The sequence below is a fragment of the Candidatus Neomarinimicrobiota bacterium genome (assembly GCA_022573815.1).
In the GTDB taxonomy this organism is placed as follows: Bacteria; Fidelibacterota; SORT01; order SORT01; family SORT01; genus JACZTG01.
The window spans coordinates 1-57,671 of record JACZTG010000001.1; the positions used below are offsets into that span (position 1 = coordinate 1).

The window sequence follows — 57,671 nt, forward strand, 5'->3', positions numbered from 1 at the left end:
GAATGCAATGCCCTCTTCCAATTGTAAAAACAAAGAAAATGATAGACTCAATGGATGTTGATCAGATACTAAAGATGATTTCTACCGATCCGGGATCCATAAATGATATGGCAGCGTGGTCGCGGCGTACAGGGCACGAACTGCTCGAAAGTATCACCAATAACGGAGAATTTATTTTCTATATAAAGAAAGCTGCCTGACAAAGACATTTCGGGCAAAAAAAATTAGCCGGGGGAAAGCTTAGGAGGTAATTATGAGCAGTAAAAATGGAAAAAAGAAAAGGATGGCTCTTATAGCATCGAGAGGCACTCTTGATTGGGCATATCCCCCATTCATTCTAGCTTCAACGGCAGCGGCAATGGATATGGAGGTAGCAATATTCTTCACGTTCTATGGGTTACCGCTTTTGAAAAAGAAACTCGATGCAAAAGTCGCCCCCGCAGCTAACCCGGCAATGCCGATGAAATTGCCGTTTGGTCCAAAAGCGTTGAAGAATTTCGACTGGCCCATACCGAATATAATTTCGTCAAACCTGCCGGGTTTTCAATCAGGCGCCACAGCGCTTATGAAGCAAACATTCAAGAAAAAAGGTGTTGCTACTATTGAGGAGCTCAGAAGTATATGTTTGGAATCCGACGTAAAATTGATCGGCTGCACTATGACAATGGACGTATTCGGTTTCAAAAGAGAAGATTTTATTGACGGTATTGAAATCGGCGGCGCGGCAACATTCTTGGAATTCGCCGTGGATGCTGATATTCAGATGTTCATATAAGCACCAGCTTCAGATAATAACTGAGAGTTTAACTTAAGTTAAACTCCATTGAAAAAGGGTAAATGAATAAAACTGTTCGATTAAACAGCGGTTGCGTGATTATGATTTGTCTGAGGAATATTTGCTCATGCATTCATTGTAAAGAATCCCTAATCGGGATTAGGTAAGACTTAATAAGGTCATCGATATAAAATTCGATGACCTTGCTTTTTAGCTTACAAAATATGTCGAACGTTTTTGATTGAGGATTACTAATTATGGTAGAAGAAGGAAAGGTAACAATTTTTGTGACGTTCGGACCTGAGATGCCTCAACGGTGCGCTACACCGTTTTATATGGCAAATGTGGCTATGGCTATGGACAATGAGGCGGAAATGATATTTCAGATAGACGGTACGTTGTTACTGAAAAAAGGTGTTGCAGAGGGAATAGTAGCCAAAGAAGGGGGAAAGAAAATAATTGATTTTATAAGAGAAGCAAAAGAAGCAGGTGTGAAAATGCGCGTTTGTTCCGCGTCTCTTCAGCTCCACGATATGACAGAAGATGATTTGATCGAAGAAGTGGACGGCGTGGTAGGAGCCGCTTATATGACAGATGTAGGTATGGACAGCGACTTAGTTTTAAGTTATTAAAAGGGGAGAAGCCTCATCGCCGAAATAAATAATTGTGTACTGCCGGATGACCTGATGTATCATATTGATTTTAACGTTTGGGTCAGGGATAACGGCGATGGCACTCTGAATATCGGCTTGACGGATATAGCGCAAACAATGGCAGGCTCGGTTATTCACTGCATGCCTAAAAAGGTCGGTAAAGTAGTCAAAAAAGGAAAAAGTCTCTCTACAGTTGAAAGCGGGAAATGGGTAGGTCCTATCAAATCACCTTTTGGAGGCGAAATTATCGCCGTAAATGAAGAAGCACAAAAGGATGCCACTATTTTAAATCGAAGTCCTTATAAGGACGGATGGATAGTGCAACTTAAACCTAATAATTACGAAGAGGATAAAGCCGAATTACATACAGCCGAGGATGCGATACCTCTTTTTGCGGCATATATGTCCGAAAACGATCTGGGGGAATGTATTCATTGCGAGGGATTTGAAAGCTGAGGGGAGCTTAAACTGATAATTCATATCAATACGCCAGGAATCAGAAAGGTTCGCTTATTTTTTGGAAAATAATAAAGATCTGCTCATTAAGGTATTTACACATCCTGCCTGCAGCGGCTGCGGGAGAGCGGTTGAACTTGCATGGAATCTCACACAGGAATACACTTCGTTGAAATTGGTGACAATTAAACTCGAAAATAAAGAAGGTCTCCGGATGGCTCACGACGCAAAAATAAAAACAATCCCTACAGTGATTTATTATTCAGGTGAAGAAGAAAAAATACGAATTGTCGGAACGCCTAAAGGATCTGAACTGAAAGATTCTTATCTGAAATTGTTAGAAAATTAAAAGAACAGGAGAAAGCTCTGTCAATTTATAAAGACGCAAAGTATCAGGACGTACCTTATGAAGAGAAGAAGGCTCTTTTCGATGAAGTTAAAGGCGATATGCGTTGGGATCACATATTCAATGGTTGTTATGAATGCGGCATCTGTGTAGCAGCGTGCCCTTCAGCAAGGTTCTACGACTTTAGTCCCCGTGTGTTCGTTCAAACTCTCGAGCGGGAAGATATTGACACGTTTTATGAACTGATGAATGATTCCGTTTGGGATTGTTCCCAGTGTTTCTCCTGCACTCGCTGTCCGAGGCAGTCAAATCCCGGCGCTCTTATAACCGTAATGCGGGAAGTAGCTGTGAACAACGGCCTGCAATCCGCCAAAGATGCGCTGAAATCATACAGTCGAATTATTTATAAAATTATGTCAACCGGAACGCAGGTGGCTCCTGATATGCTGCAGCCGGATGCGTTCCCCGATTGGGGTCCTCGTGTGAAGGAGATATCCGATAATCTTGAAGATTGGAGAAGAGCAATTCCGCCCGAGACGCTGCACACAGTTGAGCTCGCATGGGACGTAAGTATAAAAACGCGCTTGGAACTATTTATGATTTGGAAGCTTACAGGAAATCTTGATATGATTCAAAATATCGATGAAGGAATATTTATGATACTTGAGGAAGTGATGGAAGAACTCCTTGAAGAACATGGATATGATATTGATGATTATGATAATATCATCGATGATTAAAAGTTAAAAGAAAGGAACAGATAATGTCCGGCATAACAGTGGATTCGGTAATACCTAAGGTAAGCATGAGAAAGTTCGAAAGAACTGAAGCGCCGCCTACCGAAGATTATAGAGAAAAATTATTCGAGCTGGAAAAAGCGGGCGAAATCGAAGTGATAAGAGTTCCAGAGCCTTACGTGGAAGTCGAAACAAAATACGGAAGATTGAAAAAAATCCCGTTGGACCATACCTGGCATCATAAATCATGCGGTCAATGCGGGCATATTCCCGGATATTCAACGGCAATTTTCTGGCTCAACAGACAATTCGGTTTTGATTATCACGACCCGAGAGACCAGACCTCATGTACTGCATGGAATTATTATGCTTCTGCCACATCAAATTCAGCCGCTCAGGCATCAGTGGCAGTTCGAAATTTCGCACAGGCAAAAATTGACGGATATTTTCCGATAATCCATTGTGGTACTAGCTACGGACACTATAAAGAAGTGCGTTCGGATCTGTTGGAATTTCCTGAATTGAGAGAAAAAGTTCGTAAGGTATTAGCCCGAATGGGAAAAACTTTGGTATTCCCGGAAGAGATTGTGCATTATTCGGAATGGGTTCACGTGATGCGACATAAAATTGCAGATAGACAAGTTTTGGACTTCAGCAATTTGACGATTACCGTTCATCCGGCGTGCCATTATCATAAACTCGTGGTGGAAGACGCTATTTACGATAAAGAGCTATATAATGGTCAGCGAACTGCTATTGTCAGCGGATTGGTTAAGGCGATGGGAGCGAAACTCGCTGATTACTCTACGTGGCATGATTGTTGTGGCTTCGGTTTCCGCCATATACTGGTCAGCAGAGATTTTTCACGTTCATTTGCAACATTGAGAAAAATCGAAGTAATGATTAAAGAGGCTAACCCGGATCTTACGCTCACTCATGATACGGGCTGCGTGACTACTCTTGATCAGAGTCAGTTTGCCGCCAAAGCCCACAACAAAAAAGTCGGAATTCCCGTGATGTCTGATGCTCAATTTGCGGCATTGTCTATGGGAGCGCATCCATTCAAAGTGTGCCAATTACACTGGCATAATATGGAAATAAGAACAATACTCGAAAAAATGGGAATTGATTATGATAAGGCTTGGGCTGAATTTCAGCTACAAGTCGATCGGATCAAGTCCGGAGAAATTGATTACCTAACCTGGGAGGATGCAGATGCCTGATCTGCCTGTTTTAGTTATCGGGGGAGGTCCGTGCGGGTTGGAGGCGACCCGGGGAATATCAGACCTTGGATATAATGTCATACTTGTTGATAAAGCCGAGTTTTTAGGCGGAACGCCTATTTCGGCAGACTACGCTGCGCTGACGCCTGATATGAGAAGCGCGGAAGACGCTATGAATGAGATGATCGATGCCATAAAAGATAATCCGTTAGTTGACCTTCGCCTGAATTCATCAGTGATCTCGACTGAGGGCGACGCACCTGATTTGAAAATCGGAATCAAAAATGGAAAGGGTGAAGAAGTGGTAGATGTAGGCAGTGTCATCGTTTCTACCGGCTTTCAGCATTTTGATCCGGGCAAAGAAACACAGATGTACGGATATTATGAATACGACGATGTAATAACTCTTGTGGATGTGGAGCGTATGCTGAAGGCGGGTACTTTCGTCCGTCCTTCCACAGGAGAAAAACCGAAACAGGTTTGCTTTATCCAATGTGTTGGAAGCAGGGATCGGCAAATAGGAAATCAGTGGTGTTCCAAAGTGTGCTGCGGAGTCGCAACAAAAGAAGCAATTGAAATCCGGGATATGGTGCCCGATTGCCGGGTATTCGTTTTTTATATCGACATGAGAATGTATGGATTTTGGGAGGACGAGCTCTACTGGAAAGCGCAGGAAGAAAAACAGGTGAATTTCATCAGAGGCATTGTCACAGAGATAACGATGCGCGGAGATACTCTTGTGGTCAAAGGTGAAGATACTACTATGGGCAGACCGATGGAGATACCAATGGATGTTGTAATTTTATCAATTGGTATGGAACCGAGTAAAGGCTCAAAAGATATGGCAAAAATCTTCAAATTACCTTTGGAACCACACGGTTTTATTGAAACGATCGGTGGAGCGCTGAACACGGTTCAAACTTCCGTTAAAGGAGTATTCGCAGCCGGCGCATCCACAGGACCGGCGGATTTGGAAGACTCGATATCAATGGGCGGCGCCGCCGCAATGAAGGCGTGCGCATTCATCAGAAAATCACAATTAGAGACTGCCTAACCGATTGCTTTACGACTCAATCACATTTAAGGAAATAGTAGATGCGGATTCCGCTCAGGAATTTATGAAAGAAGCAACCAAGCTAGCCAAAACGTGGGAGCTGGAGGATATTGGGAGAAAGCTCGAGGCTAAAAGCGCGATAATTTCCGGGATTCTTGCAGAGGATAAGATTGATTCGTTAAATGAAGATGATCTAAAAAAGGTCATCGGAATGATTTTTACGATTCGCCGTAAAACCAAAAGGATATTGAAAGCGAACGGTCTTGATAATATCAGATCATCAATAACTGATTTACTTTACGGTGAAAAGCGATTAGAAGACCGTTTTGATGAATTCGTCAATTCAATAGAATCTGTAGAGATGAAAATGCGGCTCAACTTTGCCGGCGAGCTCCTGCACTATAGCAACCCCGATAAATATTGGTTATGGACGAATTGGATTTGGGATCCTGATACTAAAACAGGTTCTCTGCCGTTAGTGATACAGGATTTTTCCAATCTATCGGGAACGTCATTAGGGGATACATATTTGCGAGTTGGTAAAGCTACTCTAATGGTGAATGCAGTTGGACATAAGGTAAGTTTTTCGGATATGGCAAAAGGACTTTTCGGAACAAATTTATTCTTAGCGTGTGTTTACGCTGTATATATGTACACGGTGTTTAAAGTGAAATTATCTCAAGAATTCAATAGGATTTTACCCGAGTTGGCGGAACTGACACAAAGGGTATTGGGTGTTTACCAAATGGAGCTTAAGAACTAATGGGAGATCATAAATACGAAAAATTCGTCCAATTAGATAACGCTATTGTTGACGGTGTGGACATTTCAGGTGAATGGAACAAGATGTACGAACCCAGGGAAATCATGGAATATGATTTAACTTATCTGGACAAGGTTATTAATACTCCCGGCGGTGAATCTATGGGTTGGTGCTATCAATGCGCCAAGTGCATAGGCGTTTGTCCCGTAGATAATGTGGGAAGCTACGGGCCGAGAAAGATATACCGGAAACTCCAAACCGGTTATAATCTTTTTGAGGAAGCTGATCTTTGGCTCTGTACTTCCTGCAATAACTGTCTGCGTGTATGTCCAAAAGAAGTTGATATGATGAAGATAATGCCGGCAATTCGCGAGCAAGCTGTCCTTGACGGAAACGTTCCCGAAGAATTGCAGACTATGCTTCAAAACGTAGCCGAATACGGCAATCCGATGGGCGAGTCGCCGCGGAAAAGAGTCAAGTGGACAAAAGATTTGGATGAGACTGTTCGCGATCTTACAAAAGAAGAAGATCCCGGCGCTGTTGATGTCCTCTGGTATGTAAGCGATTATTTCAGCTATCATAATCGCGGTAATGACGCAGCCAAGGCGATGGTTCGTGTATTCAACAAATTGAATATTGATTACGGTATTTTAGGAAAAGAGGAAAGGTGCGACGGCGATTCTCAGCGGTTAGTAGGAGAATCAGGTCTTTTTGAACAGCTCGCCGAGCATAACGACGGACTCTTTCAGAAATTCGAGCATAACACGCTTGTGGTAAGCGACCCTCACGCCTTTAACGCTTTCAAAAACTTCTATCCAAAAGTCACGGGCAATGAGTACAATGTTCAGCATTATACTCAATTCCTGTCGGGCAAGGTGGAAGAATTGAAGTCACTCTATACAACGGAATTCAAGAAAAAAGTCACCTTTCATGACCCGTGCTACTTAGGAAGACACAACGGAGAGTTTGAGGCTCCCCGCGATCTGATAAATTCAATTCCCGGTGTTGAGTTTGTCGAAATGTACAGGAATCGTCAGCAGGGGTATTGTTGCGGCGGCGGCGGCGGTGGAATGTGGTTAGATGGATTGGTCGCCGATCATACGACCGAACGTCTGTCGGAAAACAGGGTAAAGGAAGCTGTGGAAGTAGGAGCGGAGGTATTGGTTGTATGCTGTCCCTACGAAGTGTCCCGTTTTGAAGATGCGGTAAAATCAACCAACAATGACGAAAATCTTGAAGTGTGGGATATTATTGAGATAATTGATTTCTGCATCTCCGGCGGAGCTGCAGCGTAAGATTTTATTAAGCGTTGAAAGACAAAATAACAATTAAAGAGAACGGCTGACCTATGGAAAATTCACTTGCTGTCAATTTAGCGGATGCATCCTGGCAACGGTTGCGTTCTATGGCATTGGCAACCGAACGGTATGAAAACTTTGTGGCGCTGGGTTCATCGAATATGTCAGATGATAAAAGTAACGGGAAATGGACACCGAATTTAAAGATAAACCCGCCTGAGGCTCTGGCGCTGGATTATCTGTCTATGACCATAAGAGACGCGTTTGAAAGAGAAAATTCTGAGATAATGCTCCAACTTTCAGGAACCGAGCAAATCCAGCCTCTGGCTTTATCCGAGAAATTGGGAATGGCAGAACTTTCCTTGAGAGAAAGACTCGGAAATCTTTCTCAATGCGGATTAGTAATGAAAAATCTTGAGAGCGGGGGATATTTACTTACCGATGCGGGTGACGCTGTTGCGAACCTGATTCGAGATGCGGTGACCAATTTATCCCTGCGGATCGAGAAGGAACTCCCGGAACTCAATATAAAAAAAGAAGAACTCAAACATTGCTGATTGGCGAGCGCATTGAATTGGGTGATTGTGGAATGGGGATGCCTGTCATCCGCGCATGGCAGGCGCTGAAGAAACAGCCCGTCGGGGGAATAGTCTGGTTGACGAGTTCACATCCGTGAGCGGAGCCCGATATCAACGCCTGGTGCAGGTCGTCCGGACAGAAGTTGCTGAAGATGGAAGAGGACGCTGAAGGAAAACATTTTTACGTTCAAAGGATGAACTGATAAGGGAGAAATATTGAAAATAGTTGTTCCAATGCAATTAGTGCCTGATTTAGTGGAAGACCTTGAAGTAGATAACACAGGAAAGGCTTTAAATGAGGAAGATCTAAAATTAAAACTTAATGAATTTGACGATCACGCTCTCGAAGAAGCGATACAGCTGAAGGAATCGGACGGCGCTGAAGTGGTGGCGATGACTCTTGACGGAGAAGGCGCAGACAAACTTCTTTTTACCGCTCTGGCAAAAGGCGCCGACAAATGTCTGAAGATAACGGGTGCCGCAGCATCTGATTCACATCAACGGGCAAAGGTTTTTGCCAATGCTATCAGTTCCGAAGGTTACGATCTTGTGCTTACGGGTGTTCAATCAGTGGACGATAGAGACGGTCAGCTGGGTCCTATCTTGGCAACTTATCTCGATGTTCCAAGCGTGAGCGTTGTTTCTAATGTCTCGATATCCGGTAGCACGGTAACTCTCCGCAAGGAATATTCAGGCGGCTACATGGCTGAGTATGATGTTGAAACGCCTGCTGTGCTTGGAATACAAGCCGCGCGGCAAACGCCGCGATATGCTCCTGTGAGTAAGATAAAACAGATACAGGAAACTATGAGTATTGACAATACGGAGGCTGGAGATTCAGGGTCAGGAAGTGGAAGCGAAATCACGAAAATGGCGCCCCCTGCAAAGGGAGAAGGAGCAAAGATGCTTGATTCTGTTGACGAGCTGATTGAAGTGCTGAAAAATGCGGGCGCACTTTAGTGAACAGTATTAAAAAACAGATATTAATTTTATATAATAAATGGAATATATATGAGCGAACTTTTTGTAGTAACTGAACATCTTAATGGCGATTTCCAGGATATAACGTTTGAAATGTTAGGAAAAGCAAAGGAATTGTCAAACGGTGGGAAATGTACAGCCATTGTATTTGGGAATATGAAAGATAAATATGCGGAATTGGGAGCTGCCGATAATGTTTTATCCGTAGGTGGAAGCAGCGAATATAATCCCGAAGAATATGCCGCAGCGGTGAAGTCGGCTGTGAGTGAGAAGAATCCGGATTTAGTTCTAATAGGTTCAACCTCAATGGGGATGGACATCGCATCTCCGGTGGGTACGGGTCTCAATATTCCTGTGGTAGCGTATTGTACGGCTATTGAAGCGTCTGATGGCGGTTTTTCGTGTACAAGTCAACTTTACGGCGGCAAGATGGACGTGGTTTCTAATGTTCCTTCGCCGGCTATAGTTATGGTGAGTTCCGGAGCGTTCGATGCCGCAGCAGGAAAAGTTTCCGGTTCGCCCGCCGTTGAAGAATTCAGCGGCGACGCAGGTGCCGGCAAGGTGACGTTCAAATCGCTTATTGAGCCGGAAGCAGCCGATGTTGACATCACTCAAAGTAATATTATAGTGGCGATCGGAAGAGGAATAGGAAGTAAGGATGATGTAGAAGTTGCTGAAGAGATCGCCGAAGCTTTGAACGCCGATGTTGCCGGAACAAGACCGCTTATAGATGCGGGTTGGCTGCCGAAATCAAGGCAGGTAGGGAAATCCGGGCTAAAAGTTAAGCCTAAGGTTTATATCGCTCTCGGAATATCAGGCGCTCCCGAACATATAGAGGGAATGAAAGAATCGTCCACTATAATCGCGATTAACACTGACAAAAACGCTCCGATTTTCGACGTGGCTCATTATGGAATGACGGAAGACCTTTTTGACGTGTGTGAGGATTTATTGGATAAACTGTAATCCGGTTGTCATATTGAGATATTCCATTTGGTCTGTCTCGTTGCTTCATTATTAATAACCTGTTAAATGCGAGTAAACTTTGTTAACGCAAACAGAACAGATAGCGTTTATACTTCTCACCGTTGTTAGCATAGCGTTTGCATGGCGTGGTTTCAGCCGATTATTCAAGATTGTCAAGAGTGGAGCTGATACCGACCGGAGCGACGGATTAAGCGTCAGATTCATAAAGGCTCTTTTTGAAGTTGGAATTCAGAAACCTGTCTTTAAAGCCCGTCGCTGGGTAAGCGTTTTTCACTCATTCATCTTTTTCGGGTTCAGCTTTTACCTCTTGGTGAACGTGAATGACATCTTGGAAGCGTATGTTGACGGGTGGCATCTTATCGGAGCCGGTACCTTAGCCGGAGTGTTCAATCTCTTTGCGGACATATTCAGCATCTTCGTTATTGTCGGAATGAATTTTTTTCTTTATCGGCGATTTGTTACAAAACCGAAAGAACTTGGTTACAACGATAATGTTATGCTTCATCCCGGTGTAGATTCAGGGGGAATAAAACGGGATTCTCTGTTAGTGGGTGTGTTTATTCTGTTGCATGTGGGCTCAAGATGGCTCGGCACTGTTTTCCATATAGCGGAATTGGGGCATGGCGATCCGTGGCTTCCTATTGCCAATTTATTTGCGCCTCTCTTTTCATTTATGAGCCATGAGTCCCTTGAAATTGCGATTCATATTACGTGGTGGCTTGCAATGGGTTTGATAGTAATTTTTATACCGTATTTCCCGAGGAGCAAACATCTTCATCTAATGGTTGCGCCTGTCAACTTAGCGTTAGGGCGAAAAACTCCCCCAGGGAGGATGGACGATGTACTGAATATATCTTCTCCGGGAGCTGCGTCTCTCACCGACCTTCCTTGGCCGCAGGTGCTGGACGCTTATGCCTGTATAATGTGTAACAGATGTCAGGAAGTCTGTCCCGCTCACACGTCAGGAACTCCACTGAGTCCAGCGGCGTTGGAGATAAACAAGCGGTATTTTATCAACGAAAAAGGCGATGAAGTTCTCAACGGCGCAGGCGCGCAAAGTCTGATCGATTATGCTATTTCAGATGAAGCCGTATGGGCCTGCACAACCTGCTATGCGTGCGTTCAGGTCTGTCCGGTGGGAAACGAGCCTCTTATGGATATACTGGAATTACGTCGGAATATGGTTTTTGACGGTAGGATGCCGGACGAGCTTGCCGATGTGCTTCGGAGCTTAGACGAGCAGGGCAATTCGTTCAGGGAATCTGCAAGAAGGCGAACGCGTTGGACGAAGGATTTAGATTTTGAAATAAAAGACGCTAAATCGGAACCCGTGAAGTATTTATGGTATGTAGGCGATTTTGCGTCATACAACCAATCGTGCAGGGACGTGAGCAGAAAATTAGCGCGGATTCTCCATTCGGCGGGAGTGGATTTCGGAATTATTATGAAAGGCGAAAAATCTGCGGGCAACGATGTTCGCAGGGTTGGCGAAGAAGGATTATTCGAAGCATTGGCGGAAGAAAATATTGAAACTCTCGCTCAGTGCGATTACGAGGAGATTTTTACTACCGATCCTCATACATATAACGCGCTGCATAACGAATACGGAAAATTTGGCGCTGAATATAAGATTAAACACTACTCCACACTGTTGAATGAGCTGATTGAAAGCGGAATGATAGAAATTAAAAAGAAAATCGACGCAAAAGCCACTTATCACGATCCATGCTATCTCGGTCGTTATAACGGAAATTATGAAGCTCCGCGTGACTTGATGAAAAGTTGCGGGGTAGAGCTGGTAGAGATGCCTCGGAACAGAGAAAACTCTTTCTGCTGCGGCGCGGGAGGCGGAAGAATCTGGATGAAAGACCACGATGATATGACACAGCGTCCGAGTGAGAACAGAATAGAGGAGGCGATGGCTCTCGGTGGGATCGAATATTTCACAGTTTCCTGTCCGAAGGACTTTACGATGTATTCCGATGCGGTGAAAACATCCGGCAACGAAGGGAAGATAGAAGTCAGGGATATTGTTGATTATCTGATGGAAGCAATGGATTTACATGAAGAATCTGCGGCGAAAGAACCTCTGATTACAGAATAGGAGAGAAGTATGAGCGACAGCACACAACTAAAATTTCCTGCCGACCGATATTACCATTCATCCAATCATATGTGGGCTAAGGAGACGGATGAAAACGGTGAAATACTGGTAGGCATTGATGCGTTAGCGCTCGATTCGCTGGGTGAAATAGCCTATGCGTCTTTTGTTGAGATAAATACGGAAGTTAAAGCAGGCGACTCTATCGGTACGCTTGAATCCGCCAAGATGACCACCGAAATATTCTCTCCCATATCCGGCGTGGTATCAGCTGTGAACGACATAGTACCGGAAACTCCGCTGCTTATCAACGAACAGCCCTACGGTGAGGGTTGGCTGGTTGTTATCCGTGCGTCAGCTTGGGAAGCTGAATGCGCTGATTTAATATCTGGCGAAGAGATTTTTGAATGGTCACAGAATGAAATCGCAAGATATGAAACGGAAAATAATCAGAACTGATGGACTTGCGTCTTATAAAAGAGAACGGAGTCAGTGGCAGTTCCGGTTTAGCTGCTGACGAATCAATGGCTCTCAGGGTGGGGAGTGAAAAATCCCGTCCAACCCTAAGGCTCTATACCTATGATTCCTACAGCGCTCTTGTAGGAAGATTCCAAAACATTCAGAAAGAACTTAATCTCGAATATTGTCTCCAAAACTGTGTGGAATTTAACAGGCGACCCACAGGCGGAGGCGCAATTATTATGGGCGCAGACCAGCTCGGCGTCGCGTTAGCGTTGAAAGGAAACAAAACCGATACATATCATCGCGCTCGAGTATTGATGAAACAGTTTTCTGAGGGAACGGTGAAAACGCTTTCGAAGTTCGGTATCGAAGCTTCGTTCCGCGGGAAGAATGATATTGAGGTTGATGGAAGAAAAATCGCCGGATTGGGACTGCATAAAACAAGGACAGGCGGTCTTCTTTTTCACGCTTCAATTCTTGTAAACCTTGACGTGGAGCTAATGCTCAACGTATTGAGAACTCCCCTTAAAAGAATAACTGATAAAGCGGTTAAACTCGTTTCCGGCAGGATTACAACTGTGCGTAAACTTTTATCAAATGATATAACTGTAGATGAATTCAGCGCCGAGTTGGAAAAAGGTTTTTCTAAAGTATTCGGAGTAAATCTGATAAAGGGAGACTGGAGCAGTGAAGAAATCGGAGAATCTAATAAGTTGGAAGCAGAAAAATATCTGACAGAAAAATGGATCTATTCTAAATCAAATGTCAAGGAGATGAATGGGAGAGCGGTCAGAAAAACAGAGGGTGGATTATTAGAGGTATCTGTAAATTTAGCGGGAAACACGCTCAAAAAAGTGCAGATCGGCGGAGACATTTACGTTTCCGAAAACGCGCTGGCAGATTTGGAGTTCAGCCTCGCCTGGCATTCCGCTGCCTCTGATAAGATAAAGGAAACTTTGAAACGGGTGTATAAAAAAAGAGAAAATGAATTTTCCAGGATCAGCTTTGATGACTTATATAACGGCGTACAGGATGCTGTGAAAGACGCTTCTAATAACAGAACGGATATTGAAACCATGCCTTACGGCTGTTTCGTTAAAACGGATGGAAGTTATGCCTGAGCTCCTAACTCTGCCGGAAAATGTGACCGAGTTCCAAGTTGACCCGAATTGTATGTCTATTCGTCGGAGGAATTTTTCAAACGAAATTACTTTTCATATGCCCGGCCTCAAGACGCACCGGACTTCAGAAATTGAAGGTTCATTGACGGAATTTGTTTCTCTGAGTGTGACGGGTTCAGCCTGCGCATTGAGCTGCGAGCACTGCAAAACGGAAGTGCTGAAGGGAATGGTGGATCTGACAGCCGAAGGGGGTTCTTTATATGATACCTGCCAGCGATTAGCGGAAAAGGGCGCACGGGGAGTTTTGGTCTCAGGCGGCAGTGACCTGAAAGGCAGAGTCCCACTGTTGCAGCACGTGCCCGATTTGATAAGGATTCGAAAGGAATTAGGTTTGATTATTCGTTTGCATGTCGGACTTCCCGACGAGGAAACGTGCGCGGCTATCTCGGAAATCGGCATAGACGGAGCGATGCTGGATATCATCGGTGATCAGGAAACAATATCCGATGTCTATCATCTGTCGGCTACGCCGGATGATTACGGAATGGCATTGGAAAATCTACAGCGATACAATGTGCCGACAATTCCGCATATTATCATCGGGCATTATTTCGGAAAGATGAAAGGTGAATGGAACGCGCTTCAGATGATTAAGAATAACCCGCCGAAAATTTTGGTACTGGTAATATTGATGCCGCTCACGGGAACGCCTATGGCAAACGTTTTACCTCCTTCAATGGACGAAATCGGATTGTTTTTTCAGACAGCCCGGATTGCATTACCAGAGACTCCTGTTATGCTGGGATGCGCCAAGCCGATAGGCGAAATGAAGCTGGGAGTAGATAAATTAGCCCTTGAAACGGGATTGAACGGAATCGCTTACCCCGCTGACGGGATAGTGGGTCAATCCGAACAACTCGGATTAAAGCCGAATATCGTAAATGCTTGTTGTGGAGTAACCTGGTAAAAGGGATAATAATGGCAACTGAGATGTTAGCTCTGAGTGAGCAAAAGGAAATGCGGAATTTAAGCCCCGATTATGTGAGGATAAGCGCGGCGGCGGCAATCGAGCTGGGGCTAAAGCCGGGTCGGCTTGACAGGTGTAACTGTGGATGTATCAACTTGCTTCAGAATTATCCTGAAGGCTGTTACGCGAATTGCAGCTATTGCGGATTGGCCAGGGAACGTCCCGGTATTGCAGAAGAAAATTCGTTTATCAGAGTTGATTGGCCCCTTTATCCAACGGAGCAGGTGGCGGAGAAAATAGCTGAAAGGGAAGCGAATGGCGGGGTCGGAAGAGTTTGTATTGCGCAGGTGCAGGATCATCGGGCAAACGCAGATCTTCTAAGTATGACGAAAATTGTTCACAGCGCGGCTCCTGACGTGCCTATCTCTGCTTTGGTTACAGCGACACTGATGGACAGACAGGTTCTTGCGGAGATAAAAGAAGCCGGAGCGGATATTATCGGAATCGGGATGGACGCCGCCACAGAAGAGATTTTTTATAATACCCGCGGAAAAGGCGCAAAGGGTCCCCACGATTGGAATTATCACTGGGAAATTGTAAATCTTGCCCGCGAGATGTACGGCGCTTATAAAGTGAATTGCCATATCATCATCGGATTGGGCGAGACCGACAGGGATTTGACGAACATCTTTTATAAATGTAAGGAAGAGCAGTTGTCGTGCTACCTGTTCTCATTCAATCCTGAGCCGGGAACGGCATTGCAGGATTCGGAACGTCAGCCGATAGCCAGGCATCGGCGTATTCAGCTGGTCAAACAGTTGATAGAAAATAATGGACTTTCAAAAGACGCATTGGAATTTGATAAAAACGGATTTATCTCGAATATAGATTATTCCGCTGATATTATTAATTTAACAGTGAATGAAGGAATCGCGTTTATGACGGACGGATGTCCCGATAGAGATGGTGTGATGGCGTGCAACAGACCATGCGGTTCCTACAGACCCGGAGAGGAATTCCGGGATTATCCATTTCCGCCAATGTCGAAAGATATAGAAGTGATTCAAAACGAGATGCGTCTAAATGAGGTAATCACCGCGTAAATTATGGTAAAACCGATACGATTGATAGATTTAGGAGCGATTGACGGCATAATGACTCAGGCGGTGTATCACGCGGTAGCGGAGAAAATGGATGAGTCAACGCCCGATACCATAATACTGAACAGCACAAAATCTCCGTATGTTTGTTTTGGCTATCATCAGGATGCGGAAAGTGTCATAGATTTGGATGTGTGCAGAAAATTAAATGTACCTGCGGTTCGCCGTAAATTGGGCGGAGGCGCTACTTATCTTGATGAAAATCAGCTCTTTTACCAGCTGGTATTTCAAAAATCGGAATTGCCGGCAAATTTCAGGAATGTTTATGCGAAAATGTTGGAAGCGCCCGTGAAAACCCTAAAATCGTTTGGACTTAACGCAAAACTAAAAGATATAAACGAGATAGAGGTTGACGGCAAACGGATTGCCGGAACGGGTGGCGGGCAAATAGGCGATGCGTGTGTTGTTGTGGGGAACTTTTTATTCGATTTCGATTTTGAAGCTATGTCTTCATTATGGAAAGCTCCATGGGATTCTTTCCGAACACTTGCGGGAAAAGCGCTTAGGAACCACATTACAACTCTTTGGGAATACGACAGTTCATTCAGCAAAGAAATCATATCGTCGCAACTGATAATAGATTTTTCAGCTGTTTTTCAAAGACCGATTCAGCCGGGAGAATTAACTTCAGATGAGAAAGAACTCTCGGAGGAATTATCTGAGAAATTGAGCTCAACAGAGTTTGTTGTTGATACCAATAAAAACGGTGCGTCGCCAAGACCGCTTAAAATTTCTAACGGAGTTTTTATACACGCTGAAAATTATTCTTTGGGAGTAAATAGAATACGCGGCAGCTTTACGGTGGCAAATAATTTCATAGAAGAATCAATAATCGAGCTGCGGAATGGCAATTTATGGGAAGCAATTGATGTTGATCTTTATGGAATAGAGATTGCTGATTGGACAAATCATATTAAAATTGAATTGCGTGCTGCCTGATGGTTAAACTGCTAAAAAAATATCTGTCTGACCCGTTCCTGAAGCGGCTTTACAGTGAGATTCGAAAAGCAGGCTCTCTCCGGTCCATCTCTGTGGACATCACTCACGAGTGCAATATCCGGTGCAGAGGGTGTTATTTTTTCAGCGAGGGAATGGAAGAGTCTGAGTCTCCTCCCGATGAAAACAAATTTGATGCGTTTATAGAACGAGAGCTCGAACGGGGAACTAATTTTGTCACTGTTGTGGGAGGCGAACCGAGTCTCATGCTGGGGAGACTGAAAAAACTTCATTCAAATTTTCATATAAATGTTTCAACAAACGGTCTTATAAAAATACCATATGAAGGGTTCGAGTCAATGCCTATCGGTGTTTCGGTATGGGGAGATAATCAGACAGACAGATATATGCGAGGCGGCGGAAACGTTGATACATTCGCGATAGCGCTGAAGAATTACAAAGACGATCCAAGAGCGTTCTGGTACTATACTGTGGCTCCGGGACGGAAGAATGAGATTGAGCGGGTAGTGGAGAAGTGTATAAACAACGGTAATCAGGTTTTATTTAATTTTTACGGCGATTTGTTAGGATTTGGCGGGGAATTGGATTCCGGCAGCGGTTTTGACGAAGTGAGAATTGAGATAGACCGAATGATCAGCCTCTACCCTGATAAGATGTTTATGAGTTCTTACCTGAGTAAAATCGTTTCAACAGGCACTTTATACGGTTTGAAATGGGGACATGAAGTATGCACGAGTTTGAGCGCGAATCACGAGGCGAATTTCGAAAGATTGAAAAACGGAAATCCTTATAACCCGCACTTCAGAGCTTATAATGCTGATTTGGAATCTACTCGTAGATGCTGTACCGGAATCAACCGTTCGTGCCATACTTGTTTCGATGTCTGGGAGCATTTTTCGTGGGTAATTCTCAATATGAAAAAACATATCGGATCTAAGCAGGAATTCAGTAACTGGCTAACGACTATGTATCTGTTTTATCTTATAAACCGATTGGTGAATTTTGATGAAGGGATCAAGCTACTGCCGGAAATCCACAAACGGCTTGGAAATACGACTAAGAGAGAATCACATAATATAGATAGAATCAAAATTTCTGCTTTCGCTACCGTGGAAAGCGGGTTAATGGAGATTACCGATCCCTGATTTTGATTCAAAACAGGAGGAGCGAAAAATGATAAACAATAACCATCGTTACTTGTCGTTGTTGGTAACACTGTTTTTCTTAGTCTCAATCCCGGCATTCAGCGACGCAGCCAAAAAGGAATACAGAGTGTATGAGTTCGTAATTGAATCTGTCGAGGGTACATTTGAAGCGGCGGCAGACAGCCTTTCTTCGGCGATAGCAATGTCGGATTGGAAGCTGCTTACTACTATCAATTCCGGTGTTCCGGAAGATTGTGGATTCCGTGCTATAGTATTTGTTTTATATGATTCGACATTCGCGGCGAAAATAATGGATGCGAACCATAAAACAGGGGCTTACGGCACTGTTGACCGGATAAATCTCTTTGAAGATGAAAACGGATTTCACGTGTCGATTGCAAACCGCAAATCAACTGACCGGACGGTCTTGTTGGATGATGAGTCATTCGAGGGAACTACTAAGGCGCAGCATGATAATCTCCGGCTGCTTATTGAATCAGCCCTAAAGGGCACATCAAGCAACAAAGAATATGGTCAGAAGCGTAAAAAAGGATATATCGGACGAACAATGGGCGTTATGGCCGGCGGAAGTTTTGATGGCAAGATTGGTAATATTATTGAATTACCCGGAGCAAACTTTGACGATGTGGTCGGTAAAGCTCGCCAGGGTTTATCTATGACCGGTGAGAAATGGGGGATGCACTTAGTTTACGAATTAAATCTTCCCGGATATAAAACTGTGGTATTCGGAAGTACGGGGACTCCGATGGACAGGAAATCATTCGATATAGTTAAGGCGGGTTCGGACAAATCACGCAAAAAGGGAAAGTGTCCCGGAATTGCTCATGCCGCCGCTTTTCCGATTGAAATCGTAGTACAGGAAGAAAACGGAGTTATCAATGTCAGTAGCGTTAATGCGATGTACAGGATGAAGATGTATTTTGAGGACGCCGGGAAATGGGCGTTTATGAAAAATATGACTATGCCCGGTTCAATAGGAAGTGAATTGGAAGATCAGATCGAAGGAGTATTGGAAGAAGAATGAACTTAGCATTCACAATAGATAATCGGAAGTGTATCGGCTGTCATGCTTGCACGGTAGCATGTAAGTCAGAGCATGATATTCCATTAGGAGTCAACAGAACATGGGTAAAGTATGTGGAAAAGGGCGTTTATCCCGATACCCGCAGACTTTTCTCGGTTCTTCGGTGCAACCATTGTGAAGATGCTCCTTGCATTGATATATGCCCGACCAATGCTCTGCACACTCTCGATAACGGTATTGTGGACTTTGATACTGATCGGTGTATAGGCTGCAAATCATGCATGCAAGCGTGTCCGTATGACGCGTTATATATCAATCCGGAAACTCACGTGGCAGAAAAATGTAATTTCTGCGCCCACCGGATAGAAGCGCAAATGGCGCCGGCATGCGTGATTGTATGTCCCGTTGAGGCGATTGGATTTGGCGATATAAGTGACCCGAACGCCGATATTACGAAACTTATCGCAATGGAAGCTGTTACCGTGCGAAAAGCGGAAAAAGGAACAAAGCCGAAAGTGTTTTATATTAACGGTGACAGCGCTTCGCTTGATCCCGGCTCAACTGCAAAAAAAGACGAATATATGTGGAGCGAGCAATCACGCGGTGTGGGACATTTCGCTCATTACGCCGACCAACGGAGCTCTGAAAAAGACCCTGAAGATCTGCTCGTGCAACTCGCTCTTGATAATAAGGGTAAACATGGGAAAGAGATTCAGGAGACGCTGAAATCCGGGGATGCCCGAAGAGTTTACGACAGTCCGAGCAAGGGCGTTCTCTGGGGCTGGGAAGTATCCGCTTATGTTTGGACAAAGGCTATTTCAGCGGGTCTGTTTATGGTATTGGCTTTAGGAAGCTTGTTCGGATGGTTTGAGATAAGCGCTGGATTGAGAGAAAAATCTCTCTGGTCGTCAATGCTCTTTTTGGTCATTACCGGCGGACTGTTGGTTAAGGACCTTGACCAACCGAAACGGTTTCTCTATGTCCTGCTCCGACCTCATTGGTCATCGTGGTTGGTCAAAGGAGCTTATTTCATCACGGCGTTCGGGGCAATCTTATCTCTTTCCATATTGAATCTTTATTTCCCAACAGGAATAGACAGTCGTCTGTTTGATATTATCGGAGGCTTGATTGCCTTTATGGTAGCCATATACACGGCGTTACTTTTCGCTCAGGCGAAGGGAAGAGATTTTTGGCAGTCGCCGATTGCGCCGGCGCAAATGGGTGTGAATTCACTGCTTGCCGGAACTGCGCTTCTGCTGATGCTCGGCTCCGGCTTAGGCAGCGGGATAATCAATCTCGCAATAGCTCTTCTGATTACAAACCTGTTATTCACCGCACTTGAGCTGTTCACGCCGCATATGACGGACGACGCAAAATCGGTTGCGGATATGATTCTTAAAGGGAGATACGGCAGACAATTCTGGATAACGATAATTTTTTCAAGAGTAGTACCGCTATTATTGTTTATGTTCGCGCCGCAATTATTGCCAATAGATTTAGTGGCGTTGATAGTATTAGCGGGAATATTAAGTACTGAACATATCTGGGTCAGAGCTCCGCAACTGATAACCTTGAGTTGATAAAATGAGTCATAATATAAAAAAATCAATGATCGAACGGGTATGCGAATCGATAGGCTTGTTAAAAAGTATCGAACAGTCCGGCGAATTAATAAATGAATTTACGGAAGCACCGGCTGATTTCTCGAATTATCCACCACCTGAGAAATGGGACGACTGGACCGAGTACGATGCGAACTCGTGGCCGCGAAGGGTAAAGAAGAGCTACTCGATAGTTCCAACGACCTGCTTCAACTGCGAATCAGCATGCGGTATGCTGGCGTATATTGATAAGGAAAATGGCACAATCAGGCGGTTTGAAGGTAATCCGTATCATCCGGGAAGCAGAGGAAGAAATTGCGCTAAAGGTCCCGCTACTATAAATCAGATCAATGATCCCGAGAGGATATTATACCCGCTGAAACGTAAAGGCGAGAGAGGCAGCGGTGAATGGGAACGGGTTTCATGGGAAGACGCTCTTAACGATATATCAGGAAAATTAAGAAAATCGTTGCAGGAAGGGCGACAAAATAATATAGCCTATCATGTAGGAAGACCGGGTCATGAAGGATACACGGAAAGGGTTCTTCAGGCGTGGGGAGTGGATGGGCATAATTCGCATACCAATATATGCTCTGCCGGAGCGCGGACAGGATATGCTCTCTGGCAAATGTTCGACAGACCCTCTCCCGACCACGCCAACGCAAAGACGATCTTACTCATCAGTTCACATTTGGAAACGGGACACTATTTCAATCCGCACGCGCAAAGGATAATTGAAGGGATGATGGACGGCGCGAAACTCATAGTTATGGATCCGCGACTTTCGAATACTGCGAGTATGGCGGATGTATGGATGCCGACTTATCCGGGTTCTGAAGCGGCTGTACTGCTTGCAATTGCGAAAATCATTCTCGATGAAGGCAAATATGACAGACAATATATGGAAACATGGGTAAACTGGCAGGATTATATGGCGAAAGTTCATCCTTCTGATAATCCGACTTTTGATAACTTTATAGGACGACTCAAAAAAGAGTATGAAGAATTCACACCTGAATTCGCGGCGGCTGAGGCTAATATCACACCTGAGTCTATCGTACAGGCAGCTAAAATGGTGGCGGATGCGGGAAGTAAACTCTCAACGCACAACTGGCGTTCCGCGGGAAGCGGGAACCTCGGCGGATGGCAGGTAGCGCGTTGTCTCCACTTTCTGAATGTATTGACAGGCAGCGTTGGAACTGTAGGCGGCACATCTCCCAGCGGTTGGAATAAATTCAAGCCTAAATTCTTCGATGTTCCTCCGGCACAGAAATTCTGGAATGAACTGCACTATCCCGCTGAATATCCGATAGCGCACCATGAAATGAGTTTTCTTCTCCCGCATTTTCTAAAGGAGGGAAGAGGGGAATTAGACGTTTACTTCACCCGGGTTTTTAATCCTGTCTGGACTTATCCGGACGGATTCACATGGATAGAAGCGTTGAAGGATGAATCAAAAATAAAATTACACGTTGCGATGACTCCCACATGGAACGAAACGGCTTATTGGGCGGATTATGTGCTTCCCATGGGGCATGCAGGCGAGCGGCACGACCTTAATTCCTACGAAACACATTCAGGAATGTGGATAGCGTTCCGTCAGCCGGTGCTACGGGAGTTTGCCCGCAGAGAAGGAAAAGAGGTTGAGTTTACTTATGAAGTGAACCCCGGTGAGGTATGGGAAGAAGATGAGTTTTGGATAGAGCTTTCGTGGAAGATAGACCCGGATGAATCGCTCGGCATAAGAAAACATTTCAAGTCTCCTTATCGTGATGGCGAAAAAATCAGTGTGGACGAATATTATCAATATATCTTTGAAAATATTCCGGGCTTGAAGGATAAAGCCGCTGAGGAAGATTTGGCTCCGCTTGACTATATGAGAAAATACGGCGCATTTGAAATTGAAGAAACTTCATACGAAAAAAACCGAAACCCGCTGGATGAATCACAAATGGAAGGCACGGAACTGAACAGCGCCGGTCAGATCGTTAAAGACGGTAAAATTATCGGGGTTCAGGATGGCGAAGTAGCTGTCACCGGGTTTCCGACACCATCGAAAAAACAGGAATTCTACTCCAACACAATGGCTGAATGGAAATGGGAAGAATTTACCATCCCTAAATATATCAAGAGTCACATTCACCCCGAGAATCTTGATAAATCGAAAAACGAATACGTCCTTGTGCCCACTTTCAGACTACCTACCTTGATTCACAGCCGGTCGGGAAACGCTAAATGGCTCGTTGAGATTGCGCACCGAAATCCAATATGGATCCATCCTTCCACAGCTGAAAAAGTAGGTATAAAAAACAGCAGCGATCTACTGAAGATTGAAACAGAAATCGGCTATTTCATAGACAAGGTATGGATAACGGAGGGGATGAAGCCCGATGTTATCGCCTGTTCCCATCATATCGGCAGATGGCGTCGCCGGCAGGATATGAAAGGAAACAGTTGGGCAATGAATACGGTTTCTATCGAAGAGGTAGAGCCGGGTAAGTATAAAATGTCGGTTTTGGATTCTGTTAAGCCATTTGACAGCAGCGACAGCGACTCGAAACGTATCTGGTGGCGTGACGGCGGAGTGCATCAAAATATTACATTCCCTGTCCATCCCGATCCTATATCGGGTATGCATTGCTGGCATCAGAAAGTATCCATCAGCGTTCCGAAGGATGGGGAGAAATACGGCGATATATTCGTGGACACGAATAAGTCCCATGAGGTTTATAAAGAGTGGCTGAAGTTGACCCGTCCCGGCCCCGGCCCTGACGGCTTGAGACGTCCTCTCTGGTTTGCCCGGACTCTGAGACCGGCGGAAGAAACTTTCTACGTTAAATAATTATCTGGTTTGTGCGGGTTAGGGCCGCCGCTTGAAGCGGGATTTACTTGCCCTGAATGCACATAAGAAAAAATCCCGTGCGACTGTTCTGCACGGGATTTTTTAAGAAATGAAACTTTCTAAATCAGTTCATTTAGAATGAGTATCCAACTTCAACCTCCCATTGATCCATCTCAAGGGTAATAGTCTGCTGAGAAGGAGCTTCTAATGGATTAGGACCTGAAATCGAATTTGACAATGCACGAGTAACTGCCAAGCTGACAGCATGACCGTTATTCATTGTTTTGGTAGCGCCGACGGAGATATGAGTTTCCACCACTGCCGGAGCGAGTATATTAAACATTAAAGCAGTACTTGTGTCGCCGTCAGGTATGGGCTGACCACCGAATGAAAAACCGCCTCTAAGTGTGAGGCTTTCGTCCATAACGTATTGAATGCCTATTTTGATGATGGTCATATCTTCCCATCCGAATCCGGCGCCGTTATCTGCACCAAGAGGGTTTGTCGGCGCTCCGGTCGCAGGATCGAATTGAAGAAACGGGTTGCTGATTGATGCAACACCGCTGTATAAAATCTGCTGAACATCCGCCACAAGAGTAATATCATCATTGGGACTCAGAGCAACGCCCGCTGTCCATGTGGCTGGAACGTCAAAATCACCCTGTTCGGCAAATAATCCGGCGTACTCGTCAAATTCACTCATCGCTGTTTTTAATTGGTATGAAGCCCCAACAGACAGCATTTCAGAAAGCTCGCCGAGATAACCGACTTTTAGACCGAACCCGATTGAAGTAGAATAATCATTGTCCGTTATATTAGCGCCATCGGAGGAAAATGGTGCGAATGCTCCCAAACCTTCCGCTCTGAAACGCTGAAATGCCAAAATCACGCCTGCTCCAACAGAATGTTGTGAAGTAAGCTTGATAGCATACGTAGGTTGGATGAAGAGCTGCGCAAAATCAAGACCCGTTGGATTAAAACCGAAAACCGGTGATTCGTAATCAGAATTCATACCGCCGTTGCCGTAAATAGAAACACCATATGAACTTGTCTCATTCAGCATCCTGTTAAATCCTAATGAAGGGATGATAAAAGTAGTGGAACTGCTTTCAACGGTGCCCGGCGCTAAACCGAAAGTACCCGGAAATCCTGACGGATTACCGTCAACAGTGAAATTTCTATTCGGGTTGAAGTAGGCGACGCTGAGGTCGTAGCGATTTCCAAGCCCTACCATAGATGCCGGATTAGTGGCGGCGGCTAAAGTGCTCAAAGAAAGAGCAACTCCTGCTCCGGCTAAACCTTTATAAGCGGTGCCGTATCCGCTGGAAAAATATCCGTTTGTTGCATTGGCAACCGGTGCCGTTATTAGAACTGCAACCAGAATAATTGCAGTTAGAGTTGTGAAATTACGCATCTTTGATGTGATCATTTCATCTTCTCCTTATTTTGTTCATCATTGTTCGGTTAGTATCAGAGTAACTGTTTATTATTGAGATTAAAAGGGTGAAAAATGGAGCAGTGGGGGGCTGAACTTGGGATATTTCTTCGAAAATCGTCTGACGTTCTGAAATCAGCAATTTCCGTACAAAGATAGAATAATTAAATTAATTTGGTTGTTACCCTCCAAGCATCTCCGTCTAATGCTATTCACATATATATAATACATATTATATTAGAAAAGTGATATATAAAGATAACCTTATAGCTGTTATTTGACAAGGAAAATATCAGTGTTTTTAAGAAAATATTATGTTGATATTAAATGGTTAAAGTAACGCGCAGTGTCTATGAATTAATTTTCTTGGATTATTAATCCAAAAATAGTAATATGAATTAGAATCTTGAATCAATTCCAACCGGGGGGGATAAGATGAAAATCCTGCAAAGGTTATCGTTAGTGAGTATTCTTTTATTATTTGTTGTCTTAACAGCCTGTTCAGATGAATCCAAAAATGTTGCTACATCCGCAGATGGTGTACCCATAAGCTTTAGTGTATATGGTGAAGGGACACCGGCAATCGTTTTAATTCACGGCTGGTGCTGGGGTCAGAATAACTGGATTGGGCAAATCCGGGAATTGTCACGGCAGAATAAAATTATTACAATTGATCTTGCGGGTTTCGGAGGATCCGGTCATGGTCGTACCGATTGGACTATGAAAGCTTTTGGAGAGGATGTGGTTTCGGTTGTTGAGAAACTCGGTCTCGAGCAGGTAGTGCTTGTAGGATTCTCAATGGGTGACAAAGTTATAGTCGAAGCTGCGCGGATTATGCCGGAACGTATTATTGGTTTGGTAGGGGTTGACAATTTCCATAATGTGGAATCGAAACTTACAGATGAACAGATTGCTGGATTCATGGCCCCGTTTCGTGCTGATTTTGCCGGAGCTTTAAATGCAATGTTACTTTCCATGGTCCTCCCAAATGCTGATTCTACTAAGGTTCTGGAAAAAGTGAGAGCTGATTATGGTGGATGCGCCGCTCCACCTGATATTGCAATAGCTGTACTGGAAAATTATATAAAACACGATATGACAGAGTCACTCAGGGAGATAAAAGCTCCTATTCACTGCATAAACTCTGATTTTGTTCCCACAGATATTGAAGCCGCTCAACGCTATGTTTCCTCCTTCAAGGTCGAAATAATGTCGGGAGTGGGTCATTTACTTCTCTGGGAAGATACTGCTACGTTTAATCGATTACTCGGTGAAATTGTTAAGACATTTGAAGCGTCTTAATGCCGGCGCTTTACGGCTGATATGTATTCTATAACCTGTTGATCAGAATTCTATAGATATATAACAATTCTTATGAATATTTGGTGTGGCGAAAACGAACCGGCCAAAGCGTCACAAAACAATATCAAATATCTCGGTAAAAATTTATCAGAAACAAAAATATAAAAGAGGGCAAGAATGATTTCCTTCCGCGTAGGAGGTTTCCAATGGGACTTGGCAAACCTTAGCGATCTTACCCTCTTTTAATTCAGATTTCTTATAACAAGAAAATCTTTACAAAATGTAAATTACGGTAATGTGATCGTCGGTGTGCCCGAAACTCCCTGCTGAGTAATAGTGGCGACGATAATAACGCCTTCGTTAGAGCCTGTAGCTGTAAGGACGAACGATGTGGCCGTAACAGACGACATAAGGAAATTGCCGTTGGCGTTTGATGAATCAGCGCCAAAAGTTATTACATCGGTTGTTCCAACAAAGCTTCTCGCTCCACCGCCTAATGCCGCCGGTTTGCGCCAATAAGAAGCTGCTGACGATGCGACGTTATTCACATCCTGTAAAAGCGCGTCTCGCTCTGCGTTAACGGCGCCTGTCGTGAACATATTGATACCCACAACAACCGCAACACCAACGATAATGGTGCCGAGTACGATTAGTAGTAATTGCTGCTGTCCCATTAATCTATCTCCTTTTTCAGGTTAGATGTTCCATAATACTGCTTAACTATTCCTTTAATATATGATAGTTTTCAAGAACCAAAAAAGCAAGAAAATTCAGTGTGGCGAAAAAGAGCCAACCTGAAAGTCACGAAACAACACTAACCTACAAATAGAAAAATCCCTAAAATTATTGGGTGGCGGTTAGGGCAAGTAAATCCCGCTTCAAGCGGCGGCCCTAACCCGCACAAAAAAGTGCTGAATTCGTAACTGAAATCAAGGATTTTGGTTCTATTACTTTTGTAGCGGGGGAATGTTGAACTACAATGATTCTTTTATATCAGTTGGAATTCCAAGCACACATTTAATTCTTCAAGTCATTTCTCGGCTTGATAGGCAAGCAATTTGTAGGTAAATTTCACGTACCGATCATACAAGGAGCATAGTATGTTAGTGCGTGATCTAATGAATCAACACCCCGACGGAGCTTGGGAGGCAAAGCAAATCATCGTTATTAACCATCCGAGCGGAGAGAAGATTACTCTGCGCCCCGGAATTAAAATGAATCCAGGATTTATGGCAATGGGATTTGATATAATTAAACTTCTTGATATTGAACTCGATGAAAAGGATTCTCAAAACCCAAAATAATTTAATGATATTTAAAGAAATAGCTACACTACTGTCAAGTCAGGATTTATATATTCGGAGTGGCGAAAATGAGCCGACCAAAACGTCACATAACAACATCAAACAACACTTAATTGCTTAATACAATAATTGGGATACCCACGGTTTTAAAGGGCTACTTTTTGCTCTATTATTGATTTTTGTCACATCTATTAGGTATAGCTGAAATATACTTGTGATAAAAATAGAATTAGAGTAGATTTAACGATACTCAATAACAATTAATTAATAACTTCAAAGGGAAATGTCGATATGCGAAATATCATAATATTGAAATTCTCACTTTTACTTCTATTACTTGGAACGCTCGGTTGTGCGCACATGAATTTTGATTCCGGGAACTCAGAATCAAGCATCTTGATGGGAAGAGGAGGTGAAAGTGTCGAATATACCCGAATGGGAGAATTCAACGTAGTTAAAGTGGGGGGATGGCTATTCTGGGGTATAACCAAAACAAGTCATCCGAATATTGGAGCGCTGATTGATAAAGAGGTATCAACATTGAGTGGTAATGGCGTCATAAACCTGGAGATTAAATCGACGAGAACATTTCTCGATGGATTTTTAGGAGTGATTACTCTCGGCATTTATACGAGAAGAACAGTACTGATTAGCGGCACTGTCGTGAAATTTACAAGTAGTGTGGGCTCTGTCCTTGGTGATTGATCGTTTGATATCCAATCAAAACTTCAATATGGAGATTTAATCTCATGAAAGAGAAATCATTTATCATTACTATAGCTTTGTCATTCGTATCATTCTTTTTTAGCTGTGAAAGTGTTATTTACGAAGCACATTCCTTGGAAAATTTCGTCTCCATGACAACACCGAAGGATATTGGTGAATATGAAGTGGTTGGAAAACTAAAATATGATACGAAAGCGGTCTTTCTCGTTCTGCAATTAATAACCATAAGAGACGCGGAAATTGATAATGCTATTCAAAAACAGGTGGGGAAATACGAAGGTGATGGTGTAATAAACCTGAAGATTCATGAACAATATAAAATTGTTGATATCATAATTGCCGCTTTTGTAGGGGGATTGTTAAATACGAGAACTGTGGAAGTAAGAGGCGATATTATAAGGATAAATCCGGCATCCACAGTCGAGATACCTGAATTAACTGACCAGATCGAACTTGCAATTCTTGATTATAACGAAGGTGTGGTTAGATAACCTCACTCAAATAATCAAATCTTTAATTAAAATATTCTAATGTGGCGAAAATGAACCAGCCTAATAGTCACTAAACAGCATCAAACAATGGTAGGGTTCGTGGTGGTTGGGGCTTGCCCCGACACCAGTATTATTAGTTGAATGCGGTCAGGGCAAGCCCTAACCCGCACAAAAAAATCCCTGATTTCTTAAGTGAATTCAGGGATTGTGGTACTATTACTTTCGTAGCGGGGATAGGATTTGAACCTATGACCTTTGGGTTATGAGCCCAACGAGCTACCAGACTGCTCCACCCCGCGATCATCGGGAAGAATAATATAGCATCGGCTGATTACAGTCAAGCTTTGAATTGGGGCTGAAACGAATTTTGAAAGAAAATTCGGTTATAAAGGTCAGTTGATGATAGCAGAGCCATGTGTAGCGTCTATGAGTTCTGATCTTAGGTTATCCAGTTCGCTGTTTCTTACTGACAGCTGCACAAAAGCTTTGTCTCCCTTGTAGCCTTGACTGATCTCCGCCTTGAAAGCTGAAGCGGTCTTCAGCACAGCGCTCAGGAGGTTATAGTCCACTAATACCTCTAATTTTGCTCTGGCGATCTGTTCTACGATTTCCGCATTATTGATTAGTTCTTTTACGCAACCGCCGTAAGCTCTCGCCAATCCACCAACGCCTAATTTAGTACCTCCGTAATAGCGCGTCACCACGGCTAATATGTTAGTTAAGCCGGCGCCTTCCAATACGGCAAGCATGGGAGCGCCCGCGGAACCCGACGGTTCTCCGTCATCGCTGGAAATTGCGCGAATATCATCGCCGATACCAATTCTGTATGCGTAGCAGTGATGTGTGGCATCGCGCGATTTTTTCCGTATAAGATCGAGATTCGTTTTGACCTCATTTTCATCGTTGATGCGGGTCGCAAAGCCGATGAATTTTGAGCCTTTTTCTTTCAGGAGCGAATCAGAATCGCCTTTAATTGTGAGGAAGCTGTCTGCTTCGGGCATAGATTATCGCAGAAGAGTAAACTTACCGTTAATCTCCACTTCATCTCCCGAAATGCGGAAGAAATAAATGCCGCTGGCCAGGTTATCGGCGGGCGAATAGACTATTCTGTTCTCGCCTTTCAAGAAAAAACCCTTCGTTTGCCGATGGACAGTCTGGCCGAGCAGATTATAGACGGTGAATGTTATATCAGTATTATCGGCTTTGAGCTCAAATGTAATGTCTGTTTGTGTCTTAAATGGATTCGGATAGAGCGCAATCAGGTTTGCGGGAGGAGCGCCTGTGATAGCCACTTCAAGGCTGTAAGTTTCTCGAACCGATCCACCGTCTCCTTCTATCGAACCATTACTGACGGCAACAATTAATCCTTCGATATTGCTGACTTCATTCACATTCACAGCTGAACCGGGATTTAAAAAGGTAATATCCGGCGGACCGGCGGTTAAAGTCGTACTCCAGACATTTGGATTTCCGGCAGCCGTAAATGCCGCTTTAATTCGCGCATCATCAATGGGAATGAACCTGTTTATCCGAAACGAGAGTTCTTCTAAGCCGAAAAACGGTATATTCAGTACGGAACCCGAGAAAGTCGTATCACTGTAAGGTTCTAACTCAGGATATAATTCTCCCTCTTCAAAAAATGCGCCGGGTACTTTCCTGCTTCCTGTGAACCAGTTCCAGATAGCGAATTTACCCCATGCAGCCTTCAGACCGCCTTCGGGTTCATATGCGGCATTTTCTTTAAGCGCCAGGTCTAAAGCAATCTCAGCTTTGTTCGTAAGCATTTTTTCCCATGCGCCTCTGATTACATGAGCATCATAATTCTCTTGAATAAACTTCCCGAATATCGCCACATTGAAGCCGTTTGTATAATGTAATCCCTTATCGGTATCTGAATAATAAAACTCGATATATTGCAAATAATCGTTTATTGAGTCATAACCCAGGTCTTCAATCCAGGTTGCTGTGAGCTCAAAAAACCAGACATCGTTTGGTCTGAAAGTGTACCCGAGTTGGAATACATGAAAGAGTTCGTGAACAGCGGTTACGCGCATGCCGTCTAAACCGTTGGAAAAATAGATGCTTTCGCTGAAATCATCATCCATCTCAATAAATGTTATGCTTGGCGCATTTTGAGCGAAGCCTGTATCATCGACAGCATATGTAGTGCCGTAAGCCAAGGTAGGAGATAACTCCCTTATGAATACATCAATTTGATCACCGTCAATAGTGTCAACGGGAGGTATCTGATATCCGAGTGAATCAACAAACATACTCCAACCTCTTTCATATGCGCGACCCGTATAAAAAATCCAGTCCGGTACCGCATTTCCTAAGAGATTAGTCGTATCAACTGCATTGACTCCTGTGGTATCATAATGGATTTTAAAATGTCCTTCTTCCGTTTTATAACTTGCCTGCGACAGCGGTCTGCCCTTGGCAAATGTTTTAGCGGACTTTTCGAGCGAACTTGAATGTTTTATCGCTTCAACCTGAATAGGGAAGAGACATTTGATATTACTTTCTCCCGCTTCAGGGGAATATTGTCCGGATTGCAATGCGGAATACAATGATTTGACCTTTGAAGAATAAACTTTTTTGTCTATCTCACCGGTTTGGTAACGTAGTTTCAATTTAGTGTAAACATCCTGAGCAAAGAGATCAGATCGGCTAATTCCAAGAAATTGTACCGCTAAATATAATATAATAATAGTCTTCATAGTCAATAGTTAGTTGGGTAAAGTTAAACAAGAATAAGTATTTAATCAATTACGCGAATTTAAGAGTTTGAGACCTTGTAATATCAATTTTTCGGATTAAATTTAATTCGCCTTAACATAATTAACGAAATTAATATAGGTGAAATATTACTTTGATGAAAATATTAACTCTGTCTCTTTCAATTATTTTTTTTCTTATGAATTCGGGTTGTGAATCAGATTCGGAAACGGTAATGTTGAAGATGGAAACAGAGCTGGGGGAAATAACGATTGAGATATATCTCGATAAAGCGCCCATCACCGCTCTGAATTTTCTGAAATACGTTGACGACGGAGTGTTTAAGAATTCCAAATTTTACAGGGTTGTAAGAGATGACAACCAACCTGATAATGATGTAACAATTGATGTGATTCAAGGCGGGCTCTCCACGGAAGAGGAAATGTATCCGCCGATTGAGCATGAAACCACGTTAAAAACAGGAATCAGACATAAAGACGGCGCGATTTCAATGGCGAGACTTGAACCGGGCACCGCTACGTCGGAGTTTTTCATATGTGTGGGCGACCAACCTGAACTTGATTTCGGAGGTCATCGCAATCCGGATGGACAGGGATTTGCGGCTTTCGGAAAAGTAGTTGAAGGAATGGAGGTTGTGAGAAAAATCCATCAGCAGCCTGTAGATGGACAGATATTGAATCCTGAAATATTAATTGTAAACCTGACGCGTCTTGAACGGGCAGGAACTCAAATTAGAAGTAAGTATTATTAATCGTATAAAAAGTAGAATAATTTACTTGCGTTACCCTAAAAGAGTTATTAGATTTTTTCGTAATTATAAACTGAGTGACTAAAATGTGGAATAAAATATATGGCAATTAAAGTGGGAATAAACGGATTCGGCAGAATAGGACGTTCAGTCGTAAGAGCCGCAAAACTCATACGTAAAGCGGATTTTGATTTTGTAGCGATAAATGACCTTACGGATCCTTCAAAACTTTGTACAGTACTGAAATATGATTCTGTTCACGGAACTTATCCCGGAGAAGTGATAATTGACGATGGTGATCTGTCGGTTGATGGCGATAAAATTAAAATGGTTTCAGAAAAAGATCCGGCGAATCTTCCGTGGGGAGAACTTGGAGTTGAGATAGTTGTTGAATCTACCGGTCTTTTTCGAGAAAGGTCTCAATTGGAGAAGCATCTGAGCGCAGGCGCGAAAAAGGTCATTCTTACAGTTCCTCCTAAAGACGATATAGATGCAACTATAGTTCTCGGTGTTAACGATGATATATTGACAGGTGACGAGAAAATTGTCTCCAACGCCTCTTGCACAACAAATTGCGCGGCGTCTGTCACAAAAGTCATCCATGAAGCATTTAATATCAAGAAAGGATTTCTAAGTACGATACACGCTTACACGATGGATCAAAAGCTGTTAGACTCTCCTCATCCGGATATGCGAAGAGCAAGGGCTGCATCACTTTCGATAATTCCTACTTCCACAGGAGCTGCCAAAACACTTGGAGTTGTTCTTCCGAGCCTTGCCGGAAAAATTGACGGAATGTCCTTCAGAGTTCCAATTCCTGACGGTTCTATCGTTGACCTGATATTTGTAATAGAAAAATCAACAACTGTTGAAGAGATAAATAAAGTTATGAAGGAAGCAGCGGAAGGCGAAATGAAAGGGATTATCGAGTATACGGAAGATCCCATTGTTTCTGTGGATATTACAGGAAACGTTAATTCTGCCATATTTGACGCCGGTTTGACTCGCGCAATGGATGATAAATTCATTAAAGTATCGGCATGGTATGATAATGAAATGGGTTATGCTTGCAGAGTGGTGGACCTGATCACAAAGCTTCATTCGCTGTCAGCGGGAAGCGCTTAATTTCTTGCGCGAAGAATTGTTTGTTTTTTAACGATGCCTTCTTTATTGATTATAGCCCTGCTGACCCATGTATTTCTCGGTCCTAAGGGAGGGAGTAATTGTTCATCAAGATAGATAGCGACAGATCTGGTTTTACTGATTCTCAAAGAAAATTGGTCGTTAGCCTTCCAGGTACGTTCCTCTCCAAGTCTTTGGAAAGTAATATCATCGGGTTCTCCATCATCGGTAATAACTACGACCCGAACGCGCACGCTGTCCATAGACATAATCCGCAGGGACATTGGGACGGGAGTAACGAACTCTACAGCATCTATAGAATCGGAAACAACGGAATCTGCGGCGGCTAAGGTGTCAGAAATAATAGATGACTTATCGGAGGACGAAACATCCCCACTCTCTACGGATTCTTCAAAAGAAGTTTTTATCGGTTCTTCAACACCGCAAAATTTTACAGAGACCAATAATATTCCGAAAACTATGACAATTCCAGCCCACATAAGTCGCGGTGTAAATTTTGAATCTGAGTCGTCGCCGGATTTAGTATCGCCTTCGGCAAGCTCGCGTCTGGCTCTGCGTTTTTCCTTTGGTAATTGTTCCGCCGCCCTGAAGAGGCGATATCTCCTGGCTGCATCATCAGGATCCATCCCTATTTCTTTGGCATAAGCTCTGATGAAAAGTACAATATACGGTTCAGGCAACACTTCATATTCGCCGGATTCAACAGCGTGCAGGTATATCGGATTTATTTTGGTAACGCTTGCGATATCCTCAATTGAGAGACCTCGTGCAAGTCTGCTTTCGCGTAACTCTTCATAGAAATTTGCCATTAAAACGATTACTCCGTGTATGAAAGATGAATAATACTGAACCCTTTATTGAGAGTCAAATATAAAATATATGATGACGATTATATCAATACCGATTAACTTGGCTGATAGCTTATGAAGGGTCGTTTGAACATAGCTTTTCTTATTCACTATCACCAACCTTACTATGCCGCTCCGGATGATATGACAAATTCGCAGCCTTGGGTGAGGCTTCATGCAGCGCGGGATTACCTGAATATCGGGTCGCTCTTAAAACAATATCCAAACATCAGAGTTACATTCAGTTTTAGTTCTTCCCTTCTTGAGCAGCTAAAAGAATATTCAGATAACGAATATCAGGACAGGTTTCAGCAGCTTACGATAAAAGACCCCGGCAAAATGAACCTTGAAGAAAAAGAATTTCTATTATCCAATATTTTTGATCTCTATTCTACCAAATCAGGAATTGATTTTCCCGGATGGAATAAATTAAGCAATATCTGGGCCGAAAGGGTCCAAGCGTACGGGGTTGAAAAGGCTGTTGAACAAACTTCGGACGGCGAGCTGCTTGACGCTCAGGTTCTTCACCTGCTCAGCTGGAGTGGTTGGGATATAATCCAAACAGAATCTATCCGGGATCTATTGACAAAAACCGATAAGTTTACAGAGAATGATAAGGAAATAATCTTAGCTGTTCACAGTGATGTTTTGAAGCAAATTATTCCAATGTTCAATGAATTATCAGATTCCGGGCAAGCGGAATTAGCTATGTCACCATACTATAATCCAATACTGCCGCTTCTGATAGACAACGATTACGGTAAAATCGCTGATCGTTATTGTGATGAATCATCACTTCATTTCGCTCATCCCGAAGATGCATTATATCAGATACATAGCGCATTGAATTTTTGCAATACACGGTTTGGCGATATCCCGAACGGAATGTGGCTGCCTGAAGGATCAGTATGTTATGAAACTCTTGAGCATGCAGCGAAAGAAGGTCTTAAATGGTTGATAAGTGACGATCAGGTGTTGAGTCACACGCTTAAGGAACAGATGTCCGATGAAAAAAAATACCAAGCACACAAGATTAACGGAATTGAAAATTGTCCAGCGCTATTTTTTAGATCTTCTGAATTATCCGATGCAATATCATTCAATTATTCGAAGCTTTCGCCGGAGCAAGCGGTAAAGGAACTGATACGGAATTTGGAGGAAATCCGAGAATCTCTTTCCGGTGACGAAACGGAATACCTTGTAACGATAGTCTTGGACGGTGAAAATAGTTGGGAATATTATCCTAAGAATGGTTACCTGTTTTTTAACGAGCTCTTCTCCGTATTGAGCGAATCTGACACCTTAAAAACGATCTCATTTGATGAATACCTTAAAAACACCGCTGATATTCAGCAGCTGGAAACGCTCTCCCCCGGTTCAAGTGTGGATTGCAATTTTAATTCCTGGATAGGTCAGGAGCAAACCAATAGGGCATGGGATGTTCTTGCCGAAGCGAGAGAAGTTCTGAAAGAAGCAAAGCAGATGGATAACGTGGATAAAGAACCGTTTAAGGGAATGTATAACGCTGCGCATAAACATTTAATGGCCGCTGAAGGCGCTGATTGGTTCTGGTGGTATGGAAAGAACCGTTTTTTATCACATTCCATCTTGTTTGATAATCTGTTCAGAGCTCATTTGCAGAAGGTTTACTCCTATCTGAATCTGCCCGTGCCGGACGGTATATCGGAACCCCTTGAATCAAGTATCTCCGAAGAAGAGGCTCCGCCCGAAGCTGAATTTTCTCCGGAGATAGATGGAATAGAAACCGAAAGCGATGAATGGCAGTATGCAGGGCACCTCAAATTAGAAGAAAGCACGGGTAATCACGCTTCTCATATAATAAAGGGGGTCAAATATGGCTTTGACACTGATTATATCTATCTGAGGCTTGATGGAGATATGGGAATTTTGAAATCAACCGAAGAATCGGTCAGAATAGAACTATGCGTTGTAAAACCAATTGAAGTCGTAATAAGTATCCCTCTTTCAGAAAATACGGGAAAGATTCAATTGGTCTCCCATAATGTGCAAAAGGAACTATCAGAAGGGAAGGTTGCATTTCAAGAGTTTATTGAAATTAAGATACCTATGGATGATTTGAGTATGAATTTGGATGAAAAATTTTATTTCTTTATCAGATTGAAATCAGAAGATAAAGAACTGGAAAGATTACCTCTGCAAGGCGTAATAAAGGCGAATTTCTCTTTTTCCAAAGAAAATAATTTAAGAAGGTATCAGTAAAGAACAAAAGTGGGGAAGGCTAATCTTGCAATAGGGCTCCATTGTCACCAACCTGTGCACAAAAAGATTCTGATCGGCTTCGCATGCATAAGTTACTATAAATTACATTGATTTATCTTGGATAGTATTACGTCAAATAATTTAGAAGACACAGGCGAACGGATGATTCCCCCTCAAAAAGGGGAATTAAGCGTAGTTTATGAACATCACAAATATGCTTATGAAGAAACACTACAATATGTAACTGATAAGATCGTCTTAGATGTTGGATGCGGCACAGGATATGGCGTAAAAATTTGTTCAGAAACTGCTAAATTCGTAGTCGGCTTAGATTATGATTTATCTGCCGTCAAATATTGTAATGATAATTTTGCTACTGAGAACAACTCATTCATAAACTCAAATGCTTTATTATTATCTATTGGAACTGATTCTTTTGATGTAGCCATCACATTCCAGGTCATAGAGCATATTTCTGATTCTTTAAAATTTATTGAAGAGCTGAAGAGGGTTGTAAAACCCTCCGGTTTAATAATTATTTCAACGCCAAACGTCACTGACTCCGCAAAGAGGAAATTTGGTAATCCATTTCATATAAATGAGATGGGATATGACGATCTTGAGGATCTATTAAGAAAATCATTTGAGTCCTTTGAGATATTCGGGCACACCTACAAATCTCAGGGTACTTTAATGAAAATGATACGAAAACTCCCATTGTATAAAATAGGCGCTTGGTTCAGGAGGAGCAGTATTATTAAAAAACAAGTCTCCAAATCATTAGGAATGACAAAGTTTAGAACGGTTCGAGACAACGTTGAAAATTCAATGGATCTTTACGCTGTTTGTAAAAATGAATGAACTGCTAAAGCCAAGAAAAGTTATTCGCTTAAACTCAGTCGCTTCCGATTGTCAGGATCGATCATCATCTCATAAAAGCGGGTAAGCGGGAATCCCATTACATTATTATAACAGCCTTCTATTTTTTGAACAAATAACGCTCCCGAGTCTTGAATCCCATAAGCTCCGGCTTTATCAAGCGGTTTTGCCGTATCAACGTATAACATAATCTCTTTTTCGCTGAGCGCCCTGAAATAAACTTTAGTCTGCACATAATCTGTGATAGAATATGATGAGGGAGTTGACAATATAAAAATCGCCGTTAAAACGGTGTGCATTTTCCCGCTGAGTTCTCTCAACATATTTATCGCTTCGTCCCGGCCGGCAGGTTTCCCGATTACTCTGTCCCCCAATGCCACGATTGTATCCGCGCTGATTATAATGCCATCCTCAACTTTCTCGGCAATTGACCTTCCTTTTGATTCCGCCAATTTCTGAATTAAGTGGATTATCGATGAATCCGTTACCTCATCTTCATTGATCTTCGGAGGAATAACTTCAGGTTCCAAGCCTATCTGCCTAAGAAGTTGTAGTCGTCGTGGTGACTCTGATGCAAGAACGAGTCGGCGATTAATTTTTAGTAGCATTGAAACAGAATTAACTTTTTAAGATTCGTAGAAGTTTCTTCTTGTTGATTTTATGCTTGAAAGCGATCTCCCCGTCAATTTCGATAACAGGGATTTCAATATCGAATTTCTTCATAAGTTCTTCGTCTTGAGTAATATCAATGGAGCTGAATTGGAAGTCCGCTTCTTCAGCTGCATGCTCAATTATATTCAGAGCCACGTCGCACAGGTGACATCCTTCTTTCGTATAAAATTTAACGGTGTGATAAATATCAGTTACCGGGCTATTGCCAATTTTTCAATTACCTCGACCCATTGGCCCGTGAAGGAAGATTTCACTCTTAATCTGTAGATATAAACGCCATTTGCGAGCCGGTCGCCTACTTCGTCTCTGCCGTCCCACCTTATTTTTTGAAAGCCGATAGAAACAGAAGAGAAATCATTTATTTTTCGAATGAGCCTGCCTGCTACGGTATAAATATTAATCTCTATTTCTTCAACCGGCTGACTTAGAAAATAGGTAAAGTCCGTGGAGGTTGACATTGGATTCGGGTAATTATAAACACGCTCGATAGAAAGCTCATCGCTTGTGGCGATATTGAAAACAACCGATTCCTCGGTAAAATTATTGTAACTATCCCAAGCTTTTACGGTGAGAGAGTGCTCTCCGGCGTCAAGAATCGGCAAGGGATAGCTGATGTTACCTTTTTGATAACTGTCAATATCATATTCAAAGAACTGTGTAATATTAAACTTATTATTGAAATCTTCATCAATTGTCAAAGTGATTTTGTGACCGACTTCTTCCGCCAAATTTATTCCATTCTCATCATTTAAAGATATTTCGAGCAAGGCGTCCTGTGGCACTATATCTCCGGGTCGAAAAAACAGACCCTGAAATCCGACAGATATTTCAGGTCCAAGGTTATCCGCGGTGGCAGCCGCAGTTCCATCGTATTCTATATTACCAATCGCTCCCGCTCCATCCAATCCGGAGGCTTCGTCCCACCAATATATTATGGTCTTACCGCTGTTACCGCCATAGCTGATGTCACGCGGAACGATAAACGAGCTTTCATAGCTTCCGGCGGTAGCGCTTACAGGTCCGCTGAATATACGAGGACCCGGCAATTTATAACTGATTGAACCTGTAACGCCATTATGTGTTTCTGATCGTGTCACTGATTTTTCGGAATCAAATACATTTACGGCGACAGAGACCGATCCGAGATTCAAAATGTTACCGTTTTTATCAAGAATTTTACCGCGTATGCTTGCTTTGCCGAGAGCCTGCAAAACAGGAGGGTCTATGCTTTCTATGGTAGCGCGCCCCTGAGGTAATGCTACCCGCATAGTCGGATCTCCAAGATAATGATATTTTTGATCGTTACTGTCATCGGAGCGGGCAAGTTTTGTGGCTAAAAGCGCCGCACCTACACGCGGCGCATTACTTGAGAAAGGTTGTTCCGGAAGTAACATATTAAAGAATTTCGCAGTTATGGTAGCATTCGGTCCCGAATATACAAGTCGAGATGCCGCGAACATTCCAATAGCGCCATTCTGCTTTTGGACGAGGAGATCCTCAGCCATTGATTGGATATTCGGGTCATCATATCTTCCGAATTCACAAGTTCCCGCCACCCAAATGGGAAGTTTTTGTCCTGTGTTAATAATATTTAAGTCGCGTTCGCTTGTCAGAAGTCGCTCTTGCGCTAATACGGTGGGCCCTCCATGACCTATGTAAATGAGAAACGTCGTTCCCCTGTTTAATTGCTCCAAAAGAGCCGAAGTGGCATCCGGTTTTCTTACTCCGAATACTGCGGCATCAGTTTCAACTTTAAATTCGGTCATATATATTTTTCTGATATCACTACTCTGCGGAAGCGTTTTTATGATCTTATCTTCCGAATCTCTGATGTGATTTGTCTCCGGATTTTTCGATGGTCGAAACAGATCATCGGCAACAATGGTGACGGTATTTTTCCAGTTTCCGAAAATTGGTTCGGACTCGTATAAAATCAGCTTTTCCACAAAGTTAGCGGCATCTTCCGGAGTTCTTGATACTATCCTTCCGAGAGAAATATCAGCTTTTCTGTCTGTGCCTGATATAAATGCAAAATGGTCATCCGCTGCCCGAGAGTCTATGAAACTGATATGAGTTGTAGTTGTAGAAGTGTCATCAATAAGTTGATATGTAAGTATAAAATTTGTCGACTCACCTGTGATATTTCGATAATCGTAATCACCGTCGCCGAAGAGGAGAGCAAAGCTGGGTTTAGGAGCATTCCAGTTTTCATAAGCGTGCTTGAAAAAATATCTGAGAGCCATAGGGTCAATCTGTCCGGCGCTAAATTCATTTATTATGTCGTCAATATCAATTACAATCGTTTTAAGCCGGTCATCCGGTTTGGCTTCAAAACTTCTATAATCAGCCAATTGGTCGGCGGATTCTCTGAAATCTTTGTGAGTAACGATAATGTAATCTGCCTGAATACCGCTGATTCTTGCCCTCGGAGTGCCAAGTCCGTCAACTTTGGTAATCTCCGATACGGATAAATATGCTGAAGACGCTGAAACGTAATATTCATTTCGCATACCCGGATTCACCTGTTCCTGCCAGATTATGCTTGAAGATGAAATGGTAGTAGGGGAAATTTTATAGGTCTCTCCGATATTGGAAATATTGAATATGTTCACATCGTTTGAAGAAAATCCTGATGCATTATATTTCATTAAACCGCTATCGGAGGAGGTGAAAAAATGAAGTATATCCGACTCAGCCTTCATTAATCTGGTATATCTAATCTCAAACCAATCTAAAAACCCCTTGGAAGGAGAATCAACACCCTCATATGCTAATATGAATCTATTCACTCCTGATTTCAGAGGGCTGTTAGACACCGTTTTTCGCCGAAAATTTACTCTATAGTTACTAACAATACTTGTAGAAAGTAATTGCGTGCCATCGAGGCTAAGTATAAACCTGCCTCCAAAAGATGCATCTTCTATACCGCTGCGGGTTCGCATAGAAAACTTACTATTTTGCGAACTGACCACATCATTTAACATTATTGGGTACTCCTGAAAATCGGAAATACCGGTAAGGCTTACTCCAAAAAAACCTGTTCCGGTTCGGAGAAAATTAATGAACTCATCTTCCTGATGGTAGAATGCTTCGTATTGCGATATGTCCGAATCAGGAATACCGGCTGTTGAGGGAGTCGTTATCATCTCTTTTCCGGGCGAGGAGCCGGTAGGCGCAACGTTTAGCCAATAAAATGATAAGTTTGAATACGGATTTTGAGAAAACCTAATCTGATTCTTCAGGCTATTGAATTCGAAACCGGAGGCGCCCTTACCGTAAAATATAACTTCATCGTTTGAATCAAAATTACCGTCTGAATTATTATCCTGTCTCCATGCCGGGATTTCAATTAGGTTATCAGTTACTACAGCTCCGATTTTTCCGTTCATTACTCTACCGCCGAAATAGGGTGAATAGATTTTTAGACGATTTAAATCGATGTTATTCAGATTTATACCAAATGAACTTAGGTCATCAGTCGTTAACTTATATATACCGTCATTTAATAGAGTCATTTTATACCAATCTCCCGGACCGAAAGAGACTGTTTTGTTAAATGGAGAATATCTTTTGTTCTCCACAAGCCAATCTTTCGACTGATTAAAATTGACGATAGCGGCGCTGTATATCTCTTCTTCGGCTGAGGAAATCCGTTGAATACTTTTTTTGGCTGAAGGTATGTCACCGAAGGATATTTCGACTGAAATCTCATTAAAAAGATTTATTCCGTCAGATGAAGCGGAAACCTCGTACGGGTGGATAATAACCTGAAAAATCCGTTGCTGCCGGAAATAACCCACGTCTTTAATTGTGACCAAATTAATCTTCGGGATGCTATTAGAATTAATATTGCTTTTATCCATGAAAAAAACGGGGACTCCGGTTGATCTGCTTATCGAATTAGGGTGACGAGCCGGAATACCTTTTAATGTTTTACCACCACTTTTACTTACACCTGTTATCCTTGGAACTGCTCCGTCTGGAACTCCAAAGGTATAAACCGCCGCAGGCAGGGCGATCTCGCCGGGGGAACCGGTAATTTCAGATTCTCCCTGGAACGAAATATCAAGCGTTCGGGAATTAAGTTTGTTTTCATTGAATACAGGCCTGAGAGTTATGCTCAGTCCCCTTTCAGAAGTTTTTATAGTTGAAGGTTTTCTGTTCAGATTTTCCGACTGGGTCGCAGGAGTGGAGCCGTCGGATGCAAACTGTAAAAGAGCAAGGATAATAAGCGCAGGCATTTGGATTACTTATTTTCCGTGAAAAGATAAAAGTTGGTTTTCGATTCTACCCCGAAGCAATCGGATAAATTTGAAAAGCCGCGCAGAATATTATACATTCCCATAACTGATCCTTATTATAGATAAAATTCTGTAACTATTTTCTTGGCTTTTCCTCAATATGTGTGAGCAAATATATTCAGAAAGTTCAACTCTGTCAAGCCTATTTAGTTCCAATAGATGAATATAAATAAAGCGATAGTAAAATAATATTTAACTCCTTAATTTAATGTAAGACGGTTTACATTATCATAATTAGCGTAAAAAGAAGTGAAAGATAGAAAAACTGTTCGATTAAATGAAAAATCAATAGGAAGAAGGAAAAGTGGAAAACCTAATAAAAGAATTATTAGAAATTATAGGTGAAGACCCTAACCGGGAAGGATTGCTGAAAACACCTTCAAGAGTATCAAAATCGCTGAAATTTTTGACTAAAGGCTACAATGAAAGTGTAGAAGAAGTATTGAACGGTGCGATTTTCACAGAAAAATTTGATGAAATGATAATCGTAAAAGATATTGATTTGTACAGCCTATGTGAACATCATTTATTACCGTTTTTCGGAAAATGCCACGTTGCGTATATTCCGAATAAAAAGATAATAGGCTTGAGTAAAATACCGAGAATTGTGGAAATATTCGCCCGACGATTGCAAGTTCAGGAACGCTTGACAACTCAAATAGCCGAAGCGGTTCAGTCAGCAATAAATCCACTTGGAGTGGCTGTAACCATTGAAGCTACTCACCTTTGTACAGTTATGAGAGGTGTAGAAAAACAAAACGCTGTAGCTGTGACCAATTCCATGCTTGGCAATTTTAAAACGGACCCGAAAACGAGAATGGAATTCCTGTCGATGATCAGTTCCTGAATTAATTCGGAAGAAGAAAAAGATGCAAAAGTCTTTCAAAAATCCATTTTTTGATTTTGATAAAGAGGCGGAGCTCAGGATATTGTACAGCGGGGGAATTGAAAGTTCAGTAATGGTCGGAAAAGCTGTTGAAGAGGGACTGAATCCAACACCGGTTTATGTTTCTATCGGCACGCGATGGGAAGATGCTGAAATCAAAGCGGCAAAAAACTATCTGGAAGCTCTTGAAACAGGGTTTTCAGAAAATATGGTGATAATAAAAACCCGTACGAATCAAAATTATCCGGATTGGGTTTATGGCGGAGAGGGTTTCCCGATTTCTGATGCGGGTGTATCAAGTTTGGAGCTGCCCGATAGAAACGAAACCCTCATTCGGGAGGCGCTGAATTACAAAGATGGGCAAAATTCGCTGAATATTTTCATTGGAACTACTGCGGACAATCCATTTGACGACGGTACGGCAGAATTTTTTCTGAATTTAGAGGCTCAGCTTTTCAATGAAAAGAAACGGAAAGTGAAGATAATTGCTCCGCTGCACCATTTAAATAAGAAAGAGGTTATAGAGTTGGGTAAACGATTTCCGTTAGAACTGACTCTTTCGTGCGTTGCGCCGATAGAAGGAAAACCGTGCAAGAAATGTATCAAATGCGCTATAAGAAATGAAGCGTTTCTGTTAGCAGGCTAAAATAATAAAGAAAGGATTAAATATGAATCTAACTGTTGGAGATAATGCTCCCGAGTTCAATTTGAAAGACCAAAACGGAAATGATATTAGTTTAAGCGGTTTGAAAGGGAAGAGAGTAATTTTGTATTTCTATCCAAAAGATGATACGCCCGGATGTACTGTCGAAGCATGCAATTTCAGAGATGATTTCTCGCTTTATACGGACAACGATACAGTCATATTGGGTGTAAGCCCCGATGGTGAACAATCACACCAAAAATTCATCAAGAAATTTGACCTTCCTTTTTCACTTTTATGCGATGAAGATCATTCCGTTGCCGAAAAATATGGCGCATGGGATGAAAAAAGTATGTATGGCAGAAAATATATGGGAATTATCAGGACTACCGTGCAAATCGATAAAGATGGAAAAGTCGAAAAAGTCTATGAAAAAGTCAAAGCGAAAGACCATAGCAAGGAAGTGCTTGAATCTTTTTAAATATTAACGATTATGGATAGCCGGTATGAGGTCAAACGTATTGATTCAGAAGCAGAAAACACTTGCAAGGATAAACAAGATTATATAACTTTCTTGGCTTGAAACTACTTAGGAAAATATGTTTGAACAGTTAACTAATAGATTCACGGAAATTGTGAAAAATCTTCGGGGATTAGGAAAGATTACCGAGAAAAACGTAGAAGATACTCTGCGTTCGGTGAGGCGTACCCTCTTGGAGGCTGATGTAAATTACAAGGTGGTCAAGAATTTCATTGAATCTGTAAAAGAGAAAGCGTTAGGCGAGAAAGTTGTAAAATCTATCACACCGGGGCAGCAACTTGTCAAAATCATTCATGACGAGCTGGTCGGTCTTATGGGCGGGAGTTCTGTCGGGGAGCCGGAATTGTCCCTTAGAAATCCAAGTGTGGTAATGATAGTTGGTTTGCAGGGTTCAGGAAAGACAACATTTTGTGCAAAATATGCCAAACGACTGAAAAAATCCGGGAAAACGCCTTTATTGGTCGCTGCCGATGTTCAGCGCCCTGCCGCTATTGAACAGTTGAAACAATTAGCGTCACAGGTCGGTGTTGAAGTTCATTCCCAAAAAGACGATTCACCGATTAAACTTTCGATGGATGCCGTAAATTATGCTAAGGAAAACGGCCAGGATGTGGTTATCATAGATACCGCGGGAAGACTTCAGATAGATAATCAAATGATGGATGAGCTAAAGCAGATAAAAGAGAGAGTGAATCCTGAACTTATTCTTTTTGTCGCCGATGGAATGAGCGGGCAAGACGCTGTTAACGCAGCCAGCGAATTTGCCGATCAGGTCGATTACAACGGAGTCGTTCTTACAAAGATGGACGGAGATGCTCGCGGAGGCGCTGCGCTATCAATTCTTGCAGCTACAGGAAAACCAATATACTATGCAGGTATTGGTGAATCGCTTGATGCGCTTGAACTGTTTCATCCTGATAGGATGACGGGACGAATCCTCGGAATGGGGGATGTCGTAACACTTGTAGAGAAAGCACAGAGTGTAATCGATGAAGAAAGCGCTAAGAAAATAGAGGAAAAATTATTAAAGCAGACATTCACTTTGGAAGACTTTCTTGAACAACTGGGCAGCATAAAGAAAATGGGGCCTTTGGAAGATATTATCGGTATGATCCCCGGAATGGGAAGCAAACTGAAAGGAATCAATTTGAATGACAATGCCCTGACGAAAACCGAGGCTATAATACAATCTATGACCCCTGAAGAACGCAATAATCCGGGCATATTAGACGGTAGCCGTCGAAAAAGAATTTCAACAGGCAGTGGCACGTCGGTAAACGAAGTAAATAAGGTACTTAACCAGTTCAGTCAAATGAAAAAAATGATGAAGATGTTCGGATCAGGTAAGATGCGGAAAGGAATAAGCATCCCCGGACCTACAATGTTTACAGGGTAAACCCCTAAAAAGGAGGATATAACTTGGCAGTAAGGTTGCGATTAAGAAGAACGGGAAAAAAGAAGCAGGTTCACTATCGTTTAGTGGCTGCGGATGCCAGATTTCCACGCGATGGAAGATTTTTAGAAACTGTGGGACATTTCAATCCACGAATGAATCCACCTACAGCTGTGGTAAATGAAGAGAGAGTATTTTATTGGCTGGACAAAGGCGCGGAAATGTCAGAAGCATTCCGTGGTGTGCTGAAAAATAAGGGACTCCTTCTAAAATATGAATTGATAAAAAAGGATACTCCTGAAGCAAAAATAGATGAAGAAATGCAAAAGTGGGCAATGTCCTATGAATTACGTCAGAAGAAGAAATCTGAAAAATTAACGAAAACCAAGAAGAAAAAAGCGAAAATGGAAGCGGAAGCCGCCGAGTCAGTAGATGAGAAAACTGCTGTAGCGGAAGAAACCGCAGAAGAAGTAAAAGCAGAAGAAACAGCTACCGAAGATGCTCCTGCTGAGACAGAAGAAAAGGCTGAGACTGAAAAGTCTGCGGCGGAAGAACCCGCGGAAGAAGTAAAGGCAGAAGAAACAGCTGCCGAAGAAGCTCCTGCTGAGGCTGAGAAGCCTGCGGCTGAAGAGCCTGCGGCAGAAGAACCTGCAGCTGAAGAGAAGGCTGAAGAGCCTGCTACGGAAGAACCCGCTAAAGAGGTAAAAGCAGAAGAAACAGCTGCCGAAGAAGTTCCGGCTGAGACAGAAGAAAAGGCTGAGACTGAAAAGTCTGAGGCGGAAGAACCCGCGGAAGAAGTAAAGGCAGAAGAAACAGCTGCCGAAGATGCTCCTGCTGAGACAGAAGAAAAGCCTGCGGCGGAAGAACCCGCTGAAGAAGTAAAAGCAGAAGAAACACCTGCCGAAGAAGCTCCCGTCGAAAAGAAAAAGGCGAAAAAGAAACCCGCTAAGAAAAATGCAGACGACAAACCAAAAAAGATAGCTGCCGAAAAAGAGAGCGCAGCAGATAAAAAACCGGAAAAGAAGAAAAAAGCGCCGGCAAAACCAAAGAAAAGCGATGATAGTAAGGAATAAAGGTCTAAATGAGTAAGATAAAAAGCGATAAAGATAAATTTCATAAGGAAGATGATTTTAATTATGTAGGATCCATTGGAGGAGCAAGAGGTCTCAAGGGAGAGATTTTGGTAAATCTCTTCACAGCACATCCGGCGCATCTTGCCGGGCTGGAAAGTCTATACTTGAGGTTTGATGGATTACCAAAAATTCTTTACACTATTCAGAGGGCTAAATGGGACGGCTCAAAATTTATTCTCAAATTGCACGATGTTGATGATCGGAATAAAGCAGAGTCACTTAAGGGAGCAAAAATATTTATACCTGAAAGTGCCGCTTATCAAACAGAAGAAAATGAATATTTCATTGATGACCTTATAGGAATGAATGTGGTGGACACTACAGGAACCAAACTCGGTACGATACGGGATGTCCTGAATTATCCCGCTCATGATGTTTACGTTATTTCAGACGATAAAAAGGAGATTCTTGTTCCTGCCGTTCAGGAATATGTACGTGAAGTGAATCTAACTACCGGTACCGTTATGATATCAATTATAGACGGGCTGTCTGATTAAGATGCGAATTACTTTTATTACTCCGTTTCCTGAAATATTGAAAGGCGCTCTCTCGGCGAGTATACTCGGCCGGGCGGAAACGAATGATATAGTTAAATACAATATCATAAATCTTCGTGAATTCGGGGATGGACCTCATAAAAAAGTAGATGACTATCCTTTTAGCGGCGGCCCCGGAATGGTACTGACACCCGGACCGATTTTCAAGGCGTTTGAGGATTCGTTTGGCGAAAATCCAGAGGGGTTAAGAGTAATACTTCCCTCACCTTCAGGCAGACAGTTTACTCAGCAGATGGCTAAAGAATTAACAGAAGAGAGTGAGATAGTGTTTATCTGCGGTCATTACAAAGGAGTGGACGAGAGAGTAATCGATTCTCTTGTCACAGATGAAATATCAATAGGCGACTATGTATTGTCAGGCGGGGAGATACCTTCTCTGGCTATCAGCGATTCGATTGTGCGGTTACTCGACGGTGCGCTTAATGACCCTGAATCAGCGGAAACCGACTCATTCACGCATCCTCTTTTAGATCAGCCTCACTACACTCGCCCATCAAATTTTAGGGGGATGGAAGTACCCGAAGTTTTACTTTCCGGCGATCATGAAAAAATCCGTTCATGGAAAGCGGAACAAAGACTTAAAAGAACTGAAGAGCGGAGGAGTGATCTTCTGCAGGACAAATTAAACTAAAAAGATTTACTAATTGGAGATTTTGGAAATGAATAAAGTACAAGAGTTTGGAAAAGCTCAGTTGAAAGATAAAATTACCGACTTTAGGGCCGGTGATACTTTAGAGATTGCCGTTAGAATTCGTGAAGGCGGGAAGGAAAGAACTCAGATGTTTGAAGGCGTAGTAATGCAGATTCGCGGTGACGGACTGAACAAAACCTTTACAATCAGGAAAGTATCCGGCGGAGTGGGTGTAGAACGAATTTTTCCGCTGCATTCTCCAAGCGTTACCGGAATAAAGAAAATTAAAAGCGGAAGAGTGCGAAGAGCGAATATTTCCTATTTCAGGAAGCTAAAAGGAAGAGCTGCTCGAATCACGGAAAGAAGGGACCGATAATTCCTCATATATAAGATTAACCAATCAAATATTTCAGTGAGTATTCGCCGCCTCCGTAAAAAAATCGGGCGGCGATTTATTTTAAAGGAATAAGAAAAGAGAGATGGAAGACAAAAAATTAAATTCGGATGAAAGAAAAACAATGGCTTTTGCGTCAACGGCGCATGCTCTTGTCCATTCGTTTATGCTTATATTTCCGGCTGTAATGCTTCCCGTTATGAAAGAGTTTGACTTAACGAGTACCGATGCGGGATTTCTTGTTACGTTTTCATACCTGATGTTCGGGCTCGGAGCGATTCCGGCGGGATGGCTCACCGATCATTTCGGTTCAAGAGGATTAATCGTGATATGTCTAATCGGCTCCGGCTTATCCTCAATTTTCATTGGAACGTCAGAGGATTATTTTCAGCTTGCCGCAGGACTGCTCTCTCTCGGCGCGTTCACAAGTATTTATCACCCGGCAGGTCTTGCATTGATATCAAGGAGAATTAGAAACAGACCTCGCGCTCTCGGGTATCACGGAATATTCGGCAATTTAGGTTTAGCGGGAGCCCCTTTCGCAGCGGGAATTATTTCGAGTATCGGTCAATGGCGCGACGCCTATCTTCTGTTTGGTATTATTTCTATAGTCGCAGCATCATATTTTCTTATTCGACCTGTCTCCGAACGCAAGATAGACGACAGTGGCGAAAACAGAGGCGAAGTTAAAACCAAGTTCCGCGAGGTAATCATATTATTTATGACAACTGTGATATTCGGGTTTATCTATCGCGGCGCATTGACGTTTATGCCGTATCTGTTTACCCATAACGTAACACAGTGGACAGCTGTTGACCCTATCGTTATCGGAGGAAGTGTAACGGCGGCAGCGCTTCTTGTTGGTATATTCGGTCAATGGTTCGGAGGCAGGGTGGCGGAGAAATATTCGCTGACCTTCATTTTGACAATAATCTGGGCGGCGCTTATTCCGGCGCTCCTGCTAATGGGAACATTTGAACAATACCTGCTCATTGGTACCGCATTCATATTCACAATATTCATATTCGCTTCCCAGCCTGTGGGGAATACGCTGCTTGCGACATACATCGCAATGAAAAGCAAAGGAATGGGTTACGGATTGAACATAGCCATAGGTTTCGGAATCGGTTCTTTTGCTGCTCCCGTCTGCGGCTACATCGCGGAGAAGACTTCAGCAGGGGGAGTATTTATTTTCTTAGGTCTGCTTGCTCCTATAGGATTGGGATTGTCGCTATGGCTTAACCGGATTGAAAGAAAAAAATTGGTTGCCTGATAACGAACTTTCGCGAAGTAGGGAAGTTATTCGCAGATGCTGAAACAAGAATTTCCACTATTGACTAATCTTATGAATATCAATATCTTTATTAGCTGTTATATAGTGTTTGTTATCATATGAATAGTAAAGACATCATTCAAAACAATTTGAAAAATCTTCCGTCGGTTGACTTGGTTTTGTCTCAGCAGGTACTTGCCGGACTTAAACTGCCCCACGAATTGATATTATCGGAAATTCAACGGCTGATAGCGGTTGAACGTGATAAGATGATGGATGATGGAGAAACGATTGAAGCAACAAAGGAATCATTGGCGAAAGAGCTAGCCGCAGAAGCTTCCAAGACACTTCGCAGAAATTATCTGCCGAGCCTTCGAAAGGTCATCAATGCCACCGGAGTTATCCTGCATACCAATTTAGGAAGGGCGCCCCTGTCTAAGAGCGTTGCGAAACGTGTGAGCGAAATTGCAGGAGGTTACACTAATCTTGAAATAGACCTCGAAAGCGGGAAACGTTCGGACCGGACGCTGCATATTGAGCGATTACTCACATCGCTCACAGGTGGAGAATCCGCGGCTATAGTGAATAATAATGCTGCGGCTGTATTGCTTTCTATAAACTCTTTAGCGTATAAAAAAGAATGTATAGTCTCACGCGGTCAGCTGGTGGAGATTGGCGGGTCGTTCCGAATGCCTGATGTAATGGAGAGAGCCGGAACCCGAATGATAGAGGTAGGCACCACAAATCGTACTCATCTGAAAGATTTCAAGAATGCTGTAAATGACGAGACAGGCGCCATTATCTTGGTTCATACAAGCAATTATAAGATAACAGGTTTTACCAATTTCCCGAGTCATTCGGAAATTGTCAATATAGCGCACGAGAATTCGATTCCGGTTATATACGATCTGGGAAGCGGCGCATTAACGGATTTAAGCAGTTTCGGCCTGCCTCCGGAGGAACTCGTTTCTTCAGTTCTTAAATCGGGAGTGGATGTTGTTACATTCTCAGGCGATAAATTGCTTGGAGGACCGCAGGCGGGACTTTTGGTCGGCTCCACGAATGTGATAAAGAAGTGTAAAGAAAATCCGATGATGCGAGTCCTTCGATGTGATAAAATCACGCTTACCGCAATGGAAGAAACTCTGAAACTATTTGCCGACACGGAATCATTATCGGATAATCACGCAGTCTATTCACTTTTTTCTAAGACTATAGAAGCCTTAACCGGAAGAGCGGAGAAAATTGTCGCTGATTCAGAAGGAAAAATTGACGAAGAATATACTTTGGAAATCGTCAGCGTTACGGGAGAAGCGGGCAGCGGCTCGCTTCCTGTTGCGGAGCTTCCAAGCATGGCAATCAGAATTCAATCCGAATCTAAAAGTATGAATAAAACTGCCCATAATTTCAGATCACTTGCTGTTCCCGTCATCGGTTACATCAAGGAGAACGCATTTTATCTTGATATGAGAACTCTGCTTGAAGAAGATATTGACTTACTTTCCAAATCAATAAAAGAGGTTTTGGGTAAATAATGAGCCACATTGTAATTGGAACAGCAGGACACATAGACCACGGTAAGACGGCGTTGGTCAAAGCGCTCACCGGAACCGATACCGACAGGCTTCCCGAAGAAAAATCCCGCGGCGTGACGATAGATATCGGGTTTGCGTTTCTTGGCGATAATATTACAATAATTGACGTGCCGGGGCATGAACGATTCATTAAGAATATGGTTACGGGAATCTCGTCAATTTCATATGTGATTTTAGTGATTGCGGCGGATGATGGAGTTATGCCGCAGACTCGAGAACACTTGGATATACTTGATATTTTAGGTGTAAAAGATGGGTGCGTTGTACTGAATAAAACCGATCTTGTGAAGCCCGATTGGCTTGAATTAGTGGAAGCAGACGTGAAAAAACTTCTGAGAGGGACATTTCTTGAAAATGCAATGATATTAAAAGCGTCATCTGTAAATGGCAACGGCATAGAGGATATTAAGAAACACTTAAAGGACATTATATCTAATAAAAGGGATAATATTGATAGAGGCTACTTCCGTTTACCGGTCGATCGCGCTTTTTCAGTTAAAGGATTCGGAACGGTTGTGACAGGAACGGTCATATCCGGTTCAGTGAAAAAGGGTGACCTGCTCGATGCGCTCCCCGGCGGCTTAGAAGTGAAAGTACGCGGCATTCAAAAACATAATCGTGACGCAGAATCAGCCGAGATCGGAGAGAGAGCTGCGCTCAATCTTTCAGGTGTCAACCTGACCGAAGTGGGAAGGGGTCACCATCTGTCAGAAAAAGGATATTTGCGTTCTACATCACTCTTGGAAGCAAATATTGAACTCCTTAAAAACGCTCCTAAAAAGTTAAGTAATCGGACTCGAGTGCGCTTGCATCTTGGAACCGGAGAAGTGATGGGCAGGCTGTCAATTTTTGGCGGAAAAGATATTGAGCCGGGCGAGAGCGGATTGGTTCAAATATTCCTCGAAAAGGAATCGGCTGTCGCTGTGGCAGACAAATTCATTATGAGAAGGTATTCGCCTTCTTTAACAATCGGCGGTGGAAAGGTTCTTCAAATCTCCAACAAAAGGTATAAGAGAAATGATGAACATATTCAGAATATTCTGTCTCAGTTAAATGAAGGGGACGAACTGAAGTCCGCAGAGCTTATCGCAAGGGAATGCCGCCAAAGCGGAATCAACGCAAAAGAGCTGGGAATAAAATTGGGCGTTTCCTCAACTCTTGGGTTGAGCTTACTAAAAGATCTGTCGAAATCGGGAAAGTTGGTGGTTTTGGAGAATGAATCAAAAGAGAGATATTATTCTCCTGAAATGCTTGATGATCTGAAAGACCGATTAAGTGAGCAAATTGATTCATTATTCAAGAAAAATCCGTTATCGGGCGGTATAAAGAGCGTTGAGATAAAAGAACAGTTGGCATTACCAAACAAAGTGTTCGAGCATATCGTTGGACAGCTTATAAGTGAAAATAAAATTGCGAAAAGTGGTGATCTGATTTCGAGAGTAGAAAATGGTGATGAAAAATCTGATAAAGAAACCGAAGAATTAGAAAAAGTCTTAATGTCGCGCAGCTACAATGCGTTCACTACGGAAGAACTGTCCGAGAAAATAGATAGAGATAAAAAAGAGACTTTTCAGCTGGTCAAACGGCTTATATCTAACGGAAAAGCGATCAGACTTGACGGTGATTATTTCCTTCATACAGACCTTCTTGAGAATCTCAAAGAGAAAGTTGACAAACACTTTGAAGATAACGATGAACTAACAGTGTCTGACCTGAAACAACTAGCTGATGTATCAAGGAAATTCGCTATTCCGCTGTTGCTCTGGTTAGATGACAACGAGGTAACCCGACGCGATGGAAATATAAGGATAAAAGCCTGATATGACATCGAATATAATTGCTGAATCTACGCCTCTAATGCGGCAATATTCGAAAATCAAAGCCGCACACCCGGATTCCATCCTTCTCTACAGGATGGGGGATTTCTACGAGACATTTGAAGAAGACGCAAAAATCACCGCAAAGGTGTTGGGAATTACGCTTACCGCCCGCGCCAACGGTAAAGCCGGAAAGGTTGCTCTCGCCGGATTCCCATGGCACTCGCTTGATTCACATCTGTACAAATTGATTAATAGCGGTTACAAAGTGGCGATTTGTGAACAGGTGGAAGACCCGGCTGCTGCTAAGGGGATAGTAAAAAGAGAAGTGGTGGAAGTAGTTACTCCCGGTTCCGCCGTTTCTGATAAGATGCTTGATGAAGGAAGAAATAATTATATTGCGGCTGTCACTATAATGGAAAACGAGGTAGGGCTCGCATGGGCAGACGCTTCCACAGGTGCGTTTAAGGTTTGTGAGCTGGACTTGATGTCTTTGAAAGAAAAACTCCGGGCTATCGAACCTTCGGAGATTTTAATCCAGGATTCTGTGGAGGACGATAAAGATGAGTTTCTTCCTGAGTCGCGAAGAGCTATGGTTTCCACGGTGGAAGATTGGGTATTCTCCTACGATTACGGCTATGAACTGCTGACAGGGCATTTTAATACTAAAAATCTGAAAGGCTACGGAATTGAATCTTTGCGTCTTGGGGTTCAAAGCGCCGGCGCTCTGCTGCACTATCTTGATCTGAATCATAAAGAAAGCTTACGGCATTTCACTACTATCTCCCTTCACAGTGATGATATGTACATGGGACTTGACCAAACGACAGTTCGAAATTTAGAAATGTTCGAACCGTTGATGCAGGGAATTGAGCGCAGTTGTCTGCTTGACGTGTTAAACAGGACTAAAACAGCAATGGGCTCTCGATTGTTGCGAAGCTGGCTTCGGAATCCGCTTTCGCAAGCAGATGAAATTGATAAACGGTTAAACGTGATTGAAGCATTTTTTTCAGGAGGCGGCAAGCGGGAAGAGGTAAGAACCCTTTTAGGAAATATGAATGATATTGAGCGGTTGCTGTCGAGATTATCCTCAGGAAGGGCAATTCCCCGAGACCTTTACGGTCTGAGGGTCAGCCTTGAATTGCTGCCTTCATTCAAAAAGCTGTTAGGAGAATTTAATAATGATTCAATAAATAAAATAGCAGCCGAATTTACAGATATGGATCCCATCACAAATCTTATCAAAGAATCCCTGCGGGATGATCCGCCGGCATCGAAAACTGATGGGGGATATATAAAAGAGGGTTTTAATTCTGAACTTGACGACCTGCGTAAAATTTCTTCTTCAGGAAAAGACTGGATAGCCTCTATGCAGGAAAAAGAACGGGTGCGGCTCGGAATCCCGTCCTTGAAAGTCGGTTATAATAAAATTTTCGGTTATTTTCTCGAAGTGACTAAACCGCATGTTCATAAAGTTCCGGAAGATTTTATCCGAAAACAAACTCTCGTGAATTCCGAACGGTATATAACTCCCGACTTAAAGGAGTATGAAGAGAAAGTGTTGGGCGCGGAAGAGAAAATAAAGGCGTTGGAGCTGAAATTATTTGATGAAGTACGCGATAAAGTTTTAGGGTACGCCGGTGAAATCCAATGGAATGCCGATGTTATAGCCCGCTTGGATGTTCTTTCCTCGTTGGGACTCATAGCGGAGAGTGAAAATTGGGTTCGCCCTGTTCTTGATGATTCTCTACGAATCGTTATCAAGGACGGGAGACATCCGGTAGTGGAATATTTAATGCCTCCGGGCGAATCGTTCATACCAAACGATCTCGAAATAGATAACAGTGAGCGACAAATTCTTATTGTGACAGGTCCTAATATGGCAGGGAAGTCCACTTATCTCAGGCAGATAGCGGTGATAATTCTAATGGCGCAAATGGGAAGTTTTGTGCCCGCAAGCGAAGCGAAAATCGGAATGGTAGATAAGCTCTTCACACGGGTGGGAGCATCGGATAATTTAGCGGGCGGGGAGAGCACATTTCTTGTTGAGATGAACGAAACGGCAAATATATTGAATAACGCCACCGTTCGCAGCCTTATCCTGCTGGACGAAATTGGACGAGGCACAAGCACTTATGACGGATTATCCATTGCCTGGGCTGTGACAGAATATCTTCATAACAATTCTTCTGTAGCGGCTAAAACCATATTCGCTACACACTATCACGAACTTGCCGAGCTTGAGGAACTGCTTCCGAGGGTATTCAATCTAAACGTTGCGGTAAAGGAATATGGAGACAAGATAGTGTTTCTGCGGAAAATAATTGAAGGCAGCGCCGACCACAGCTACGGTATTCAGGTGGCTCAGCTGGCGGGACTGCCGCAGACAGTTATCGAACGGGCAAAAGAAGTATTGTGGTCGCTTGAGACTCAATATACCACTCTCCAAAGAAAGCGGGTAAAAAAAGAGGATGTTTCAAAATATCAAATTGGTATATTCGATGAGAAGGAAGCGAAGTTCAAAGCCGAGTTGAAAGCTGTGGATATTGATAATATGACACCATTGGAAGCGATGGCAAAACTAAATGATTTGAAAAAGAAATGGGGATTATGATATTATCAGGGAACCGTTTACGAGTTAAATCGTAAAAATGGCATCAGGTATGTATTTGAAATTTAAAAATATAACTCCAATTGTATTAACATTAATTATTTTGTCGATACCAACTTCGGCAATACCGCAGAGCGTAGCAAAATATGCGGGAGAGTTCATTTCAACTGGTGTGGGAGCGCGCGCTCTCGGTATGGGAGGCGCATTCGTTAGCGTTGTGGACGATGTGACGGCGGGATATTGGAATGCTGCCGGTCTTTCAGAGATTAGATATCAACAAGCGGCAGCAATGCATTCGGAGCGGTTTGCGGGAATCGTTACCTATGATTACGCAGCTTACGCCCGGCCTTATGGCAACGACAGAACAATCGGTTTCAGTATGATACGGCTCGGTGTTGACGGCATTTCAAATACCACGAACGCACTTCTTGATTATGGTACAGACGGAATTCCCGGTACTGACGATCCTGACGGAACGGAGGGGAATGGCCAGTTAGATGAAGGAGAAAGGCTGAACGAGGATGCTATAACGAAGTTTGGAGATTCGGAATGGGCGTTCTATGTTTCGTATGGAAGGCAATTAACTTCCCGGTTTTCTTACGGTGGAAGTGTGAAGTTTATTAGAAAAGCATTTGCGAACCATTCAGCCAACGGTCTGGGATTTGACGTTGCCTTCAAATACCGCTTTCGCGATAATATCTTTATTGGAGCAAATTTTCAGGATGTAACTACCACGCTTCTCGCATGGGATACAGGCACAAAAGAGCTAATTTCTCCCACTCTTCGTTCAGGAATATCTACCCGACTTGAAATCCCGTTTACAAACAGCGCATGGATAATGCCGGCTATTGAGATAGTTACGCGAACTGACGGAGACAGACCATACTCGGATGGGATTAGTCTGGGTTCGGCCTTTAGCTCGCTTACGTTTGGGGCGGAACTGCATCTGAACGACCGACTCGTGCTGCGAGCGGGCAGAGGCGAAGTAGAGCCGTTCAGCGCGGGAATGGGAATAAAAGTAAGAGGCGCCATGGTTGATTACTCATTCGGGTCTGTCGGCTCTCAGGAAAATCTCGGTGACACGCACCGTGTCTCATTGATGGTGGATTTCAACAGCAGTCTTTGGGTTCGATAAAACAAATCCGGAACTTATCCGAATCTTCTTCGTTAAGACTTGAATATTCGTCTCTGTTTGCATAGATTTATCATATTAATAATCAATTGGAATTTAATAATTCAGAGGATAATTATGAAAAATTATAGAACAGCTCTGGCAGTGCTAATGTCGGTTATGGTACTGTTTATCTCCTGCTCAAAAAGGGATTCAAACAACATGACTGAAAAGAAGTATTTCTTAGAAAAAGTCAGAAACGTTCTTGTAGTTCAGGCATACGCTGATGAATTTAAGGAATTAAGTCTGAAAGAAAAAATGCTCGCATGGCATCTATATCGCTCTTCAATCGCGGGCAGAAATATCTATTATGACCAAAACCACAAATACGGATTGAAGATCAGAAATATTCTTGAAGGAGTTATTGAAAATGGGGACGGTATTGATGAAAATCTGTATGCGAGCGTCTTGGAATACACTAAAATGTTCTGGATAAATAATGGACAGTATGATAATCTCACAGCAAAAAAGTTTGTTCCTAATTTCAACTATCTGGACTTTTCCAAAGCAGTGAATAGCGCAATGATCAATGGAGCTGATTTTGGTCTTGGTGAAAATGATAATATCGATGAGGTTTTAAGACACCTCAGACCGTATATTTTTGATAGTGATTTCGAATCGGTCAAAACGAATAAAAGCCCGCCGGAAGGGAAAGATATGCTTGAAGCCAGCGCTGTTAATTTCTATGATGGCGTTACTTTGGCTGACTTAGAAGGCTTCGAGGAAATTAATCCGCTGAACTCCAAAGTAGTAGTACAGGAAGGGAAATTAAAGGAGCTTGTTTACAGGGCAGGCGGTGATGGAATCGAACCCGGCTTATACGCAGAAGAACTCGGTTTGGCGGCGAAAGAACTTGAGGAGGCGGCTGAATACGCTGATCCGGGACAGGCAAATGTCTTGAGGCTTCTGGCTAAATATTTCCGCACAGGAGATCTTAAAGACTTC

Annotated in this window: 54 protein-coding genes and 1 tRNA gene (1 of these 55 running past the window's edge); 46 read left to right on the top strand and 9 right to left on the bottom strand. The window is 42.9% G+C overall.

The genetic code is table 11. The features are described from left to right. The 24 genes from IIB39_00005 to IIB39_00120 form a co-directional block, all read left to right on the top strand. A partial coding sequence (locus IIB39_00005; GenBank protein MCH8927081.1) for a sulfurtransferase TusA family protein occupies nucleotides 1-200 on the top strand: 200 nt, incomplete at its 5' end. A 53-nt stretch (nucleotides 201-253) separates the two neighbouring features. Further along, nucleotides 254-775 (top strand): DsrE/DsrF/DrsH-like family protein, encoded by a 522-nt coding sequence (locus tag IIB39_00010; protein ID MCH8927082.1) that lies wholly within the window; start codon nucleotides 254-256, stop codon nucleotides 773-775. 257 nt (nucleotides 776-1,032) lie between these two features. Beyond that, nucleotides 1,033-1,407 carry a DsrE family protein gene (locus IIB39_00015; GenBank protein ID MCH8927083.1) on the top strand — a complete coding sequence of 125 codons (375 nt, stop codon included), beginning with the start codon at nucleotides 1,033-1,035 and terminating at the stop codon, nucleotides 1,405-1,407. Between the two features lie 15 nt (nucleotides 1,408-1,422). Continuing rightward, entirely contained in the window at nucleotides 1,423-1,884 is a 462-nt protein-coding gene (locus IIB39_00020; GenBank protein MCH8927084.1) for a glycine cleavage system protein H, read from the top strand. A gap of 61 nt (nucleotides 1,885-1,945) precedes the next feature. Beyond that, on the top strand, nucleotides 1,946-2,233 hold the full coding sequence (locus tag IIB39_00025) for a hypothetical protein (protein MCH8927085.1): 288 nt from the start codon (nucleotides 1,946-1,948) through the stop codon (nucleotides 2,231-2,233). A gap of 98 nt (nucleotides 2,234-2,331) precedes the next feature. Next, nucleotides 2,332-2,970: a 4Fe-4S dicluster domain-containing protein gene (locus IIB39_00030; protein ID MCH8927086.1), complete on the top strand. Its 639-nt coding sequence runs from the start codon at nucleotides 2,332-2,334 to the stop codon at nucleotides 2,968-2,970. Nucleotides 2,971-2,993: 23 nt separating this feature from the next. Beyond that, nucleotides 2,994-4,190 (top strand): heterodisulfide reductase subunit B, encoded by a 1,197-nt coding sequence (locus tag IIB39_00035; GenBank protein ID MCH8927087.1) that lies wholly within the window; start codon nucleotides 2,994-2,996, stop codon nucleotides 4,188-4,190. Further along, the gene (locus IIB39_00040; protein MCH8927088.1) at nucleotides 4,183-5,244 is read left to right on the top strand and encodes a CoB--CoM heterodisulfide reductase iron-sulfur subunit A family protein; all 1,062 of its coding nucleotides are present in this window, start codon (nucleotides 4,183-4,185) and stop codon (nucleotides 5,242-5,244) included. Before IIB39_00035 ends, IIB39_00040 begins: the two co-directional genes overlap by 8 nt. Nucleotides 5,245-5,248: 4 nt before the next feature. Next, nucleotides 5,249-6,007 (top strand): hypothetical protein, encoded by a 759-nt coding sequence (locus tag IIB39_00045; GenBank protein MCH8927089.1) that lies wholly within the window; start codon nucleotides 5,249-5,251, stop codon nucleotides 6,005-6,007. Further along, nucleotides 6,007-7,302, top strand: coding sequence for a (Fe-S)-binding protein (locus IIB39_00050; protein MCH8927090.1), 1,296 nt, complete (start codon nucleotides 6,007-6,009; stop codon nucleotides 7,300-7,302). Before IIB39_00045 ends, IIB39_00050 begins: the two co-directional genes overlap by 1 nt. Before the next feature lie 53 nt (nucleotides 7,303-7,355). Beyond that, nucleotides 7,356-7,862, top strand: coding sequence for a hypothetical protein (locus IIB39_00055; GenBank protein ID MCH8927091.1), 507 nt, complete (start codon nucleotides 7,356-7,358; stop codon nucleotides 7,860-7,862). Nucleotides 7,863-7,887: 25 nt separating this feature from the next. Next, nucleotides 7,888-8,052 (top strand): hypothetical protein, encoded by a 165-nt coding sequence (locus IIB39_00060; GenBank protein ID MCH8927092.1) that lies wholly within the window; start codon nucleotides 7,888-7,890, stop codon nucleotides 8,050-8,052. A 47-nt stretch (nucleotides 8,053-8,099) separates the two neighbouring features. Then, entirely contained in the window at nucleotides 8,100-8,843 is a 744-nt protein-coding gene (locus tag IIB39_00065) for an electron transfer flavoprotein subunit beta/FixA family protein (protein ID MCH8927093.1), read from the top strand. A gap of 51 nt (nucleotides 8,844-8,894) precedes the next feature. Continuing rightward, nucleotides 8,895-9,830, top strand: a complete 936-nt coding sequence (locus IIB39_00070) for an electron transfer flavoprotein subunit alpha/FixB family protein (protein ID MCH8927094.1) — start codon at nucleotides 8,895-8,897, stop codon at nucleotides 9,828-9,830. Nucleotides 9,831-9,909: 79 nt separating this feature from the next. After that, nucleotides 9,910-11,955, top strand: a complete 2,046-nt coding sequence (locus IIB39_00075; GenBank protein MCH8927095.1) for a (Fe-S)-binding protein — start codon at nucleotides 9,910-9,912, stop codon at nucleotides 11,953-11,955. 9 nt (nucleotides 11,956-11,964) lie between these two features. Further along, nucleotides 11,965-12,411 (top strand): glycine cleavage system protein H, encoded by a 447-nt coding sequence (locus IIB39_00080; GenBank protein MCH8927096.1) that lies wholly within the window; start codon nucleotides 11,965-11,967, stop codon nucleotides 12,409-12,411. Then, a complete protein-coding gene (locus tag IIB39_00085; GenBank protein MCH8927097.1) occupies nucleotides 12,411-13,535 on the top strand; it encodes a lipoate--protein ligase family protein in 1,125 nt (374 codons plus the stop codon). Before IIB39_00080 ends, IIB39_00085 begins: the two co-directional genes overlap by 1 nt. Beyond that, nucleotides 13,528-14,502: a radical SAM protein gene (locus IIB39_00090; protein MCH8927098.1), complete on the top strand. Its 975-nt coding sequence runs from the start codon at nucleotides 13,528-13,530 to the stop codon at nucleotides 14,500-14,502. The genes IIB39_00085 and IIB39_00090 overlap by 8 nt, the downstream gene beginning before the upstream one ends. Before the next feature lie 11 nt (nucleotides 14,503-14,513). Continuing rightward, the gene (locus IIB39_00095; GenBank protein ID MCH8927099.1) at nucleotides 14,514-15,605 is read left to right on the top strand and encodes a radical SAM protein; all 1,092 of its coding nucleotides are present in this window, start codon (nucleotides 14,514-14,516) and stop codon (nucleotides 15,603-15,605) included. 3 nt (nucleotides 15,606-15,608) lie between these two features. Next, nucleotides 15,609-16,601: a lipoate--protein ligase family protein gene (locus IIB39_00100; GenBank protein MCH8927100.1), complete on the top strand. Its 993-nt coding sequence runs from the start codon at nucleotides 15,609-15,611 to the stop codon at nucleotides 16,599-16,601. After that, entirely contained in the window at nucleotides 16,601-17,764 is a 1,164-nt protein-coding gene (locus IIB39_00105) for a radical SAM protein (protein MCH8927101.1), read from the top strand. The genes IIB39_00100 and IIB39_00105 overlap by 1 nt, the downstream gene beginning before the upstream one ends. 28 nt (nucleotides 17,765-17,792) lie before the next feature. Then, nucleotides 17,793-18,809 carry a hypothetical protein gene (locus tag IIB39_00110; GenBank protein ID MCH8927102.1) on the top strand — a complete coding sequence of 339 codons (1,017 nt, stop codon included), beginning with the start codon at nucleotides 17,793-17,795 and terminating at the stop codon, nucleotides 18,807-18,809. Continuing rightward, nucleotides 18,806-20,389, top strand: coding sequence for a 4Fe-4S binding protein (locus IIB39_00115; GenBank protein ID MCH8927103.1), 1,584 nt, complete (start codon nucleotides 18,806-18,808; stop codon nucleotides 20,387-20,389). Before IIB39_00110 ends, IIB39_00115 begins: the two co-directional genes overlap by 4 nt. A 4-nt stretch (nucleotides 20,390-20,393) precedes the next feature. After that, nucleotides 20,394-23,252: a molybdopterin-dependent oxidoreductase gene (locus tag IIB39_00120; protein ID MCH8927104.1), complete on the top strand. Its 2,859-nt coding sequence runs from the start codon at nucleotides 20,394-20,396 to the stop codon at nucleotides 23,250-23,252. Between the two features lie 133 nt (nucleotides 23,253-23,385). Here IIB39_00120 and IIB39_00125 read toward each other — a convergent pair whose 3' ends face one another. Next, nucleotides 23,386-24,666, bottom strand: coding sequence for an outer membrane protein transport protein (locus IIB39_00125; GenBank protein MCH8927105.1), 1,281 nt, complete (start codon nucleotides 24,664-24,666; stop codon nucleotides 23,386-23,388). A gap of 456 nt (nucleotides 24,667-25,122) precedes the next feature. Here IIB39_00125 and IIB39_00130 point away from each other — a divergent pair, with 456 nt between their 5' ends. Further along, complete coding sequence (locus IIB39_00130; GenBank protein ID MCH8927106.1) at nucleotides 25,123-25,989, top strand: alpha/beta hydrolase; 867 nt, start codon at nucleotides 25,123-25,125, stop codon at nucleotides 25,987-25,989. A 287-nt stretch (nucleotides 25,990-26,276) separates the two neighbouring features. On the opposite strand, the gene IIB39_00135 is transcribed toward IIB39_00130, so the two are convergent. Next, the gene (locus IIB39_00135; GenBank protein MCH8927107.1) at nucleotides 26,277-26,663 is read right to left on the bottom strand and encodes a hypothetical protein; all 387 of its coding nucleotides are present in this window, start codon (nucleotides 26,661-26,663) and stop codon (nucleotides 26,277-26,279) included. 426 nt (nucleotides 26,664-27,089) lie between these two features. Between IIB39_00135 and IIB39_00140 the strand changes: the two genes are divergently transcribed. The 3 genes from IIB39_00140 to IIB39_00150 all read left to right on the top strand — a co-directional run bounded on the left by IIB39_00140 (nucleotide 27,090) and on the right by IIB39_00150 (nucleotide 28,510). Next, nucleotides 27,090-27,293, top strand: a complete 204-nt coding sequence (locus IIB39_00140; GenBank protein MCH8927108.1) for a hypothetical protein — start codon at nucleotides 27,090-27,092, stop codon at nucleotides 27,291-27,293. 291 nt (nucleotides 27,294-27,584) lie between these two features. After that, on the top strand, nucleotides 27,585-27,998 hold the full coding sequence (locus IIB39_00145; GenBank protein ID MCH8927109.1) for a hypothetical protein: 414 nt from the start codon (nucleotides 27,585-27,587) through the stop codon (nucleotides 27,996-27,998). Nucleotides 27,999-28,150: 152 nt separating this feature from the next. Continuing rightward, the gene (locus tag IIB39_00150; GenBank protein MCH8927110.1) at nucleotides 28,151-28,510 is read left to right on the top strand and encodes a hypothetical protein; all 360 of its coding nucleotides are present in this window, start codon (nucleotides 28,151-28,153) and stop codon (nucleotides 28,508-28,510) included. A gap of 225 nt (nucleotides 28,511-28,735) precedes the next feature. Here the strand turns inward: IIB39_00150 and IIB39_00155 are convergent. From IIB39_00155 to IIB39_00165, 3 genes are all read right to left on the bottom strand, one after another. Continuing rightward, nucleotides 28,736-28,809: transfer RNA gene (locus IIB39_00155), tRNA-Met, on the bottom strand. 93 nt (nucleotides 28,810-28,902) lie between these two features. Beyond that, nucleotides 28,903-29,511, bottom strand: a complete 609-nt coding sequence (locus tag IIB39_00160; protein ID MCH8927111.1) for a YigZ family protein — start codon at nucleotides 29,509-29,511, stop codon at nucleotides 28,903-28,905. Between the two features lie 3 nt (nucleotides 29,512-29,514). Further along, complete coding sequence (locus IIB39_00165; GenBank protein MCH8927112.1) at nucleotides 29,515-31,143, bottom strand: T9SS type A sorting domain-containing protein; 1,629 nt, start codon at nucleotides 31,141-31,143, stop codon at nucleotides 29,515-29,517. A 284-nt stretch (nucleotides 31,144-31,427) separates the two neighbouring features. Here IIB39_00165 and IIB39_00170 point away from each other — a divergent pair, with 284 nt between their 5' ends. Continuing rightward, complete coding sequence (locus tag IIB39_00170; GenBank protein MCH8927113.1) at nucleotides 31,428-32,000, top strand: peptidylprolyl isomerase; 573 nt, start codon at nucleotides 31,428-31,430, stop codon at nucleotides 31,998-32,000. 99 nt (nucleotides 32,001-32,099) lie between these two features. After that, nucleotides 32,100-33,122 carry a type I glyceraldehyde-3-phosphate dehydrogenase gene (gap, locus tag IIB39_00175; protein MCH8927114.1) on the top strand — a complete coding sequence of 341 codons (1,023 nt, stop codon included), beginning with the start codon at nucleotides 32,100-32,102 and terminating at the stop codon, nucleotides 33,120-33,122. Here the strand turns inward: gap and IIB39_00180 are convergent. Next, entirely contained in the window at nucleotides 33,119-33,949 is an 831-nt protein-coding gene (locus IIB39_00180) for a helix-turn-helix domain-containing protein (protein ID MCH8927115.1), read from the bottom strand. The genes gap and IIB39_00180 overlap by 4 nt on opposite strands. Before the next feature lie 114 nt (nucleotides 33,950-34,063). Here IIB39_00180 and IIB39_00185 point away from each other — a divergent pair, with 114 nt between their 5' ends. Both IIB39_00185 and IIB39_00190 read left to right on the top strand, forming a co-directional pair. Then, complete coding sequence (locus IIB39_00185) at nucleotides 34,064-36,229, top strand: hypothetical protein (GenBank protein ID MCH8927116.1); 2,166 nt, start codon at nucleotides 34,064-34,066, stop codon at nucleotides 36,227-36,229. Nucleotides 36,230-36,391: 162 nt separating this feature from the next. Beyond that, complete coding sequence (locus IIB39_00190; protein ID MCH8927117.1) at nucleotides 36,392-37,090, top strand: class I SAM-dependent methyltransferase; 699 nt, start codon at nucleotides 36,392-36,394, stop codon at nucleotides 37,088-37,090. A gap of 20 nt (nucleotides 37,091-37,110) precedes the next feature. Here the strand turns inward: IIB39_00190 and maf are convergent, their stop codons facing one another. From maf to porU, 3 genes are read right to left on the bottom strand one after another with little or no spacing between them, the layout of a single operon-like run. Then, entirely contained in the window at nucleotides 37,111-37,716 is a 606-nt protein-coding gene (gene maf / locus IIB39_00195; GenBank protein MCH8927118.1) for a septum formation protein Maf, read from the bottom strand. 10 nt (nucleotides 37,717-37,726) lie between these two features. Further along, nucleotides 37,727-37,915, bottom strand: coding sequence for a glutaredoxin family protein (locus tag IIB39_00200; protein MCH8927119.1), 189 nt, complete (start codon nucleotides 37,913-37,915; stop codon nucleotides 37,727-37,729). Between the two features lie 56 nt (nucleotides 37,916-37,971). After that, nucleotides 37,972-42,021 (bottom strand): type IX secretion system sortase PorU, encoded by a 4,050-nt coding sequence (gene porU / locus IIB39_00205; protein MCH8927120.1) that lies wholly within the window; start codon nucleotides 42,019-42,021, stop codon nucleotides 37,972-37,974. 364 nt (nucleotides 42,022-42,385) lie between these two features. Between porU and folE the strand changes: the two genes are divergently transcribed. The 14 genes from folE to IIB39_00275 form a co-directional block, all read left to right on the top strand. Continuing rightward, complete coding sequence (folE, locus tag IIB39_00210) at nucleotides 42,386-42,928, top strand: GTP cyclohydrolase I FolE (GenBank protein MCH8927121.1); 543 nt, start codon at nucleotides 42,386-42,388, stop codon at nucleotides 42,926-42,928. 22 nt (nucleotides 42,929-42,950) lie between these two features. Continuing rightward, a complete protein-coding gene (locus IIB39_00215) occupies nucleotides 42,951-43,613 on the top strand; it encodes a 7-cyano-7-deazaguanine synthase (GenBank protein MCH8927122.1) in 663 nt (220 codons plus the stop codon). A 22-nt stretch (nucleotides 43,614-43,635) separates the two neighbouring features. After that, a complete protein-coding gene (gene bcp / locus IIB39_00220) occupies nucleotides 43,636-44,091 on the top strand; it encodes a thioredoxin-dependent thiol peroxidase (GenBank protein MCH8927123.1) in 456 nt (151 codons plus the stop codon). Nucleotides 44,092-44,209: 118 nt separating this feature from the next. Continuing rightward, a complete protein-coding gene (gene ffh / locus IIB39_00225) occupies nucleotides 44,210-45,547 on the top strand; it encodes a signal recognition particle protein (protein ID MCH8927124.1) in 1,338 nt (445 codons plus the stop codon). A gap of 23 nt (nucleotides 45,548-45,570) precedes the next feature. Then, nucleotides 45,571-46,617: a 30S ribosomal protein S16 gene (gene rpsP / locus IIB39_00230; GenBank protein MCH8927125.1), complete on the top strand. Its 1,047-nt coding sequence runs from the start codon at nucleotides 45,571-45,573 to the stop codon at nucleotides 46,615-46,617. 8 nt (nucleotides 46,618-46,625) lie between these two features. Next, nucleotides 46,626-47,174, top strand: coding sequence for a 16S rRNA processing protein RimM (gene rimM / locus IIB39_00235; protein MCH8927126.1), 549 nt, complete (start codon nucleotides 46,626-46,628; stop codon nucleotides 47,172-47,174). 1 nt (nucleotide 47,175) lies between these two features. Then, nucleotides 47,176-47,865, top strand: a complete 690-nt coding sequence (gene trmD, locus IIB39_00240) for a tRNA (guanosine(37)-N1)-methyltransferase TrmD (protein MCH8927127.1) — start codon at nucleotides 47,176-47,178, stop codon at nucleotides 47,863-47,865. 28 nt (nucleotides 47,866-47,893) lie between these two features. After that, nucleotides 47,894-48,241 (top strand): 50S ribosomal protein L19, encoded by a 348-nt coding sequence (gene rplS, locus IIB39_00245; protein ID MCH8927128.1) that lies wholly within the window; start codon nucleotides 47,894-47,896, stop codon nucleotides 48,239-48,241. A gap of 103 nt (nucleotides 48,242-48,344) precedes the next feature. Further along, complete coding sequence (locus IIB39_00250) at nucleotides 48,345-49,532, top strand: MFS transporter (GenBank protein MCH8927129.1); 1,188 nt, start codon at nucleotides 48,345-48,347, stop codon at nucleotides 49,530-49,532. A gap of 119 nt (nucleotides 49,533-49,651) precedes the next feature. Beyond that, nucleotides 49,652-51,067 (top strand): L-seryl-tRNA(Sec) selenium transferase, encoded by a 1,416-nt coding sequence (selA, locus tag IIB39_00255; GenBank protein MCH8927130.1) that lies wholly within the window; start codon nucleotides 49,652-49,654, stop codon nucleotides 51,065-51,067. After that, a complete protein-coding gene (gene selB, locus IIB39_00260; protein ID MCH8927131.1) occupies nucleotides 51,067-52,947 on the top strand; it encodes a selenocysteine-specific translation elongation factor in 1,881 nt (626 codons plus the stop codon). The genes selA and selB overlap by 1 nt, the downstream gene beginning before the upstream one ends. A 37-nt stretch (nucleotides 52,948-52,984) precedes the next feature. Continuing rightward, a complete protein-coding gene (gene mutS, locus IIB39_00265; protein ID MCH8927132.1) occupies nucleotides 52,985-55,558 on the top strand; it encodes a DNA mismatch repair protein MutS in 2,574 nt (857 codons plus the stop codon). A 55-nt stretch (nucleotides 55,559-55,613) separates the two neighbouring features. Beyond that, nucleotides 55,614-56,690 carry a hypothetical protein gene (locus IIB39_00270; protein MCH8927133.1) on the top strand — a complete coding sequence of 359 codons (1,077 nt, stop codon included), beginning with the start codon at nucleotides 55,614-55,616 and terminating at the stop codon, nucleotides 56,688-56,690. Nucleotides 56,691-56,804: 114 nt separating this feature from the next. Beyond that, nucleotides 56,805-57,671, top strand: the start of a protein-coding gene (locus tag IIB39_00275; protein ID MCH8927134.1) for a peptidase M49. 1,179 nt of this gene lie beyond the right edge of the window; 867 of the gene's 2,046 nt are visible here — the first part of the coding sequence; the start codon lies at nucleotides 56,805-56,807; the stop codon falls past the right edge of the window.

Bases quoted from the DNA above. Each gene is read 5' to 3' on its own strand.
- IIB39_00010 (MCH8927082.1), top strand. From the start codon at position 254: ATGAGCAGTAAAAATGGAAAAAAGAAAAGGATGGCTCTTATAGCATCG.
- IIB39_00015 (MCH8927083.1), top strand. From the start codon at position 1,033: ATGGTAGAAGAAGGAAAGGTAACAATTTTTGTGACGTTCGGACCTGAG.
- IIB39_00030 (MCH8927086.1), top strand. From the start codon at position 2,332: ATGCGTTGGGATCACATATTCAATGGTTGTTATGAATGCGGCATCTGT.
- IIB39_00035 (MCH8927087.1), top strand. From the start codon at position 2,994: ATGTCCGGCATAACAGTGGATTCGGTAATACCTAAGGTAAGCATGAGA.
- IIB39_00040 (MCH8927088.1), top strand. From the start codon at position 4,183: ATGCCTGATCTGCCTGTTTTAGTTATCGGGGGAGGTCCGTGCGGGTTG.
- IIB39_00050 (MCH8927090.1), top strand. From the start codon at position 6,007: ATGGGAGATCATAAATACGAAAAATTCGTCCAATTAGATAACGCTATT.
- IIB39_00055 (MCH8927091.1), top strand. From the start codon at position 7,356: ATGGAAAATTCACTTGCTGTCAATTTAGCGGATGCATCCTGGCAACGG.
- IIB39_00070 (MCH8927094.1), top strand. From the start codon at position 8,895: ATGAGCGAACTTTTTGTAGTAACTGAACATCTTAATGGCGATTTCCAG.
- IIB39_00080 (MCH8927096.1), top strand. From the start codon at position 11,965: ATGAGCGACAGCACACAACTAAAATTTCCTGCCGACCGATATTACCAT.
- IIB39_00085 (MCH8927097.1), top strand. From the start codon at position 12,411: ATGGACTTGCGTCTTATAAAAGAGAACGGAGTCAGTGGCAGTTCCGGT.
- IIB39_00090 (MCH8927098.1), top strand. From the start codon at position 13,528: ATGCCTGAGCTCCTAACTCTGCCGGAAAATGTGACCGAGTTCCAAGTT.
- IIB39_00095 (MCH8927099.1), top strand. From the start codon at position 14,514: ATGGCAACTGAGATGTTAGCTCTGAGTGAGCAAAAGGAAATGCGGAAT.
- IIB39_00100 (MCH8927100.1), top strand. From the start codon at position 15,609: ATGGTAAAACCGATACGATTGATAGATTTAGGAGCGATTGACGGCATA.
- IIB39_00105 (MCH8927101.1), top strand. From the start codon at position 16,601: ATGGTTAAACTGCTAAAAAAATATCTGTCTGACCCGTTCCTGAAGCGG.
- IIB39_00110 (MCH8927102.1), top strand. From the start codon at position 17,793: ATGATAAACAATAACCATCGTTACTTGTCGTTGTTGGTAACACTGTTT.
- IIB39_00115 (MCH8927103.1), top strand. From the start codon at position 18,806: ATGAACTTAGCATTCACAATAGATAATCGGAAGTGTATCGGCTGTCAT.
- IIB39_00120 (MCH8927104.1), top strand. From the start codon at position 20,394: ATGAGTCATAATATAAAAAAATCAATGATCGAACGGGTATGCGAATCG.
- IIB39_00125 (MCH8927105.1), bottom strand. From the start codon at position 24,666: ATGCGTAATTTCACAACTCTAACTGCAATTATTCTGGTTGCAGTTCTA.
- IIB39_00130 (MCH8927106.1), top strand. From the start codon at position 25,123: ATGAAAATCCTGCAAAGGTTATCGTTAGTGAGTATTCTTTTATTATTT.
- IIB39_00135 (MCH8927107.1), bottom strand. From the start codon at position 26,663: ATGGGACAGCAGCAATTACTACTAATCGTACTCGGCACCATTATCGTT.
- IIB39_00140 (MCH8927108.1), top strand. From the start codon at position 27,090: ATGTTAGTGCGTGATCTAATGAATCAACACCCCGACGGAGCTTGGGAG.
- IIB39_00145 (MCH8927109.1), top strand. From the start codon at position 27,585: ATGCGAAATATCATAATATTGAAATTCTCACTTTTACTTCTATTACTT.
- IIB39_00150 (MCH8927110.1), top strand. From the start codon at position 28,151: ATGACAACACCGAAGGATATTGGTGAATATGAAGTGGTTGGAAAACTA.
- IIB39_00160 (MCH8927111.1), bottom strand. From the start codon at position 29,511: ATGCCCGAAGCAGACAGCTTCCTCACAATTAAAGGCGATTCTGATTCG.
- IIB39_00170 (MCH8927113.1), top strand. From the start codon at position 31,428: ATGAATTCGGGTTGTGAATCAGATTCGGAAACGGTAATGTTGAAGATG.
- gap (MCH8927114.1), top strand. From the start codon at position 32,100: ATGGCAATTAAAGTGGGAATAAACGGATTCGGCAGAATAGGACGTTCA.
- IIB39_00180 (MCH8927115.1), bottom strand. From the start codon at position 33,949: ATGGCAAATTTCTATGAAGAGTTACGCGAAAGCAGACTTGCACGAGGT.
- IIB39_00185 (MCH8927116.1), top strand. From the start codon at position 34,064: ATGAAGGGTCGTTTGAACATAGCTTTTCTTATTCACTATCACCAACCT.
- IIB39_00190 (MCH8927117.1), top strand. From the start codon at position 36,392: ATGATTCCCCCTCAAAAAGGGGAATTAAGCGTAGTTTATGAACATCAC.
- maf (MCH8927118.1), bottom strand. From the start codon at position 37,716: ATGCTACTAAAAATTAATCGCCGACTCGTTCTTGCATCAGAGTCACCA.
- porU (MCH8927120.1), bottom strand. From the start codon at position 42,021: ATGCCTGCGCTTATTATCCTTGCTCTTTTACAGTTTGCATCCGACGGC.
- IIB39_00215 (MCH8927122.1), top strand. From the start codon at position 42,951: ATGCAAAAGTCTTTCAAAAATCCATTTTTTGATTTTGATAAAGAGGCG.
- bcp (MCH8927123.1), top strand. From the start codon at position 43,636: ATGAATCTAACTGTTGGAGATAATGCTCCCGAGTTCAATTTGAAAGAC.
- ffh (MCH8927124.1), top strand. From the start codon at position 44,210: ATGTTTGAACAGTTAACTAATAGATTCACGGAAATTGTGAAAAATCTT.
- rimM (MCH8927126.1), top strand. From the start codon at position 46,626: ATGAGTAAGATAAAAAGCGATAAAGATAAATTTCATAAGGAAGATGAT.
- trmD (MCH8927127.1), top strand. From the start codon at position 47,176: ATGCGAATTACTTTTATTACTCCGTTTCCTGAAATATTGAAAGGCGCT.
- rplS (MCH8927128.1), top strand. From the start codon at position 47,894: ATGAATAAAGTACAAGAGTTTGGAAAAGCTCAGTTGAAAGATAAAATT.
- IIB39_00250 (MCH8927129.1), top strand. From the start codon at position 48,345: ATGGAAGACAAAAAATTAAATTCGGATGAAAGAAAAACAATGGCTTTT.
- selA (MCH8927130.1), top strand. From the start codon at position 49,652: ATGAATAGTAAAGACATCATTCAAAACAATTTGAAAAATCTTCCGTCG.
- selB (MCH8927131.1), top strand. From the start codon at position 51,067: ATGAGCCACATTGTAATTGGAACAGCAGGACACATAGACCACGGTAAG.
- mutS (MCH8927132.1), top strand. From the start codon at position 52,985: ATGCGGCAATATTCGAAAATCAAAGCCGCACACCCGGATTCCATCCTT.